Origin of the sequence: Heyndrickxia vini (assembly GCF_016772275.1) — a bacterium.
Taxonomy (GTDB): Bacteria; Bacillota; Bacilli; order Bacillales; family Bacillaceae_C; genus Heyndrickxia; species Heyndrickxia vini.
Map to the genome: position 1 here is coordinate 346,029 of NZ_CP065425.1, position 57,671 is coordinate 403,699.

Here is a 57,671-nt window from a genome sequence, read left to right on the forward strand (position 1 = left end):
ACCAACGCCGAAGGGTACGTATAGAATCATTAATAAGCAGCCAAATCCGGGCGGACCATTTGGAGTAATGTGGATGGGACTATCAAAACCACATTACGGAATTCATGGAACGAATAATCCTGCATCAATCGGGAAACTGGTCTCCCATGGTTGCATTAGAATGTATAACCAAGATGTTTTATCCCTATCTAAAATAGTGCCGATTGGGACGAAGGTAAGGATAAGTCAGTCATGATTTTACACTCAATGGAAATTATGTAGCCCTAAAAAATAAAGTGAACAAAAAGATAAGATAAATATAAGGTTCTTCTTTGGAGTATGAAGAATATAAATTTTATAAAGGGTTCACTTGAAGGGAGGATAGGTGTCAAGCCAAATCAATTTTGTTTAAACGAAACGCAAATTCTTGGATACCAAGTGTGAAAGATAAACAAAATGGTCCAAATGAATAAAGAAAGGGAAATGGAATCATGGTCTTTGAACCTATTCAAATTAATCTTAGTGAATTGAAAATCAATAGTTGTGACCATTCGAGTGCAATTACTCTAGGATCTGCAGTTATCGTTGGCAGAAGAGTGGTTGCAAAGAAAAACCAACCAATTGGTCAACTTTTATCAGATCGTACCACTGTTATATCCTCTAAAAGTTTTACAATTGATGACGATATTGAAGACTTCTTTCGCACAAAAGGCATATAATCAATTAACCCTGTCCCTTTAGGTCGATGGTCTGATATAAAACATAGGAGGTACGAATATGTTATTTGCACCAGCAGTGATTAATCTTCAGACCTTTAAACTGAATTCAATAGATCACACAGCGGTATTAAATATCGGGCAATGCCAGCTATTAGATATTTTTGTCGCCTATAAAAGGAATCAAGGAATTGGAGAACAAAACGGTGATGGGGTTCGAATAATTTTACCTGTTTCATCCGTGTTAGACTCAGATTTCATTGATAGTCCTGCAGTTAAAAATAGTATTGTTTAGTTTGATGTCGTAAATAAGGAGTGACATGTATGTTTTTTTTCACACCTATGGTTGTTAATCTTCTCGGATTTAAAATTAATTCAGTCGATAACTCCTCTGTTATAAACGCTGGGCCAGTTCAATCAATTGATCAATTTACGGCTTATAAGCGAAACCAAGCTTTTGGAGAATTAAACGGTGATTTATCTCCAACCACTTTGCCTATTACAGCAATTGTTGATCCGGACGTAAGTGACAGCCCCGCTGTTAAAAATAGTGTTATTTAGTCGTACTTTTTCTAATTGTATAAGTTCAGCTAAATAAATTTAACAAATTTTTAAAAGGCTATTGACTTATTATATTTTTCGAAATAATATTAAGACTATTAAATTACAAAATTAAATAAAATGACTATGACTTATCCAGAGAGGTGGAGGGACTGGCCCTTTGAAGCCTCGGCAACGGGTTTGCATTTATGCAAATACCGTGCTAATTCCTGCGAATCGGGGTTTTTTCGATTCGAAAGATAAGAAGTAGATCGGTTAGTTTATACGAACCCTTCTTCTTATCTGTTCTTGGATAAGAAGAAGGGTTTTTTATTTATTGAAAGGGAGGATCAAGCAACATGATTAAATTTGAAGGTGTAGGCAAAGTGTTTCAGTCAAAAGGCAGAGAAGTGGCAGCTGTGCAGGATGTTTCTCTTTCAATCGAAAAGGGTGAAATATTTGGTGTAATTGGTTTTAGTGGTGCTGGAAAAAGTACTTTGCTTCGACTGGTAAATCTTTTAGAAAGGCCAACATCAGGAAAGGTAATTGTTAACGAACAAGAAAATCTCTCCCTATCAGAGAAGGAACTTCGAAAGATGAGACAAAGAATCGGAATGATCTTCCAAACCTTTAATCTATTTAACTCAAGAACGGTGTTCGGAAATGTTGCCTATCCGTTAAAAATAGCAAAAGTGCCGAAACAGGAGATTAATAGAAGAGTAACGGAACTGTTGCAATTTGTCGGGTTAGCTGATAAAGCAAATTATTATCCTGAACAACTGTCAGGAGGACAAAAGCAGAGGGTGGGAATTGCGAGAGCACTAGCCACTTCACCAGACATTTTAATTTGTGATGAAGCGACATCGGCTCTTGATCCGGAAACAACGAGCGATATTTTGACACTATTGAAGAGGGTAAATGAGGAATATAATGTGACGATACTATTGATTACTCATGAAATGCAAGTTATTCGAACAATATGTGATCGTGTTGCTGTGATGGAGAATGGACGAGTGATTGAAGAAGGTAGCGTCTTTAATCTTTTTACTAATCCTACAACTAAAACAACAAAAAACTTTATTAGCTCCGTCCTAAACGACAAAATCTCACCGCAACTTTTTGAAAAATTGTGCGGAAATAAGTCTAGTCATCTATACCGGATTATTTTTACCGGTGAAGAGACGAGTAAACCATTGCTATCAAACATTGCAAAGTCCTTTGAAGTAGATGTAAATATTCTTTATGGAAATATTAGCGAAATACAGGAAGTTCTCTTTGGTAATTTAATTGTTGAGTTACAAGGGAATCAAGTAGAGATAGGAAGAGCTGTTAATCATTTGAAACAATATGTAGAAGTGCAGGAGGTTACAAGTCATGCAAGTTGATTGGAGTACATTTTGGCCAAGGATATTCCAAGCATCCGGTCAAACGATAACAATGGTTATTTTTACACTGATTTTTGCAACAATATTTGGCTCAATCATTGGGTTGCTCCTTTTTGTGACAAGAAAGGGGAATATTTTAGAGAATCAAACGGTTTCTACGATTCTTAATATCTTAATTAATATTATTCGGCCAATTCCATTCATTATTTTTTTAGTAGCGATTAGTCCTTTGACCCGTGCTGTGATGGGGTCAACTATCGGAACGGCCGCTGCCATTTTTCCGATGACTATTGCAGCATCCTTTGGAATTGCTCGCGTTGTCGAGAATAATTTAGTGTCTATCGATCCTGGAATCATCGAGGCGGCAAAAGCGATGGGTGCCAGTAAACTTCAAATTATTTTTGGCGTATTAATTCGAGAAGCATTAGGACCATTAATCCTTGGTATAACCTTTATTACAGTAGGATTAATCGATTTCTCTGCCATGGCTGGAACTGTTGGTGGCGGCGGTCTCGGAGATTTAGCGATGACATATGGTTATCAGCGATTTGATAAATCTGTCATGATTGTTACGGTCGTGCTATTGATTATCCTTGTTCAAATTGCTCAATTCATTGGAAACTATCTAGCAAAAATTTTCTTGCGAAGATAATGAATAATACAAAACATCAGAAGAAAGAGGAAACAATGTGAAAAAGACAATTTTATTAAGTGTTATTGCAGTATTTATCTTTTCCCTTTTAGCTGCTTGCGGAAAAGAAACGAGTGGCAACTCTAAAGTGGTGACCATTGGTGTAACAGGGTCGGATGGACAAATGTGGGATATTATTAAGGAAAAAGCAAAAAAAGAAGGGATTACGATTAAGTTAAAAGAGTTCTCGGATTATACGATCCCTAACCAGGCATTAGCAGATGGAGACATCGATTTAAATGCATTTCAACATATTGCTTTCTTAAATCAATTCAAAGAAGAACATAAATTAGATATTACACCAATTGGAACAACACAAATTGCTCCTATGGGAATGTTTTCAGACAAATACAAATCACCAAAGGAAATTCCTGCAGGCGGAGAGATTGCTATTCCGAATGATCCGTCTAACCAGGCACGAGCCTTATTATTGTTACAATCAGCGGGTTTAATCAAATTGAAAGATGATTTCGGCCTTTTCGGTGATCCAACTGGAATCATAGATAATCCAAAAAAGTTAAAGATTACCCCTGTTGTTGCACAACAGACTCCACGAGTATTAAAAGATGTTGCTGCGTCGGTAATTAATAATGGTGTGGCGGGCCAAGCCGGACTGAATATTACGAAAGAATCCATTTATTTAGAGGATCCCAATAGTGATTCGGTAAAACCTTATATCAATATTATTGCTGCACGTTCGAAAGATAAAGATAATAAGACATACGAAAAAATTATAAAGATCTATCATAGCAAAGAAGTGGAAGAGGCGGTTAAAAAGGATACAAAAGGCGGATCAATTGTAGTGGATATGCCAATTCAAGACCTTGAAAGTATCATTAAATAGGAAGAAGTTATTCAGGAAACGAAGGATAATAACTATTTAATTCCGATTAAATCTATGCGATAAATCACATATAAAAGGAGAGAATGAAGGATGACAATCCAAACGAAAAGTTTAAGAGGGGTAATTAATCAAAGTATTGAAGAGGCTAAACAATTGTATATTGAAACAAGTCACAAAATCCATAGAAAACCTGAAATTGGAAACCAAGAATATTTCGCATCAAAAACATTAACCGAAATTCTTGAGAATGCTGGATTTACTGTAACACGTAATGTAGCTGGACATGAAACAGGATTTGTTGCAAGAAAAGCAGCAGTTAAAAATGGTCCGAAAATCGCCTTTTTAGCTGAATATGATGCATTGCCGGGTTTAGGTCATGCATGTGGACATAATATTATCGGCACGACAAGTGTTGCTGCTGGCATTGCCTTAGCAAAAGTAATTGATGAAACAGGCGGTGAAGTGATTGTTTTTGGAACACCCGCAGAAGAAGGAGGGCCAAATGGCAGTGCAAAAGGAAGTTTTGTCAAACATGGATTGCTGGAGGGAATCGATGTCGCGCTTATGATTCATCCATCCGGAAAAACAAGTTTAACGTCTCCGTCTCTTGCAGTCGACCCTCTTGATTTTCATTTTTACGGGAAAGCGGCACATGCTTCGGGTTCACCCGAAAAGGGAATAAATGCGCTAGATGCTGTTATTCAATTGTTTAATGGTATTAATGCATTGCGCCAGCAACTACCTACAGATGTACGGATTCACGGCATCATTACTCATGGTGGTGATGCACCTAATATTATTCCAGAATATGCTTCTGCTAGATTTTTTATACGTGCCAGTACATGGAAACGAGCCGAGGGAATTTCAAAGAAAGTCCGAAACATTGCCGAAGGGGCAGCTCTTGCAACAGGCAGCACAGTAAAAATAGAACGATTCCAAAATGAAGTACATGATTTTATCATTAACGATTCTCTTGATCGAATTGTTGGGGAAGAACTATCTTTATTAGGAGAAAAAGTTTTTTCTGAAAAAGGGAAAGGAATTGGATCAACAGATGCAGGTAATATTAGCCATGTTGTGCCAACCGCCCATCCACATATCAAAATTGGACCGGATGATTTAATTGGTCATACGAATGAATTTCGTGAATGTGCAGGCTCATTAGAAGGGGATAAAGCGTTAATAACTGGGGCGAAGGCATTAGCATTCACAGGATTTCGTCTATTAACAGATTCACGCTTGCTTGCAGAAATTCGTGCAGATTTCGAAGCAAGAAATATAGAATAGCACAGGAAGAGGTGGTAGATGATACCACCTCTTTATTAATGATATTTCAAAATATTTTTAGAAAATCTCCGAGAAATATGTTATTATTATTTGTCCTTAAATGAGACATGTATTTTTCAGAATGTTTTACTATTTTAATATAAGAATTACTATTATGGTACATTTCGTTTTCTCGGAGGTAAGTAATGACGAAGAAAGAATCATTTACATTTATAATAGCGATTGGCTTTATGCTATTCGCTTTATTTTTTGGAGCGGGAAATTTAATTTTTCCAGTTATGCTCGGTCAATCAGCAGGTACAGCGATTTGGTCGGCAAATGCAGGGTTTGTGATAACTGGTGTTGGTTTACCTCTACTAGGAGTACTTGCGTTAGGATTCTCTGGTAAAAGCGATTTAAGATCGCTTGCGAGTCGAGCGCATCCAATTTTTGGATTGATTTTTACAACTATTCTTTATTTAGCGATTGGTCCGCTATTTGCTATACCAAGGACCGGGAGCGTTTCATTTGAAATTGGTGTTAAGCCTTTTCTGCCTGCTCATGTAAGCTTTATACCATTATTACTATTTACTGTACTTTTTTTCGGAATAACGTGCTATTTTGCTTTAAATACATCGAAAATTGTGGACATAGTAGGTAGAATATTAACTCCTTTGTTATTAATTTTTATTGGAATATTGATTGTAACGGCAGTCATTCATCCGATGGGGAAATTAAGTATGCCCACGGAGTATTATATGAATCATTCTTTTTTTAAAGGCTTCCAAGAAGGCTATTTAACAATGGATACATTAGCTGCTTTTGTTTTTGGAATTATTGTCATTCAAGCCATTAAAGATAAAGGGATATCAGGTAAAGGAAAAATTATGATGACCTGTTTGAAGGCGGGATTAATTGCGGCGGGTCTCCTAGCAATCATTTACACCACTCTATCCTTTATTGGTGCGTCAAGTGTTGAAGAACTGGGCATATTAGATAATGGTGCAACAATCTTGGCTGGTGTATCTCATCATTATTTTGGCCAATATGGACGGATATTACTAGGATTTATTGTAGTTGCTGCATGTTTAACAACGAGTATCGGCTTAATATCTTCTAGTGCTATCTATTTTCATAAGATGTTTCCAATGGTGTCCTATAAACTATTCACTATCATCTTGTCTATAGTTAGTACAATATTTGCTAATGTTGGATTAATGAAATTAATTAGCATTTCAGAACCAATTCTCGTTGCGATTTACCCATTAGCTATCTGTTTAATTTTCTTAACATTCTTTCATTCACTTTTCAAAGGGAAATCGGAAGTATATATATGTAGTTTATTATTTACATTTATCATTAGTGTTTTTGACGGGTTGAAAGCAACAGGCATTCAAATTCATTCAATTGATCAGCTGTTATCTAGAATTATCCCTTTATATACTGTTGGTATGGGGTGGCTGCTTCCTGCTATAATTGGAGGAATAATTGGATATATAATTAGCATGCTAAAAAGAAAGAAACATAAGTGTAACAATTGAAATCATTTTTTGACCTTCTCATCCAATTTTATAGATGACAAATTTTCGTTTTTCGAAGATAATATAAAAGTTGGGTAAACCACACTTTAAATTAAAGAAAATTGAGGGATTATATGAGCTCAAGATTAAATAAGAAAAAAAGAAAAGTACGTAAAGGAAGAATCGCCCTTTTCATCATTGTCTTATTAATTATCGGTATAGCAGGCTTTGCTTATTCGCAATACAAAGCAGGTGTGAATCAAGCTGGTAAAGGAATAGATAAACAAGAAAATATTGAGTTTAATGGAAAAAAGGATAAAAACGGAAGAGTCAACTTCCTTTTATTAGGAATTGATAAGCGGAAAAACGAAACAAAGTCACATACAGATACGATTATGGTCGCACAGTATGACCCTAAAAATGATGATATTAAAATCATTTCATTAATGCGTGATATGTTTGTAGATGTTCCCGGTTATAAAAAGTGGAAAATCAATACAGCGTTTTTCTTGGATGGTCCTGAACTACTTCGAAAAACGATTCAGCAGAATTTCGGCCTTGATGTCCAATATTATGTCATGGTAGATTTCAAAGGTTTTGAAAAAGTGGTTGATACTCTTGCTCCAAACGGAATCGAAATCGATGTGGAGAAAAGAATGTCCAAAAATATCGGTGTGACATTAGAACCTGGGGTGCAAAAGTTAAACGGGAAAGAATTGCTTGGCTATGCACGATTTAGACATGATGCAGAAGGTGACTTCGGGCGTGTAGCTCGACAACAAAAAGTGATTAATGCGTTAAAAAATGAAGTACTTAGTGTGAATGGTATTACAAAAGCTCCTAAGCTTTTTGGAACAGTACAGCCATATATTCAAACGAATATGGGGACTAAGGATAGTATTGCTCTAGTTACGAAAGTATTATTAAATAAACCGGATAAGATTAATACGTTAACTGTTCCAGTCAAGAATTCTTATACAAATGGCTATTCAGACTACGCTGGTGCAGTATTAGAAGTCGATCTTGAAAAAAACAGACAAGCCATTGATAACTTTTTAAATGGTACGTCGAAAGAAGAAACCAATACAACGGATCAACAATCTAATCCGTAATTTTGAATGAGACCAAATCAGTATGTGATTTGGTCTTTTGTTATATTGTGGACTGGGCTTGGCTTGGAGGTGGACACTCGTTCCGTTATCTGTGAAAAAATGGGGGATTTCCTTCTGTTTGCGGACATAGAGTCCGTTATTTTATAAAAAGGTCGGAAATTCCCGTTATTTTTCGTAAATAGCGGACCTGGTGTCCGACTAGCTCTTAAATTTAGGTCATTTTTGAAAAATAGCGGACTCCATGTCCGCAAACAATGTGAAAATAATTCAAATTCATATTCAGTTCATAAACCCGTTGTATAGTAATAATAGAATCATAAACATGAAAGGATGTAAAACATATATGGAGGGAACTACCAAACATAAAGGATGGCGTCAGTTTGTCCAATTGGTGCGGGGAACAAAGCCTTCGAAACTGCTTCTTAGTATTGCTTTATTTTTAAGTATCAGTACAACTTTAGTTGGTTTACTTGTCCCGTTATTTACAAAAAACTTAATTAATGACTTTTCACTTAGTTCATTGAGCACGGGGAAAATCATGCTACTTGCATCAGCTATGATCGTGCAAGCTTTGGCAAGCGGTCTTTCAATCTATATGCTCAATCATATTGGTCAATCGGTCGTAGCGGGGATAAGAGATCGATTATGGAAGAAGCTACTTGTATTACCTATTTCTTATTATGATGATCATCAAACAGGTGAAACGGTAAGTAGAATGACGAATGATACCGCTGTTGTGAAAGGGCTAATTACAGACCATCTAGCTAATTTTCTAACAGGAATCATTTCAATAGTTGGGTCGGTTATCGTTTTGCTCCTTTTGGATTGGCGAATGACATTAGTTATGTTTATTGCCATTCCCTTAGCATTTGTTATCCTTTTTCCATTAGGGAAAAAAATGCATATCGTTTCTAAAGGTATGCAGGATGAAACCGCCAGCTTTACGTCCGTGATTCAACAAGTGCTATCGGAGATACGATTAGTCAAAGCATCCAATGCGGAAAAAATAGAATATAACAATGGAAAGAAAGGAATTAACCAATTATTTCAATATGGGTTAAAAGAAGCTAAGATCCAGGCATTAATTGGACCACTTATCGGTTTAGTTATTATGTTGCTGCTTGTCGTTATTTTAGGTTACGGTGGGATGCGAGTTTCATCAGGTGCCTTAACTGCAGGCGATTTAGTGGCATTTATTATGTACTTATTTCAAATCGTTATGCCAATGGGACAATTAACAGCATTTTTTACCCAATTTCAAAAAGCAACGGGTGCCACGGAACGAATTATAACGATTTTAGATTCTGATGAAGAAAGTAATGAAATGAAGGAAGACGTTCCAAATATGAACCAACAAATTATTGTGGATCATTTAACTTTTGCCTATAAGGAAGGGGAATCGGTTCTTCAAGATATTAGTTTTTCAGTTGAGTCAGGAAAAGTTACCGCAATTGTCGGTCCGAGTGGCAGTGGGAAAACTACATTGTTCTCATTATTGGAACAATTTTATCAACCGCAACTGGGATCTGTTAGCCTGGGCGGTGTACCAATTGATCACTTTTCTCTTCAATCTTGGCGAAGTCAAATTGGCTATGTATCTCAGGAAAGTCCAATCATTGCCGGATCGATACGTGATAATATCCGCTACGGTTTAGAAAAAGAGGTAACAGAAGAAGAATTTATTCGTGTAGCTAAAATGGCGTATGCGGATCAATTTATACAAGATTTGCCGCAAGGATTCGATACTGAAGTTGGTGAAAGAGGTGTAAAGCTCTCGGGTGGACAACGTCAAAGGATTGCTATTGCACGTGCCTTTTTAAGAGATCCAAAAATATTAATGCTAGATGAAGCAACGTCAAGCCTTGATAGTAAATCAGAACTGGTGGTCCAACAAGCATTACAAAACCTTATGAAAGGGAGAACAACCCTAGTGATTGCTCATCGTTTATCAACGGTTATTGATGCCGATCACATTCTCTTTTTCGAAAAAGGTAAAATCACCGGAAGTGGGACACATGCGGAACTTATACAATCTCACTCACTATATCGTGAATTTGCAGAGCAACAATTAAGAATGACAGAAACAGTTGGATAGAGAAAGGAATGAGGATGTATGACGAAGGTATTAATTGTTGATGATGACTCCCATATTCGTGAACTCGTCCTCCTTTTTTTAAAAAAGGAGGGTTTTGAGCTGTACGAAGCATCGGATGGGATAAAGGCTTTGGACGTAATGGAAAAAGTGAAAATTGATCTTGCTATTATTGATATTATGATGCCGAATATGGATGGATGGCAATTATGTCAAGAGATAAGAGAATCCAGTGACCTGCCGATTCTCATGTTAACAGCTAAGGGAGAGACAGCACAAAAGGTAAAAGGATTTGAACTTGGAGCGGATGATTACCTTGTGAAACCATTTGAACCGATTGAACTCGCGGCAAGAGTGAAAGCATTACTAAAAAGGTACAATATTACCGTTTCTCAAACGGTAGAAATGGGTGAATTTAAGCTAAATCGAAAGACACATGAAATATCTTTTAAGGAAAATGAGTTTACAATCCCGTTAAAGGAATTTGAGCTTTTATTTAAATTGGCCAGCTATCCGGGGAAAACCTTTTCCAGAGAGCAGCTAATTGAGGACATATGGGGATATGATTATGAAGGGGACGAGAGAACAGTTGATGTTCATATTAAGAGGCTAAGAGAACGGTTTTCTGAAATTGAGTTTCCATTTTGCATTAAAACGATTAGAGGATTGGGATATCGACTCGAGGTTAGAACATGAAGATAAAAAAGTTTTTTCGACACATGTTAGGAGTTCTCTTTTTTTTAATTCTTTTATCCGCTAGCTTTTCAGCAGGTTACTTCGTTGAACGGTCTGTATATAAAACGTTCGATTTTCATCTATCCGATTACCTTCGCCATTTGATTGCATTAGCTTTCGGTTTCTTAATTATGGGTGGAGTGGGTTATCTTTTTTCGTTGTTGGCACAATCAAAACATCGAAGAAATTATATTCAAGAAGTAATCGATGCTTTAAGAAAAATTTCTAAAGGTGATTTCACAGTACATTTAAATTTAAAAATAGATAAGGAACATCCATTTGGACAGGTGGTTGATCACATTAATCATATGGCAAAACAGTTAAAGCAAATGGAGGATATGCGTCAGGAATTTATTTCAAATGTATCGCATGAAATTCAATCGCCACTTACATCTATCAGTGGCTTTGCGCGAGCATTGCAGCATGACCAGTTAAGTCAGGAGGAACGTTCCCATTATTTAAATATTATTGAAACGGAAAGCATTCGATTATCAAAATTAAGTGATAATTTATTAAAACTAACTTCTCTTGAGTCAACGAACCATCCGTTTGAGCGAAAAAGCTATTATCTGGATACACAAATAAGAAATATTATTCTAGCTTGTGAAGTGCAATGGATGGAAAAAGAATTGGACATGGACGTATCTCTTGATAAGATAAGCATTGTCGGTGATGAAGACTTAATGAGTCAGGTCTGGACGAATTTGATTCATAACAGTATTAAATTCACACCGAATCGAGGGAAGATCCGAGTTCAACTAAGACAAGTAGATGATAAAGCTGTCGTAAAAATAATTGATAATGGAATCGGGATTTCAAAAGAAGACCAAATCCATGTGTTTGAACGGTTTTATAAAGCGGATAAAGCGAGAGAGCGTTCAAAAGGTGGCAGCGGGTTAGGGTTATCCATCGTTAAAAAGATTATTGACATGCATGAAGGGACAATTTTTGTAGAAAGTGAAGAAGGAAAGGGAACAGTATTTACAATTTTTATTCCAATAAGGCTAACTCAAAAAACCGTATAATGGTTTTGGAGAGTTAGTCAATTTTTTTATCAATTAAAATCAAGGATGTAAGCGATAACAAAATTAGAGTAATTATTCAGAAAATCTTGTATAATAAAATAATAGATACGAAATCTTTTTATCATTGTGGGGGATCATTTATGAGCCAATTCACCTTAAAAGGAAAAACTGTAGAATTAAAAAAACCGAGTTTTGAAGAATTAGCGTTTGTTCAGTGGTTATGGTCGGATGAGGAAACGATGAAATCAAGCGGGGGGCCAATCACTTTTTCGGAAGAAGAAAAAAAGCGTTGGTATGAAATTATGGTAAATCCGAGTAATGGAAAGCATCTATACTGCCTTGTATATAATGAATTGAACAAGCCAGTAGGTGAGGTTAGCTTCCATCAATACGATAAAATAACAAAAGCAGCCGAATTTAATATCAAAATTGCTTATGCTGAACGAGGAAAAGGCTATGGGTCCGAAGCAGCTAAACTACTTTTAAATTACTATTTTAATAAATGGAATGGGGAAATAATGAGAGATTCTCTTGCCATTGATAATATAGAAGGACAAAACACGGTGCTGCGTTTCGGGTTCGATAAGGTATATACGACTAAAGATGACTTTCTCGTTGCGATGACAAAAGAGAAATTTAACCGCATATATCATAATGAGGCAGGAAAATAATTTTTCCCGCTTCTAAAATCGAAATTTTGATAAAAAGTCTAAAAATTGCTTTTCCTTTGGATGCTCATATTTTAATATCGCATATGTTTTCGCAATTGGCAGCTTCAAAAAATGACAAGGTGCTTCTAGTAATCTGCCTTCTAATAATTCGCGTCTAACAGTAGAGGACGGAAGAAACGATATACCGAGTCCCTCAATAATGAATCGCCTCGTAACATGAACCTGGGAGACGGCCATTGTTTTTAGCATCGGAAATTGTGGACGCAACGATTGTAGCAGACCATCCCAGTATTCCGGATGATTATGAGTGATTAAATGATGATTCCTTAGAAGCTCCTCTGCATCAAGCGGTGGAGCAGTTTCGCTATCCCTTCCGTCATGTGGAACTACAAGAATGACTGGATCTTCGTAAAGTGGTCGGCATATGAGATCGGAATTATTGAAATGTAAGCGTGAAAGTCCTAAATCCACTTCCCCCGTCAGAACGGCTTCAGATATATTCATGGAATCGAGAACTTGGACGGAAATCTCAATTTCTGGATGAATGAGCATAAATTGTTTTAATACATACGGCATGATAGATTCTGCTATTAATGGTGACATGGCTAATGTAAGCTTTTGTGAATATCCTTGACGAAAGCGATCTAAGTCGGCCATTCCATTTTCGTACACTTCAAGCATATTCTTGGCAATGGGTAAAAATCTTTTTCCTGCCTCGGTTAAGATCACCTTCCTGCCATCCCTTTCAAACAAAGGACTCCCAATCTCTTCTTCAAGTAGTTTAATTTGAACCGTTACCGTTGGCTGCGAGATATAAAGCTCCTCTGCTGCTTTTCGGAAATTTTCATGTTTTGCCGCAGTTGTAAAGGTATGTAGCCATTTAAAATCCATTTTTTTATCCCCTGATTATAAAATTTAATTAATTTAATTATAATTGTTTAATTTTATTAATCAATGAAAGCAACTATACTTAAAGTATCAAATACGAGAGGATGGTTCGATATGATTCAACACGGATTAAAAGGAGTTATTGCAGCAGAAACGGCAATTAGCTTTATTGATGGAAATAAAGGCTATTTAGTTTATAGGGGAAAAGAAGCGAAGGAAATCGCTTTAAATTATTCATTTGAAGAAGCTGCTTATTTCTTGTGGCACGGGACCTTCCCAACAAAAGAAGAACTAGCTTCTCTTAACCAAAAGCTGAAAAATAATCGAACTCTTCCTCAAAATATCGAAAAGATCATGCAGCTATTGCCAAATGATATGGAATTAATGAGCGTGATCAGAACGGTTGTATCAAGTTTAGGAAATTCACAATATAAATGGAAACCGACAATTGATGAAGCGATCCGTTTAACAGCAATCATCCCAACAATTATCGCTTATTGGAAAAGGAAAATATCTGGATTACAGCCAGTTACTCCTAACGAGGACTATGGACATGTGGAGAACTATTTATATATGTTAACCGGAAAAAAACCGTTGGATGTACATGTGAAAACACTCGAAACATATATGATCTTAACAATGGAGCATGGGATGAACGCATCGACCTTTTCTGCGAGGGTAACAGTTTCAACCGAATCGGATATGATTTCCGCAATCACCTCTGCGATCGGAACAATGAAAGGTCCACTGCACGGCGGCGCACCTTCAGATGTGACGATAATGTTGAACGAAATTGGAACGAAAGAAAATGCGGAATCTTGGTTACGAGCCAAACTAGAAAATGGCGAAAGACTAATGGGGTTTGGTCATAGAGTATATAAAACAAAGGATCCCCGCGCACTTGCTTTAAAGGAAAAAGCGTTAGAAATTGGTCAAGATGATCCATGGTTAGCCTTAGCGTTGCATGTAGAAGAAACCGCAATTCAACTTCTTGAAGAATATAAACCCGGCCGAAAACTATATACAAATGTAGAGTTCTTTGCCGCTGCGGTTATGAGGGCGATTAATATGGAAGATGATTTATTTACACCAACTTTCACTGCAAGCAGAGTGGTTGGTTGGAGTGCGCATGTGTTAGAACAAGCGGAAAGAAATGTGATTTTTAGACCGGAATCTCAATATATTGGTTCATTGCCTTTTTTAATGAATTGAGTAGGGATCATGCAGAAAATATGCTTAACTCATTTTAAATAAAAAAATTAAAAAAGCGAGAGAAAACTTGAAACCTTTAGGGACTGCAATCGTCAATAATAGTAGTAAATCAAAGGAGTACTAAAATGAAAAAAGTGGCTCTTACATCATTGATTGTAACTTTGCTCTTAGCTGGATGTAGCGAGATGGGAAAGTCTCCAGATAATATAAAGAAAAGGGATGACGAAGTTTCCAAAAATAAAAACACTTTAGTTGATGATCGGTCTGAACAAGGTGAACAAGATAAAAATAATCAATTGAATAATAACGATACAGCAAAGAAAAACGACAAAACAGATAATCAAACAAAAAATAGTGAAGGTGTTCCTGTAGTAGCTAACCCTACAGCGATAGCGGTTATGGTAAACAAATCAAATGCATTGCCAGACGGTTATCGTCCAAACGATTTAGTGCGACCAAAGGTGAAGTTTGTCTTTGGCGATCAGAAATTAGATAAGGCATTGATGCGTGCAGAAGCTGCAGCTTCACTTGAAAAAATGTTTAATCAAGCATCTTCACAAGGAATTCAGTTATATGCTGCTTCTGGTTTTCGTTCTTATGAAACACAGGATTATTTGTTTAAACAGGAAATTAAAAACGTCGGTCGCGAAAAAGCCGAGCTCGCCGTTGCAAAGCCAGGTACGAGCGAACATCAAACAGGATTAACGATGGATATTTCAGCACCAAGTGTCAACTATACATTGACACAAAACTTTGAGTCCAAAAATGAAGGAAAATGGTTAGCTGAACATGCACATGAATTTGGTTTTATTCTTCGTTATCCGAAAGGGAAAGAGGATATCACCAAATATCAATTTGAACCATGGCACTTTCGCTATGTTGGAAAAGAAATAGCAACTGAGATTTACAAAAAAGGCATCACATTAGAAGAATACTTTGATGGAAAACAAGGAATTTAATCCCGATATTCAATGCGCCCCCCGCATTTAATATAAATAAAAAATCCGTATTGCCTAATAAGGTAGTGCGGATTTTTCTTTTTTCTGAAAGAGAGTTGTTTTACTTTGAACACTAAATAATATTTTAAAACAGAGTGGATTGGAGCAGAAGGAGCTTGACTCCTGCGGGACATAGAGGAAAAGTCGAGACCCCACAGGCGCAGGAGCGCCGAGGAGGCTTGACTTCCTCCCCGCGGAAAGCAAGCTCCTGCAGCGGAAAGGAACGGTCAGTATTTATCCCCACGAACAACATACTTTATGAAAACAGCTAGTAAAAAAATATTGCAATTTAAGGACAATTCAATTAATATCTAATTAGATATACATCGAATTGAGGTTGATTCTTATGCAAATGAATAAAATTGTTGAATTCCATAAAGCGTTGGGAGACTTAACACGAGTGAGAATTATCGCCTTGTTACAGCAAGGTCCACTACACGGTCAAGCAATCGCTGGTAAGTTAGGGCTGAAGCCGCCTACAATTACACACCATATGGCAAAGCTCCGGGAAGTAGGACTCATAAGAGAGAGAAGAGATAAAAATACGATCTACTTTTCACTGAATGAAAAAATACTACAAGGAAGTGCAATGGCGATTTTATCAGTAGGTAAAGGGGGAGCAAACATGGAAATGTCCGTAACAGAAGAAGAAAGAGCAAGTATCATCAATAATTTCTTCACAAAAGATGGGAAACTAAAGAACATCCCGGCACAACGTAAGAAAAAGCTTGTCATTCTTGCGCATATCGTAAAAGAGTTAGAGTTTGGAAAAATATATCCTGAAAAAGAGATAAATGAGTTTCTAAAAAAATACCACGAAGACTATGCCACATTAAGAAGAGAATTAATTATGTGTCAGTTCATGTATCGTGAGAACAATCAATATGAAATGAACCCAACAGATTTATGGTGGCTGAGATAAAAAATATGGAGGTAGTTCCATATTTTTTTGCAAAACTAATTAGATATATATTTAATTAGATAGATTATAAAGTAGGTGAATGGAATGAATTTTTCACTTTTTAAAGCAGAACCTCAGTATCGAAAGTTGTTTGTTGCTGGGATTGTAAATGGGGTTGGTGACCGATTTAGTCAAGTGGCAATGCTTACAATGCTCCTTCAATTAACAGGATCTGGTTTTGCAGTAGGAGTGACGATGGCACTAAGATTACTGCCATTTTTAGCGTTCGGTCCGTTAGGGGGAAGGCTTGCTGATCGATTTTCAAGAAAAAGAATATTAATTATCACCGATCTTGTTAGGGTTATTTTTGCCTTATCCTTCCTGCTCGTAAATAGTAAGGACGATATTTGGATTATTTACATCGGTTCATTTGTATTATCAGCAGGGGAGGCCATTTATGCTCCGACTCGTAAGGCGACGATTCCACGGCTTATTAAAAAAGAACATCTTGTTAAAGTAAATGGGTTGGAACAGGTAATGATTGGTATCGTATTAATCGGTGGTGCATTTTCGGGCGGGGTGGTTTCTTATTTATTTGGCCCGAATATAAGTTTCATGTTTAATGGGGCATCTTTTTTAATTGCGGCATGGTTAATTTCGTCAATAGTTTTTCCTGAGGCATTGGGAGGAAAAAGGTCTCAAGGAGAATCAACAAACTTATCCATGCTTAAAAAAGTACTTTTGGCATCCGTTCCACTTCAAATTATTTTGCTAGGGGAATGCTTAATCCCATTAATTAATGGGATTGATAATGTTTTAATAAGCGTTTATGCAGTGAATATCTTTAAGCTTGGCGATATGGGGGTTGGCTTATTTTATGGAGCGCTAGGGATAGGTTTAGTATTCAGTTTTGTGATCGCCAATCGATTAAAAAGCAAATTACTGTTAATTGGATTTCTTTGCTTAATGTTAGAAGGGGTATCACTTGCCATGTTAAGTCAATCCAGTTATTTCATGCTTGCTTTGTTGTTCTTTTGTTGCACTGCCTTTATGTCGGGAATTGGAAATACATGCTTTGATACAGTCCTTATGCGAGAAGTCCCAGATAAACTTCAAGGAACGATATTTGGAATCATTGCAACGATTTCTAATACATTGTTAGGTATTTCAATGTTTTTGGCGGGAGTGGCATTAGAATTTATTTATCCACGTACTTTAGGACTTATTGGTGGTCTTTCTTTTATTATTATAGCGATCCTTCTTACGTGTGTGTTAACGATAAAAAAGTCCATATCAACCAGTTTGGAGGAAAAATCAAAGTGAATAGCGAACAAGATAATGATACGGCATTACATCTCATAGACAATAAAAGAAAATTATACACGAAATCATAGGGGGAACGAATCATGACGGACTTAATGAATATGACTGTTGAAGAAATATGGATGGATATTGAGAAATTAATGAAGGATAATCCGCAACCTTATAAGGATCTAAATGTGGTATACCAATTTGATTTATCTGGGGAAGATGGCGGTGTATTTCAGTTAGTTTTCTCTAACGAAACAGTACGCGTATTAAGGGAAGATTTTGAAGAGCCTTCGTGTACATTACAAATGAAAGTATCGGATTTTAAGAAATTTTTGCAAGGAAAAATGAACAGTACTGCCGCCTTTATGATGGGGAAAATTAAGGTTCAAGGAAGTGTCGGGCTTGCATTGAAATTAGAAGGACTGCTAGGACAATATGAATTCTAATATTACGATTCAATCGATTGTTGATTTGCCAGAAGCCGCGTCTTTTATAGCAGATTGTAACGGTGATCCATGTCAACATGTTGGTTATTGTGGAAGCAATCCAGAAGAAATTTTATATACACTGCAACACCATTTTTCTGATTTGCCTATACGGCAATCATTGATTGCTGCATATGATAATAAAGAATTAGTAGGTTTGTTAGGTTTAGATATTGATAAAGAGTTCATGGAAGCCGAAATTTGGGGTCCATTTATAAAGGGGAACGATTGGAATTCGATAGCAAATGAGTTATGGATGCACCTAATGGAGGAATTGCCAATCCAAATCAATCGCTTTAATGGCTTTTACAATACCGAGAACCATCACGCCGGAACTTTTATGCAACAGCACAATTTTGTCAAAGGAAACATTCATTTATTGTTGAGTGCCAATCAGTCTCAGGAAAAACCGATAAATGATATTCATCTGCTAGACCTACCTCCTGAGGAATACAACCAATTTATTACATTACATGACGAATTATTTCCTCATTCTTATTATGATGGAAAAGGGATTGTAAAAAGGTTAAATAATGTAAGAAAAGTTATTGTAGCTGTAGAAAAAGGATTGATTCAAGGTTATGTGTATTTTGAGGCAAACCCTATTTTCGGTGAAGGGTGCATAGAATTTATCGGAGTCTCACCTAATCATAGGAAAAAAGGAATTGGAAGAACACTAATAAAGGCGGCATTATATCAATTATTTACTAAATTTCGCATAAGTGAAATACAATTATGTGTAAGTGAAAAAAATTCAAGAGCTATAAATCTTTATACAAGTGCTGGATTTGTTGAAAAATATAAACTTATTTCTTATCGTAGCAATGAATAAAAAGATCCTCACTTACTTTAAGTATAGTGGGGTCATTTTTTTACATTATTGTCTTGGCGCATTTATTATATTCATACTGTTATTTTCCATAGTGAAAAATGGAGTTAAAATTGAATAAAGTGTTTATCCTAAAAGTGAAAGGGAGAAAACCTGAAAGGGGATAAGATTGTTTTGTTTATAAGATTCTCGATTATTTCGTTATGGATGTTTATTGATCCCTTTTATCATTTGATTAGAAGGTTAAAATATATTGGATTTATTCAAAACAAAAAGGCAATTTTTCGGGTAAAGCTAACAAAATATAAAGGAAAAACATTTTTATTAGCGGATGGAACAGAAATTAAAAAAAATGACTGTTTGTTGAAAATTCATTTACACAATGTCCGTGTGTTAAAAGAAGTGATGTCGATTAGCCATCCCGTCCAGCGTACTAGAATGATTTATAAAATGGTCGAACAATCCATGCCTTTATTAGCAAAATTTATTGAATCCCATCAAAGGAAAGAGGAGATTAAGGGGATTATCGGAATAACGATGTTAAACAAGGGTGTGAAGAAGCTGGGATTTGAGCTTATGTATCCGGAAAACAGATATTATATACATTTTAAACGACTCACGCAAACACCAATTTTTTTGATCTCCCATTCCACATTATCGATGAAGAAAATCAAAAATCAAAGACCAACTTACTTAGTTATGTCGAAGGAAAAACTATTTGAAAAATATTTAGGGGCTTAGGCCCTTTTTTTTATGTTTAAATAATGTCATATTTTCTGACATTAAATTTGAAAAAGTCAAAAAATAATCTTGACTTTGATGAAATTTCCTCTAAAATAATTAACAAATACATATTGTGTAACATTTTATAACATGAAATGTATTTATATATGACAATTATAGGAGGGGAAAGTATGGAAATGGTAATGAATACTGTTTGGGTTATGCTGGGAGCGATTTTGGTTATTCTTATGCAAGGTGGATTTATTTTATTGGAAAGTGGATCTACACGGATGAAAAATGCAGGACATATTGCTGGAAAAACAATCGTAACATTTGGGATTGGATCCCTTGTGTTTTGGGCTGTAGGTTATGCATTTATATTTGGCGAACATGCAAACTTCTTTGTTGGACTTTCTCATTTCTTCTACTCTGGCTACCAAATTGATGGTACAGATTTATCTTCATCGGTCTTCTTTCTCTTTCAATTAGCATTTGCAACAATCGCTTTAACGATCGCTTTTGGCGGGTTTGCTGAACGTGCTAAATTTTCCACATATGTTATTTTTTCAATATTATTTTCGGTTATTGTGTATCCTGTCGTTGCACATTGGATTTGGGGAGGCGGTTGGTTAGCCGAACACGGCAAACAAGATTTCGCGGGTTCAACTGTTGTTCATTTGACGGGTGCGATGGCGGCGTTAGCAGCAACTATATTATTAAAGCCTCGAATAGGTAAATACAATAAAGATGGTTCAGTGAACGCAATATATGGACATAATCAAGTCTTTACAGCATTAGGAGTCCTCATTTTATGGGTAGGTTGGTTTGGCTTTAATGCCGGTAGTACATTGTCAGTTGCTGATGGATTCTTCGGTTTTGTTGCCCTTAATACGAATCTTGCTGCAGGCGCAGGTGCGTTTGCTGCTCTTCTAATCTCATGGTTAGTACTAGGTAAATCAGATATAGGAATGATTTTAAATGGAGCTTTAGCAGGACTTGTTGCAATTACCGCATCGTGTGCATTTGTATCTGCTTGGGCTGCGGTAATCATTGGTTTTATCGCTGGGATTTTGGTTTTCTATAGCATGAGGTTTTTTGACAATAGGAAAATCGATGATCCGATTTATGCTTTATCTGTACATGGAACAGCAGGTGTTTGGGGCACGTTATCAACGGGATTTTTTGCAACAAAAGAACTTGCAACGGTAGGCTCACCAGGTCTGTTTTATGGAGGTGGCTTTCACCAACTTGGAGTACAGTTGACGGGAGTAGTGGTATCAGGTTTGTATGCGTTTATTGTGTCCTTTGTTATTTTATATGTGATGAAGAAGCTCATGAACGGCCTTCGAGTAACAGAAGAGGAAGAAATTATCGGTCTTGATTTAAGTGAACATGGTACTTATGGGTATCCGGAGCTAATTGCAAAAGAAAAAATTAGTTGAAGCAAATGGGGAAGGTTTGAATGAATCAAAAAATAGTCGTTGTACCGTTGGAGGGAGGGTATTGAAATTCCTCATGAATGAGCATCAATCATTAGTAAGCTGGAAAAATAATTATTTATTCAAGTATTTTTCTGATAATAGATCCCTAAATCTGTTCCATGATCAAGTGATGAAAAAAGCATTTCAACTATCTATTAATCAAATAGGTCCTCCTCCATGCTCGTTTTCTTGGTTTGTCATGGGGAGTTCCGGAAGGTCAGAACAGGGAATCTTTAGTGATCAAGACCATGGGCTCGTTTTCGAGGATAATGGTGAGAAAAATATGCTTTATTTTCGTCACCTAGGGAAGGAGCTGACAGATGAATTATATCGATTAGGCTATTCTTATTGTGAGGGAAAAGTGATGAGCTCAAATATTCTTTGGTGTAGGTCATATAAGGAGTGGGAAGAGCAAATCAACGGATGGATAGAGCAGGGAAGTTGGGAATCGATTCGAAATGCTACGATATTCTTTGATTCAAGGAATCTTGTGGGGAATGATGAATTTATTGAAGATTTAAAGAGGCAATTTCTTAACAAAATAGTTAGCAATCCAAAAGTTTTAGAACGCTTTTTTGAAAATATACGACATGTAAGAAATTCGGTAGGTCTATTTGGACAAATTTTTGTTGAAACAAAAGGGATCCATCAAGGAGAAATCGATTTAAAATCTATGGCATACCTTCCTTATGTGAATGCCATTCGCTATTTAGCGATAAAAGAAGGGGTGTATGAAACATCTACCATATTACGAATGAATGCTTTGTCTAAAATGACGAGATATGAGAAGGATATCCCTATTTACCAACGCTATTTTAAAAAATTATTAGCTTATCGATTATCACTTATTAATGAACGAACTTCTTGTCAAAGTATGAATTATATAAATGTAAAAAATATCGAGCGTGAGAAAAGAAAAGAGATAAAAGAAATTCTTCATCACGGTAAAAGACTGCATCGGTTCATTGAAACGATAGCGAAAGGCCTATAGGTGAATTATGGGTTTTGATTCAATGATTCGTTATATAAAGGAAAAGGGGTTAAATATCATTGAAGTGATGCAGGGCAGACAAAATGCTCAGCAGTTAGCATATGTTCGCCAGCTCCAAAGGGAAATAAATAATGACGAAAAGTTGTTTCTACCGTTACAACAATTACAATTTACTGTTTTTGATTTAGAGACTACTGGTTTTTATCCAGAGCAAGGGGATCAAATAATTTCATTAGGCGCACTCAAAGTGAGAGAAGGAAAAATCGTTGAGAATACGCAGTTTTACTCATTGATTTATACGAATCAAGATATCCCTCCTGAAATCGAACAATTAACAGGTATTAGGAAAAGTGATTTGACCACTGCACCTTCCTTATCGGAGGTGATCTATCAGTTTTATCAATTTGTAAAAGATGATCCTCTCATTGCTCATCATTCATATCATGAGAAAAACTTTCTCCAGCATGTGAATTGGAAGCTTTATCGTTCGTCGTTTAATCATAGATTGATTGATACGTCTTTTCTGCTTCAGATAGCTGAGCCGACAATTCGTATTGTGAAATTGGAAGAGTGGTGCAACTATGCAGGAATTCCGGTGGAAAACCGTCATCATGCATTAGGGGATGCAATACTTACTGCTCAATTATGGTGTAAATACATTGAAAAGGTTCAAAAACTAGGAGTTATATCATTAATGGATCTATATGAAGAAGTTGCGAAAAGAAAAAAATGAATCTGGCAAATTTCGCATAGAAAAAACGAATGAAATACTTATATGTCAATGGTTTAAAGATTTTTAATCAAACGTTTGATTAAAAAGATAAGTGTTGGATATTGGTGAGGAATAAGATTTATTGTTGAAAAAATCTTATTCCTTTTTCTTGTCAAAGTTATACTCAGCACAAGCAAGAAACAAAGCTAGTATAAGCTCGACCCAGGTAGGAATAGTAATACTACTCATCGATTCATCAACATAATGGAGGACAATCCAACTAATTAATATATCGAAAAACATTAAAACAATGAAATTTACTATATTACTGTTTACATAACTGATAATAAAACGAATAATTAACTTTGCAAAAACCTCTGCTATTAGGCAAATGAAAAAGAATTTTAAAATAAAGGAAATAAGTGCTTGATTTGAATCATATTGGACATTAAGTAAGCGGAAAAATCCTATTATCCCAAAAAAGTAAAGAGCTATGACAACTACTAATGCAAAAATAATTAAAAATCCGATAGATAGTATAGTAACCAGTTTTGAGGGGAAATTTAAATCTGAAAATTTTTCGTCATTATTCTTCATGAGTTCCTCCGAACATTATTCTTATATCAATAATATCAGAATTTTTACAATAAAATGCAAAAAACACCTAAATGATTAGGTGTTCTTAAGATAGTGGAAGCTACATGGCACTGGCAGCCTTCTCGATAATTGGAAGCGTTAAATGATGGATTGTGATTTCAGGACGGCTTCCAATACGAATATTAAGACCTGTTTGTCCTAATCCTTCGCTAATATAAAATGGCTTTCCATCGTGGGTTTGCAAGCCTTTAATCATATTCATTCGTACGAGTTTTCCCATTTTCAGAAGATGGTATGGCTTTGGCCAATATATTTGTCCTCCATGAAAATGGCCAGATAATAAATAATCAAAGTGAAAATTCTTCATTTTAAGCACAATATTTGGATCATGTGTTAAAACAAGATTATATCCGTGCATGAGTCCATGATAGGATTTATCAATTTTACTCCGCTTAGTACTAAAATCGTCAATCCCGATAATGTTTAAACGATTCCCGTTTATCGTTAGAACGTCATTCTCATTTTGCATCGTTTTACACCCATGATCTTCAAGCACTTTTTTTAATGTAAGAAAATTTGAATCCCGCAATACATAATCATGATTTCCAAATACGGCATATGTTCCGTATTTAGGATTAAGTTGGTTGAACACGTTTAAATAAGGAATCAGTTTTGGAATACTGCGCTTTCTATCTAAAAAATCACCAGTTAAAGCAATTAAATCAAATGATTGATCATTTAAACTTGCATAAAGCTTTTCTGGCGAAATGGAGAGATTTTCTAAATGTAGATCAGAGATTTGAAGTACTTTAATCGTTTGCCCATCTATCGTAGGGTGATTGACCGCTATATGATTTATCACGACATTTTGCGTGTTTTTATTTCCTTTATTAAAAATAATCATTAGAAAAGTAATGGCAATTATTGCGATTATCCAAATGTACAAACTATCCCCTCCTCACCTTTGATTATAATTGCTTAAAAGCAAGATTGTTAGCTGTAATTAATGGGAAAACGATTTCTAACTTGTTTTGCATAAGAAAAAAAAAAGTCCTGATTCTAAAGTCAGGACTTCTTTATATGTGTATTCAAATTAATCGCTAAAAAGCGGCCTTCATCATCTTTTGTTCGTTTAAAAATCGTTACTCCAACGTTGTCCTGAGCAATCATTCGATAATTTCGGAAAGGGATCTCAAGTGTGCCCGCAACAAAAAATCTAATGACCCAGCTGTGGGCTGTCACTAGAATCGTTCCTTCAGGATGCTGATTAACAACATCGTTTACAAATTCATTCACCCTCTGAAAAATTTCGAAAGCATTTTCACCTGTTTTCCCTGCTTTGGTAGAACCGGGATCCTTTAGCCATTGATCCCAATACTTTGGATCTTCAGCGATAAATTCTTCTAGCCTTTTGCCTTCCCATTCACCAAAATTTGCTTCAATGAGTCTTTCATCATTTTGTATAGGAACGAATTCCTCGTGGTTTAATAAAATGTATTCTCCCGTTTCACGTGCCCTGCATAATGGCGAGGAGTAAGCATCTGTAAATTGTACATCTTGCAATAATGTAGCTGCCATTTGAACTTGTTGTTTTCCAATATTTGAAAGCTTAATGTCAGTTCGTCCGCAATAACGATTTCCACTAGCATTCCATTCTGATTCTCCATGACGTACGAAATATATGATAGTCATTAGACCACCTCTTTTTAATAATATAGTTATTTAAGTATAACAAATCGGAATCTTTTTCAATAACTTAACAAAGAGTAACGCAATTGAAATATAAATGTAATATGATTGTGGCTCCTTTTGTCGAATAATGATGTTATAATAGCACCTGTGACAATAGACACGTATTTTTCTATTTATACATAATTAATAGAATAAATTTAAATTTTAATAGATTATGTTCGTATATTTATAAAGATCACGGGGGAAAAGAAAATGAGAAAGAGATTACTTACACTTGGTTTAGCGTCTGTAATTGGGACGAGCGCATTATTCTCTACCCAAAACGTTTTTGCATCCGAAAATGTAAATCAACAAATTCGTGCGAAAAAGCAAGAAATTTCCGATTTAAAACAAAATGAAATCAATATGCTTGCGGATATGAAACAAATCGATGCAAAAGTTGCACAGACTAATGCGGAAATGAACAAGACAAAGGCAGAAGTAGCAGATACAAAAAAAGAATCTGAACAATTAAAAGTAAAAATTGCAGATACAAAGAAAAGAATTGATGAACGTAATAAATTATTACAAAAACGTGCCCGTGCGATTCAAGAGAGCGGGAGTGTCGTAAGTTATTTAGATGTTTTACTAGAATCCGAAAGTTTCGGTGATTTCGTTGACCGCGCTATGGCGGTTTCTACCATCGTAAATGCTGATCAGAAGATTTTAGATGAACAGAAAAAAGATAAAGAATCACTTGAACAGTCCAAGAAAGAGCTTGCAAGTAAGCTAGAGAAAGTTCAGAAGGATTTAGATGATCTTAAAGATCTGAAAGAGGAATTACAATATCAAATTGATGATAAAAATAGTATTCTTGCAAAAATAAAAGAAGAACAAAAAAATGCATCAAGTGAATTAGGCAATCTTGAAGACCAGGCAGCTGCTGAAAAGGCTGCAGCAGAAAAGGCGGCACAGGAAAAAGCAGCAGCCGCTTCTACTTCTGAAACTACTTCAGGAACAAAAAGCAGCAGTTCATCAACTAATCATACGTCCACTTACACGGCGCCATCATCAACTGTAAAATTAGGCTCCGGAGGCATTGAAGCTGCGATAAGTGCAGGGTCATCTATTGTTGGTCGTTCTCCTTACAATTGGGGCGGCGGTCGTAGCAGCAGCGATATAGCAAGACGTTCATTTGATTGCTCTTCATTCGTTCGCTGGGCATATGCTGAAGGTGGAGTTAATCTAGGACCAGTTTCTGGAACAAATACGGATACACTAGTTGGACAAGGAAGGGCAGTAAGTTCTTCAGAAATGAAAAGAGGAGACTTAATCTTCTTTGATACGTATAAAACAAATGGTCATGTAGGAATTTATCTAGGAAATGGTCAATTCTTAAATGACAACAGTTCACACGGCGTATCAATTGATTCATTGAGCAACTCATACTGGAAAAAAGCATTCAAAGGTGTTGTACGACGCGTAGTTGAATAAAATAATAAGCAACCCCTAGCGAATACAGTATAAAATGTACCCTATAGAGTAGACACATAAAAAAGTCTACCTATAGGGTGCTTTTTTGTATAATTAATAAATACAACTAGAGAATTAACTTGGAGACGGGGAAATTATGAGTAAAAAGACTTTCACGGAGAAAGAGATCAAGCAGCTAAAAACCAATAAATACGTTAAATCTGTAAGTTCAAAGGGGATCACTTATACAGATGAATTTAAGCATATTTTTATTGAAGGAAAAGAGAAAGGAAAATTTGCTAGAGAAATATTTGAACAATGCGGTTTTGATGTAGAAATTTTGGGGACGAATAGAGTTAAGTCGGCGAGTAAAAGATGGCAGAAAGCCTACAAGGAGAATGGGATTATTGGTTTGCGCGACACTAGGGCAGAAAACTCAGGGCGGTTACTGAAAAGTGAACTTACCCTAGAGGAGAAAAATGCTCGCTTAGAAGCACAAATTAACTTACTGAAGGCGGAAAATGAACTATTAAAAAAGATACGATTTGCAGAAAGGGGGATGAGGAAATAGAGCTTCCCCCTAGCCAAAAGTATGTCCTCATTCATGCGGTGATTGAAAAATACCATTTAAAACATATGGTGAAATATCTATGTGAAATCGCTGGAGTTTCAAGAAGTGGGTACTATAATTACTTCTCGATAAGGTCACAAGAACAAAGAAAACAAAAAGATGAAAAGGATGAGGTTGTAAAGGAGATAATTTTAAAAGCCTTTAATTTTAAAAAGTAGTAAGAAAGGGGCACGTCAAATCAAAATGACCTTGGCGGGTCAATTTAATGTTGTCTACAATTTGAAACGTATTAGACGAATTATGAAGAAATACGGTATTCTTTGCCCCATCAGAAAGGCAAATCCGTATAGACGAATGATGAAGGCTACCAAAGAACATAGAGTGGTGCCAAACCTTTTAAACCGGGAATTTAAGCAAGGTATCCCATGCAAAGTTCTTCTAACTGATATTACTTATTTATTTTACGGTAATGGCAAAAGAGCTTATTTATCAACCATAAAGGATGGATCAACGGGTGAATTATTAGCCCATCATATGTCGGAACGGATGACTATTGATTTAGCCACAGACACCCTTAAAAAGCTAGAGAAGAACAGAAACTTTAAGAAATCGAAAGATGCCCTAATTCACTCAGACCAAGGAGTGCATTATACTCATCCGGTATTTCAAAAAGCAGTAAAGAAACTAGGTCTACGCCAATCTATGTCAAGAAGAGGAAACTGTTGGGACAACGCTCCTCAAGAATCTTTCTTTGGCCATCTTAAAGATGAAGCCTCTATTAAAGCATGTACAACTTTTGATGAAATAAGAAAAGAAATAAAACAATACATGATTTATTACAATCACTATAGATATCAATGGAATTTAAAAAAGATGACCCCTGTTCAATACAGAGATCATCTTCTTAAAACTGCCTAGGTCTTTTTTAAAATGTCCTTTACAAAGGGTACACTTTAGTATTCGCTAGGGGTTTTTTATACACTGACGTAGTGTTAAGTGAATCAAATTATCGTAGGAGAACTCGGATTCGGGAAGGAAAGACCAGGAATACATCGCTTTCGTGCACGAATCCGCAAGATACTAGAAGGAAAGGCCGTGAATACATTGCTTACGTGCACGAATCCGCGAGATTCGAGAAGGAAAGACTAGGAATACATTGCTTACGTGCACGAACCTACAAGATTCGAGAAGGAAAAGTCAAGAACTCATTGCATTAGTGTACGAAAGGACAATGACATAACCTTTTTACCCATCACTCAAAAATGGAAGAACTACTTTATTCGCCCACCTTAATACTCTCATCGGATATATGATAATATTTAACTGCAAAAAACACACGAGCTTACATTTGCTCGTGTGTTTTTTGCAGTTAATAACAATTATAAATCCTCACCAATAATCTTAACTTCTCGTTCCAATTCTACATTGAATTTTTCCTTCACAGTCTTTTGAACATATTTGATTAATGAAATATATTCTTCTGCAGTTGCATTGTCTTTGTTGACAATAAAACCGGCATGTTTTGTTGATACTTGCGCACCGCCAATTTGTTTTCCTTGAAGACCGCTATCTTGAATGAGTTTACCGGCAAAGTAACCCGGGGGTCTTTTAAAGACACTGCCACATGAAGGATACTCAAGTGGTTGTTTTGATTCCCGTTTAAATGTGAGATCATCCATAACCGCTTTAATTTCTTCATACTTTCCAGGTCTTAGCTTGAAAATAGCTTCAAGAACAATATCACCTTTTTCTGGAATATTGCTTGTACGGTAGCTAAGTTCTAGATCTTCTGCCGTTCGTTTTACGATTTCCCCATTACAATCGATAACAATTGCATGAGCCAATACGTCCTTAATTTCTCCGCCATAGGCGCCGGCATTCATAAATAAAGCCCCGCCTACAGTACCAGGGATTCCACAAGCAAATTCTAAACCAGTTAACTTTTCTTTTAAAGCATATTGTGAGGCATCGATGATGGCAGCTCCGCTTTGTGCCGTCAAGAAATTCTCCTCTACAGAAATATGATTGAAATTTTCAAGTAGAATAACAATGCCGCGGATTCCACCATCTTTAACAATTAAGTTGGAACCATTTCCTAATAAGGTGAAAGGGACATTCTCCTGCTTCGCAAATTTAACCACTGCCTGAACGTCTTCATATGTTGTCGGAGTAAGAAAGATATCTGCTTTGCCGCCAAGTTTTGTATACGTATGGTTTTTTAATAATTCATTCGTTTTAATATTATTTTTATCTATAATAGCAGATAATTTATTATAAATTTGAGTGTAATCAGTCATGTATATCATTCCTTTTGCAGAGATAATGATCTTTGATGAAAAAAAGTGGCCTTCATTTTAGCATATGCCTATATTTGTTTTAAAGTTATATACAATGAGAATAATTTTTGACAATATCCTTATCATAGTAATAAAAAGGGGAATAATCAACTGAAAAATGTAATTATAAATAATTGTAATAGTATTGTTGTTTTCGTAAATTGAAGAATATCTTGATAGAGATTAAATGACAGTTTTCGCATATAGAAGAACGTTGTAATCTTTATGTATAAATAGGTTAAGCATTTTTAATCAAACGTTTGATTAAAAAAATGAAGGGGCGAATATTGTCGCAATAAAGGAGATTTACTTTCTTCATCTTCGTTTCTTTCCTATTGAATAGCCGAGGAAAAATATAATAATATAGCTTACTAATCCCGCACATAAAATAGGATTTTTCTTGGTCATTTCAGTAAGCTGATTTACAGTAAAGAGAATTTTCTTTGCTAATAAACCTTCCGTATATAACTGATAAAGATAGACAAGGAAAAGAGCAATAAGGATTAAAAAAGTTACCCAAAAGATTCGAAGAAATGAAATTCCCTTTTTTGCTTTCATTTACGCACCTCATTAGGATTATTTATTGGATTATCCCTTTGGATTTCATCCATTTTAACGCTTCATTCTTGCTAAGATTTGCGAGATTGGTTGAATCAACAAAATCTATGACTTTCTGTGAATCTGTTTTAGAATACTCACGTAATGTCCAACCAATTGCCTTCTGGATAAAAAATTCTTTGGAATCTTTTAAACGTAAAATACTATCGAATAAAATGGAAACATCTGTTTCTTTCTTATATTTTAGTTGATATAATAAAATACTTCTTTGAAGCCAAAGATTATTTGAAGACAACCATTCTTCAACTATTTCAGGAATATGTTGAGGATATGTCTTCATATAATATCCGAATGCATTGGGAGCAATTGAATCAACAGAATCCCACCAAGATTTATTTGTGATGCAGTATTCGATTAATCCTATATCCTCTTCTTTTAACCACTTTTGATAGCGATTTAAAAAAAGAATAGCAATCGTTTGATATTCTCTTTCATCTTTTTTCCACAAGTGCGTAACAATTTCCTTTAATTCATCGGGGTGAATCGTATAATCAGTAATTAACTTTTTGAAAATACCTTTTACTACTGGTGCTCTTGCTCCGAAAAATTTGAAATGGTTTTTCATATACCTTTCCATTTGAATCGCTTCATCATTGTTAGCACTTTCCTTTATTAATTCTTCTATTATTTTAACAGGTAACAAAATAATCTCCCCTAGACATAATTAGTTTGTTACTATCATACAACTTTTACTAGTAAATTAAACTAGTGAAAAATTTTTCCGATATCAAGTCAAAATATTCTAACGATTATCCGTGCAATCGGTTACAATAGTAGATAGTACGATTGGCATAGAAAAGGGGAATCTTCAAATGAACCATGTATATTTGAAAGATGAACATGAAATATTTCGCCGTTCTTTCAGACGATTTCTTCAGAAAGAGTGTGTCCCTTACTATGGTGAGTGGGAAGAAAATCGGCTTGTTCCTCGCTCATTTTGGAGAAAAATGGGTGAACAAGGATTCCTTTGTCCCGATGTAGATGAGTCATATGGTGGGAATGGGGTGGATTGGGGCTTTTCGGTTATTATTAATGAGGAATTAGAAAGGGTTGGATCGAGCCTTGTTGGTATTGGTCTACATAATGATATTGTGATTCCTTATTTAACATCATATGGTACAGAGGAACAGAAGAGAAAGTGGCTGCCTACATGTGTGACAGGTGAAACGATAACAGCCATCGCAATGACAGAGCCCGGTTATGGGTCGGATTTGGCTAATATCCAAACGACCGCCATTTTAGATGGCGACCATTATCTATTAAATGGACAAAAGACATTTATTACAAACGGGATCCATGCTGATTTAGTCATCGTTGCATGTAAAACAAATCCACAGGCGGTTCCTCCCCATAAAGGAATGAGTCTTCTTGTAGTAGAAAGAAATACACCGGGATTTACAAGGGGCAGAAAGTTAAATAAAGTGGGCTTACATGCGCAAGACACCGCTGAGTTAATATTTGAGGATTGTCGTGTCCCGAAGGAAAATTTACTTGGGGAAGAAGGCAAGGGCTTTACGTATCTTATGGAAAAACTTCAGCAGGAACGCTTAATTGTCGCGATTGCTGCACAGGTGTCAACCGAAAGAATGTTAGAACTAACATTGGATTATGTGAAGTCTCGGAAAGCGTTTGGAAAAGCAATAAGTAAATTTCAAAACACCCAATTTAAACTGGTGGAAATGGCAACAGAGATTGAAATGGGGAGGACATTTTTAGACCAACTAATTTCTGAACACATTGAAGGAAAAGATATTGTTACGAAAGTATCAATGGCAAAATGGAAGTTGACCGAAATGGCAAGGGATGTTGCTACTCAATGTATGCAACTCCATGGGGGATATGGCTATATGGAGGAATATGAGATTGCGAGACGATATCGGGATATTCCCGTAGCAAGTATCTACGCCGGGACCAATGAAATTATGAAAACAATTATTGCGAAGAATCTTGGATTATAGTCGACTAAATTAATAGATAGGCAGATTTAACGTTTATATAAGTACAAAAAGTCCTCATTTAAGGGAGGAAGAGAAAGGAAGTAAATCATGCGAGAAGTCGTGATTGTTGAAGGGATTCGTACACCAATCGGAAGAAAAAAGGGAGACTTAAAGGATATTCGTCCCGATGACCTAGCGGCAGAAACATTAAAAGCTCTTATTAAACGAACGAAACTGGATTCATCCCTAATTGACGATGTCATTCTTGGATGTGTGACTCAATCCGGTGAACAAGCAGGTGATATTGCAAGGATTGCCGCTTTAATCGCCGGTTATCCATTAGAGGTTCCAGGTACAACAATTGATCGTCAATGCGGTTCAAGTCAGCAGGCAGTTCACTTTGCATCACAAGCGATACTTTCGGGTGACATGGAAGTTGTGGTTGCTGGTGGAGTTGAAAGCATGTCAAGGGTTCCGATTGCGTCTAACTATCAAGGGTCACCGTTTAGCGAAAAACTAACAAATAAATATGAAATGATCCACCAAGGACTGTCAGCAGAACGAATTGCAGAAAAATATGGTTTTACTAGAGAAGTTTTGGATCAATTCTCCTATGAAAGTCATCAAAAAGCATTAAATGCTCAATATGAAGGATATTTTCAAAGAGAAATTATACCGATAGAAAATGGCCAGGATTCAGTCATTATCCATGATTCAGGACCTAGAAAGGAAACATCTGTTGAAGTATTAATGAATTTAAAACCTGCATTCAAGGAGGATGGCATCATCCACGCTGGAAATGCAAGCCAAATTAGTGATGGAGCTGCAGCGCTGCTTTTAATGTCTCGTTCAAAAGCGGAGGAACTTGGATTGAAACCTCGTTTTAAAGTTCATACGCGTGTTGTTGTTGGTTCCGATCCAACACTTATGTTAACAGGACCTATCCCCGCAACGAAAAAAGTACTAAAAAAAGCGGGATTGACAATCGATGATATCGATGTGTTTGAAGTGAATGAAGCCTTTGCCTCTGTGCCGTTAGCATGGTTAAAAGAAACAGGAGCTAATCCGAAAAAGTTAAATCCGAATGGAGGGGCCATTGCGCTTGGCCATCCACTTGGTGCTAGTGGTGCAAGATTAATGGTAACAATGATGCATGAGCTTGAACGGACAGGTGGGCGCTACGGCTTGCAAACAATGTGTGAAGGATTTGGGATGGCCAATGCAACAATCATCGAAAGATTGGAGTGAGTTTGGTAACAGTTTAATAAGGCTACTTTTTAAAGGTTTATAGGAAAAACGTATATTTTCCCTCAGGATTATAGGATGAAAACATTTTATAAATACAGAGCCGCCGGAACTAGACAGGCTCACGGGTCACCCGCGGAAAGCGTAGTGTATTCAGACTGCGGATTTGATAACAACTATCCATACGAAGTAAATGAAAGAATTAGGGAGGTTCGTTTATGTCCACAACAATTGGAAAGCTTTTCGATTTAACTGTGAAAAAATATCCGAACAAAGAAGCCTTATTTGATGTGAGAAGAAACAGGAGATTTACGTATCAGGAATGGAGTGAACGCGTAAATCAACTAGCGAACGCCCTTATCCATGAGGGGGTTCGCAAAGGTGACCGTGTATCAACGTTTCTATTTAACAATGAAGAATTAGCAACAGCTGTTTTTGCTTGCGCCAAGATTGGGGCTGTAATTAATCCGATTAATTTTAGGTTGATGTCCGAAGAGGTAGCATATATTTTAGAAGATGCGAAACCTAAGGTAGTCCTTTTCGAACAGGCTTTAGCATCAACCATTACCTCCATTGAAAACCGTTATCCTCAAATTTCGTTTTGGTTTATTGATGATCAAACACCAACCTATGCTGCCGACTATCAGGAGAAAATTCAAGCTGAACCTACAACATTAGAAGACTTCCAAATAAAAGAATCGGATACTTACGCTATTATGTACACGAGTGGAACAACAGGCCGACCGAAAGGGGTAATCCATCGGCATCGGGAAGTTGTTGAACAAAGCCTTATTATTATAAGTGCAACGAAGTTACATGCAAATGATCATGGGCTAGTCACTGCACCGATGTTCCACTGTGCAGAACTGCACTGTGCACTCATTCCAAGAATTCATGTGGGAGCTAATAATACGATTCTCCACCAATTTAATGCATCTCAAGTTCTTCAACTAATTGAACAAGAAAAAATCACTAAGTTTTTTGCTGCGCCAACGATGTGGAATATGCTTTTACAAGAGGATCTCAAAAATCACAAATTAGACAGCTTAGTATTAGGACTTTACGGTGCAGCACCCATGGCACCAACTCTCGTTCATGCGTGTCACAAGAAATTAGGGATTTCACTAGTTCAAGCATATGGAATGACTGAAATGGGTCCGGCGATTTCATTTCTTTTAGAGAACGACCAATTAACAAAGGCGGGTTCTGCAGGACAAGCGTGTTTAAATCACGACATTCGTATTGTGAAACCGAATGAAAACGGACCTTCAGACCCAGATGATATCGTCCCGATAGGGGAAACTGGAGAAATCATTGTTCAAGGTCCATGCATGATGGGTGGTTATTTTGAACGTGATGAGGCAACAGAATATGCTTTATATAAGGGATGGTACCATTCAGGTGATATTGGTTACTTAGATGAAGATGGCTATTTGTGGGTGAAAGATCGTGTGGATGACATGGTTATTTCGGGTGGCGAAAATATTTATCCCCGCGAAGTGGAGGATGTTCTTTATGAACATTCCGGCGTGTTAGATGTAGCGGTTATTGGAAGGCCCGATGAGCATTGGGGAGAAATTGTGATTGCATTTGTAGTGAAAAAGGAACCGAATGTAACCGAAGCCGTCTTGGATGAATGGTGCAAAATGAGTGACCATCTCGCAAATTATAAGCGACCAAGAAAATATATATTTTGCGATGTCTTACCTAGAAATGCAAGCGGAAAAATTCAAAAGTTTTTATTGAGGGAACAGTTAAATGAGGAATCTCAAAACATCTGAGCAGTGCAATGATACTTGTAATCAAATTAAATATATAGATAAAGGGGAAATGTGAAATGATGCAGGTGCCATTAACAGTAGGTTCATTGTTAGAAAGGGCAGAAAAATTTTTTCCAAAGAAAGAAGTCGTTTCAAGAACTTTATCAGGGATTCATCGCTTTACGTATAAAGAAATCGGTAAACGGACACGTAGACTTGCCAATGCTTTAGAAACACTTGGAGTGAATAAAGGTGATCGGGTTGGAACATTAGCTTGGAATCACCATCGCCATTTAGAGATTTATTTTGCTGCACCCGGAATCGGAGCGGTATTACACACTATTAATCTACGACTTTCACCAGAACATATTTCCTATATAATTAATCATGCGGAAGACCAAGTTCTATTCATTGATGAGGATATTCTTCCACTTGTTGAAATGGTAAAAGACTCTCTTAAAACTGTGAAGGCATATATTATCATGACAGACCAAGAAAAATTACCAGCGACGACATTAGAACCAGTATATTCGTATGAAAGATTACTTGAGGCTGGTGACCCGGAACATTCCTTTCTACAAGATATTAATGAAAATGACCCTGCAGGAATGTGTTATACATCTGCTACGACTGGGAATCCGAAAGGGGTCGTATATTCACACCGGGGGATTGTATTACACAGCTATGCACTAGGATTAGCAGATACAACCGCGATGTCTGAAAAGGATATTTGTATGCCGGTTGTGCCAATGTTCCATGTTAATGCTTGGGGAATGCCTTTCGCTGCTACATGGTTTGGCTCTAAGCAAGTCTTACCGGGGCCTATGTTCACGCCAAAGCTGCTTGCTGAACTTATTGAAAGTGAAAAAGTTACTGTCACTGCCGGGGTGCCGACAATTTGGTTAGGATTATTAAATGAATTAGAACAGAATCGCTATGATACCTCTTCATTAAGAAGCATTCTTTGTGGTGGTTCGGCAGCTCCGATGGCCATGATTAAAGCGTTTGAGCAAAAATATAATATTCCATTTTCACATGCCTATGGGATGACGGAAACAACGCCACTAGCAACGATTTCTACACTAAAAAGCTATCAAGAGGATATAGAGGAAGAAGAGAAAATGAATATTCGCGCGAAGCAAGGTTTACTTGTACCCGGACTACAAATGAAAGTAATTGTAGGAGATAATGAAGTCAAATGGGACGGGAAAGAAATGGGTGAATTATTAATTAGGGGCCCATGGATTGCGGACGAATACTACAAGGATGAACGAACAAGTGAATCTTTTAAAGATGGCTGGCTATATACAGGTGATGTTGCTACTGTAGATGAAGAAGGAAATGTGAAATTAGTCGATCGGACAAAGGATTTAATAAAGAGCGGGGGAGAATGGATTTCTTCAGTTGACTTAGAAAATGCATTAATGGCACACGAGGCAGTATTTGAGGCAACGGTAGTCGGAGTACCACATCCCCAGTGGCAAGAGCGACCGATTGCATGTATCGTATTGAAAGATGCTTTTAAAGGCAAGGTAGAAAAACAAGAAATACTAGATTTCATTGCTCCGCAATTTGCGAAATGGTGGCTACCGGATGAAATATTACTTTTGGATGAAATTCCGAAAACATCGGTAGGAAAGTTTTTAAAAAGGGAATTAAGATCAAGGTTAAAGGATTACTTTGTTGAAATTTAATGATAAAAGATAACCGATACGTAGTGGCTACGTATCGGTTATCTTTTTTTGTTTCACAAAAAGAACAAAAACGTTCTATCAAAAGAACGAAATAGTAAGATATTCACAGTATTAACTAGAATAATAGAGAAAAGTAGGTATTTAGTAGGGAAAAAGATGGAATTCCGAGGTTTCCTTTCAAATAACTCCTAATTATAATGACATCATAAGGTTCTTTATAAAGAACAAACAAACGAACATAAAAGGAGGGCGGTGAAAAATTAGAAGAGTTTTTAAAACAATTATTATTAGTTTGATTTTTGTCAGTGTAGGTACTACTTACGCCTTATTGGACCCAGGTGAAAAGCTTGCCAATTGGTATGACCGTCAATTTAAGGAGAAGGTTGAAAGTCTTAGTGCATCATCAACGAACGGGCTGCTCCGTTCTTTAGAAAATTTTAAAAAGGAATTGAAAGATGTAACTAAGAATATTACAGAACAATTGGAAGAGTACAAAGGAACCAAGACAAAGGAAACAACGAACAGTATTAAGCAACACCAAGATCTTCAACTGCATCAGTTACATACTGTCACTGAAGAGATTAATATACAAAGCAAAGAACAAATGAAAACATACATCGAACAAAAGGTGCAAGACGAAACTAAACAGATTACAAAAAACATCGAAGATATTCTAGCAAACTTAACGAAGGAAGAATAAAAAATATTATATAAAAGGGAGCTAATAAAAATGATGAAAACAGTTAAAGGAAAAATCGTTACAGGAGTAGTAACACTAGGATTATTATCAGGAGTTGGCGCGGCATTTGCGAATACGGATGCGGGGGCACAGTTAAAAGCATGGTATGATAAACAATTTGGCTCCGCGGCTAGTACAATTGAATCTGCTGCAACTAAGCATGCAACTGATCAATTACCAGCATTAGAAAAGGAATATAATGCAATTAAAACTGGTACAGGCTCTGACATTAGTGATGCACAGACATTTCAAACAGACTTGGCAAATGGTGCGATAAATTCAGCGAAACAAAGTCATATCAATAAATTAAATGGTCAAAAAGATAAAATTGTGAAGGAAATGGATTCTGCTTTCGCTGGAATTGTAGCTTTTGCTCAAGCCCAAATTAATTCCGCCGGGAAGGCAGCTTATCAATATGCACAAACAGATCTAGGGAACTATACCGATGCAGAGGGCAAAAAGGCCATAACGGGGATGACAACAAAATTAAATACATCTAAAGACAAGGCAGTACAAGAATTAAAAGATGCAATTGCTGAAGCTAAGCTAGAAATTCAAAAACAATTAGATTTCTATACAGAAGATTCAACGACAAAAATCAATTTAGCTATTGATACAAAAATCAAAGAACTTCGTAGCTTAATCACCAAAAAAGCTGAAGAGCTACTCGAAGCACAAAAATCTCTAATTGCATCTAAAGCACAAGAACTTGAAAATGCAGCTAAAGCTGAATTGGATTCAGTTGTTGGTGGAATCTAATAAACTATCTCTCTATCAGAGTTCTACTTGGAACTCTGATAGAGGTTATATGAATGGAGGGAATGAACAATGATTACTCGAAAGGAAAAACATATTCCGAAAAAGGGGAAATTAAAACTTCTAATTGGAGTTCTTTTTTTAAGCCTGATGATAGGCAGTAGTATTAGCGTCGCATTTGCGGATCAAGATATTCCGACACTATTAACTAACTGGTTTAATAAAAAAGGATCGGAATCGATTACTTCGATTGAACAGGCGATTATGTCGGAGAAAGAGACACAAAAGGAACGTTTAAAAGAAGAATTGCAAGTAGAATTAAGAAGATCCCAACAGGCATTAACCGACTATGCTTTGCAAGAAAGAAAAGATCGAATCTCAGAAATTAGAGCATATACCGATCAATTAATTTCTACGATTCATATAGATAATCAACAAGAAAAGGAAGCAATTAGTGAGAAACTGAAAACGATTATGAACGGTGCGATACAAGAAATGAATGGTGTAACTTCAGAAAAGCAAACAGCAAATCCGGACGATTCCAGCAAAACAGATAAAAAGGTAAAGGACGATTCATCTACTTCTGAAGAGAATAAATCAAATGTAGAAGAAGGAGAACAACCTTAATGGCGAAATTGTATGGAGCAAAATTGCCTCAATTGGAGGTAGATGTACATAAATCATCACAAACAACGAAAAAAGGCTGGGTTAGCTGGATTCGATTCATAATTATATTAGCCCTTCTCTATTTTCTTACTCATTTTGTATTTGCAGTCAAAATAGTGAATGGACACTCGATGAATCCTACGCTTAAAGATCATGGCATTTTCATAGTGAGCAAGATTTTTTTTCAACCTGAAAGAGGGGACATTGTTGTTGTGAAAGATCCCGATGGATTCGATATCGTAAAGCGAATTATTGGAATGCCTCATGACAAGGTACAAATTATTGATGGCGTAGTTTATTTGAATAAGCAGCCATTGAATGAACCATATATACAAGGGGTGCCTGATAATATGGCAGAGGTAATTGTAGGCGAAGGAAAATACTTCATTATGGGAGATAATCGAACGCCAGGTGAAAGTTTAGATAGCCGCGACCCGAGCATCAGCACTATCTCAGAAATGAATATTGTTGGAGAAAAAATGTTCTAAGTACGAAAACCAACTGTTTCTTAAGAAATAGTTGGTTTTCTATTTGTTTTACAATTTTTTAAGTGATATTGCTTCCCGCATTTTTTGCAGTGATTCTTTCCCTAAATTATCTTGCTTCGCCATTACATTTACATAAAGTGCATCAATTATACTTAATTGGGCGATACGAGAGGATAATGCCTCCGATCGATAGTCTGTTTCTTGAGAAGCTGTAAAAAGCGGAATATCAACTTTTTGGCTTAATGGCGATTTTGCAAAATTTGTGATTCCGATTGTTTTTGCACCATTCTTTTTAGCGATATCTAGAACTTCCATCATGTCTTTATTAGAACCTGAGTGGGAAATAAGAATCACCACGTCTTGATCGGTTAATTGCGAAGCAGACATAATTTGAAAGTGTGAATCGGTATATGCCACTGTTTGAATGCCGGTACGTAAAAATTTATGATGGGCATCCATAGCGATGACTCCAGAACCGCCGTTTCCATAAAATTCAATCTTCCTTGCGCCAATTATTAGTTCAATTGCTTCTGCAAAACGGTTTTCATTAAAAATATGAAGGGTATCCTCTAATGTTCGGATATTCGCTTTGAATACTTTTTCAGCAATTTCCTTTTCGTTATCATCCTCTTGAATCGTTTCGTGAATATTTTTAATCGGTGCAACAACTTCTGATGCCAAAGCAATTTTCATTGATTGAAAGCCATTAAACCCTATCCGTTTGCAAAAACGAAAAACGGTTGCATCCGCTACAAATAAATCATCGGAGAGTTGATTAATCGTTGAATGAATAATTTTTTCAGGATGTTCTAATATATAATCGGCTATTATTTTTTCCTTTTCACTAAATTGTGGATACATCGTGCGAATCCTTGGTAAGCAAGGGAATTTTTGAATTTGTGTTCCCATTTATATTTCACCTTTCTAAGCTGTCTTTTCTCCTATTGTAATATATGTGAAAGAGGAAATGTAAACGGTTTCGAATTTTTTTTTAGTAAAGTATTGGTAGATTCAGTGAAAGAGTGCATCTAGTCTATTTTTTTCTGTATTGATTAATAGAAAAAGAAAATTTTTTTCACGTATAGTATTGAAATAAAAAATATTTATCGTAAAATAGATTTGTGTTGAAAAAATATTTCTCTCATGTGAAATGAAACCGTTTTAATAAGGACTTCTTTTTTTACATAAAAAATGTAAACGATTGCTTCTTCAAATTGAGAACACAATCACTATAATATTAAACATCTAGATTTGGAGGAATTAAGAATGACAGGCCACGATATAAGTTTATTAATCTACACATTATTAGCCATTATCTTTTTGATTTTTATGATTGCAAAAGTAAAATGGCATCCGTTCGTTGTACTATTATTAACGTCAGTTATTCTAGGAATGTTAGCTGGAATGAAACTTCCAGATGTGGCGGATGCAATACAGAATGGAGTAGGGAATACATTAGGATCCATTGCTGTTATAATTGGTCTTGGGACGATACTCGGGAAAATGTTGGCTGAGTCCGGCGGGGCTGACCAAATTGCGAATACTTTACTAAATAAATTTGGTGAAAAGAAAGTCCATTGGGCAATGATGATTGTTGCCTTTATCGTTGGGATTCCAGTTTTCTTTGAAGTAGGACTTGTTTTATTAATTCCACTAGTTTATACGGTTGCAAGAAGATCGGGGATGTCCATATTAAAAATTGGGATTCCGATGGTTGCGGGTTTATCGACCGTACACGGATTGCTTCCTCCACATCCAGCACCAATGATTGCTGTGGAAGGATTAGATGCAAATGTTGCTAGAACGATTTTATATGCATTGATTGTAGGAATTCCTTCCGTTATTATTGCAGGTCCTATTTTTGGCTCCTTTATCGCAAAACGACTTGGCCATATTGAAATGTCTAAACAATTGTCAGAGCAATTTTCGAAAAAGGAAACAAATAAATTACCTAGCTTTGGGGTAACAATTTTCACCGTTCTATTACCAGTCATTTTAATGTTAGTTGGTTCGATAAGCGGTGTATTGCATGAAAACAAAGTGCTTGCAGAATGGAGCACTTTTCTTGGAAAACCAATTGTCGCTTTATTAATTTCAGTTATTGTTTCATTCTTTACGCTCGGATACGCAAGAGGGTTTAATAAGAAGCAACTTTCGAGCTTTATGGGTGAGTGCTTAGCACCGACGGCTACAATTATTTTAGTTATTGGTGGAGGCGGTGCCTTCAAAAATGTATTAATTACGAGTGGTGTAGGGGATGCTATTGCTAATCTTGCTACAAATACACATATTTCACCCATCCTATTTGCATGGTTAGTGGCTGCTTTGATTCGTGTGGCGACAGGATCAGCATCTGTAGCAATGACTACTGCGGTCGGGATTGTTGCCCCAGTTATTGCAAGTGCACATGGTATCAATGTAGAATTGATTGTTTTGGCCATTGGTTCAGGTTCATTAATTTTATCCCATGTAAATGATGCAGGTTTCTGGATGGTGAAAGAATTCTTTAATATGAGTGTGTCCCAAACATTAAAATCGTGGACAGTTATGGAAACGTTGCTTTCCATTGTTTCACTTATAATCGTGTTATTACTAAGTGTTTTTGTATAATTATTTTATGAGAAGTCCCACGTCAGATTTTTGACGTGGGCTATTGTTGATTTTTAATAGGGAATTGTGGAAATCTCACAATTTTTACGGCTGTATGGATATGCTTAATATTACGAAGCAAAAACTAAATTGAGGTGAATCAACATGGCACAATCTTATATGATGGGTGTAGATATCGGAACAACTAGTACAAAAGCGGTTCTTTTTACTAAGAAAGGGGAAGTAGTACATACATTTTCAAAGGGTTATCCATTACATAATCCAACACCTGCGATCGCTGAGCAGGATCCAGATGAAATTTTTCAAGCAGTAATCATTTCAATTCGTGAGTTGATGAAGTCGAGTGGGATTCGTAAGGAGGAGTTAATGTTTGTTTCCTTCAGTTCTGCAATGCATAGTGTTATTGCGGTTGATGAACAAGGGAATCCTCTGACAAAAAGTATTACGTGGGCGGATAATCGAAGTGTTAAATATGCAGATGAATTGAAGGCTTCCAAAAATGGGATAGATTTATATCGAAGAACTGGAACGCCAATACACCCAATGTCACCAATTACGAAATTAATTTGGTTACGAAGTGAACAACCCGAAGTGTTTAATAGAACGAATAAATTTCTAGGGATTAAAGAATATATCTTTTATAAAATGTTTCATCAATATGTGATGGATTATTCATTAGCTTCAGCAACGGGGATGTTTAATTTAGAAACGTTAAAATGGGATGAAGGGGCATTGGAAATTGTCGGGATTGATGAAGGCAAGCTACCTGCTCTTGTTCCAACTACACATATTTTAAAAGAATTAGACAGTGGAATAGCTGATCAAATGAATATTTTCATAGATACACCATTTGTGGTAGGGGCAAGTGACGGTGTTCTATCCAATTTAGGTCTTAATGCGATTAAACCAGGTGTACTTGCAGTTACGATTGGTACTAGTGGTGCAATTCGGACAGTTAGTGACAAACCTTTAACAGATCCTAAAGGGAGAACTTTTTGCTATGCCTTAACAGAAGACCATTGGGTTGTTGGTGGGCCTGTTAATAATGGTGGGGTTACGTTCCAATGGGCACGCGATCAGTTTGGTCAATTAGAGGTACAGAAGGCAGAGGAAAATGGGGAAGACGCCTATGAATTGTTAACCGAAATGGCTGAAACAGTCGCTCCAGGAGCAGATGGATTGATTTTCCACCCATATATGGCCGGGGAACGTGCGCCGATTTGGAATGCTGATGCACGAGGTTCTTTCTTTGGCCTTGCTTTATATCATACACGGGCACATCTCGTTCGTGCAGTGCTTGAAGGGGTTATGTACAATCTATATAGTGTAATGCTTGCATTACAAGAGTTAATTGGGGAACCGAAAAAAATCCATGCAAGTGGTGGCTTCGTTCGCTCTAAGCTATGGTGTCAAATTATGGCTGATGTGTTTGGAAGGCCAGTAACCATCCCGGAAAGTTATGAGAGTTCATGCCTAGGTGCAGTCGTATTAGGTTTATATGCTATTGGGGAAATTGACCAATTAGAAGAGGTTGAAGACATGGTTGGCACAACAAACGATATTGAGCCAAACCCCGAAAACGCTAAAATCTACGAAGAACTCATGTCCATCTTCCTATCCATCAGCAGAAAAATGGAAGAAGACTACCACAGAATCGCCGAATACCAACGCAAAATCGACAAAAAAGCATAAAAGTATAACTAAGGTGTCAGGCACCGTATTGGGTAAAGGCAAAAGTGCTTCCATAATCCAATTCGGTGCCTGGCACCTTTTTGGTTATGGTGGAAAATGTTGTGTTAATCCAAATTGGTGCCTGACACTCTTTCGGGGTGGGTGTAGATGTTGAGTTGGTTTTTTCGAATGAATCCGATTATGGTGATGCCTAGGTCGTTGGCTAGGTCGATTCCTAGTGATGTCGGTGCGGATTTGGATAGGATGATTCCGATACCGATTTTGGCGACTTTTAGTATTACCTCGGATGACAATCTACCGCTAAAGGCGATGATTTTGTCAGAACGTGTGATTTTTTCTTTCAGACAATAACCATATAGTTTATCGAGTGCGTTATGTCTGCCGATGTCCGTGCGGTTAATAATCATCTCATTGGTTGTACATAAGGCACCATTATGGACCCCGCCCGTTAATCGAAAATCAGCAGATTGATGTTGCAACAAATTCATTAAGTGAAAGCTTTGTTCAATCGTTATCGTAGTTGTGTTTGTGATCGTTTTCGCTGTTCGTACATCATTGTGAAAATAAAATTGCCGACTTTTACCGCAGCACGAACCAATAAATCGCTTAGAATATAAATCCTTATTTATTACCTTCTTATTCACCAGATCTACATAGGCAAAGCCATGGCTGTCATCAATTGATATCGAAGCAATTTCGGAGTGGCGCCGAATGAGCCCCTCTGACGCAAGAAATCCAATCACAAGTTCTTGGAGATGGGTAGGGGAGCAAACCATCGTTGCAAATTCCTCACCATCGACATGAATGGTTAAAGGAAACTCAATTGCAATGTCATCCTGCACATGTGATAACGATTCTCCGTTATATTTGCCGATTAAATATGATTTTCTGACTTTGTTGTCCATCGATAAAACCCCACTTATGTTCAATGTTCGAAAAAACGAAAGAAATTTGCAAAATAAAGGAAACCGGCATTCCTGCCGATTTCTCAACTAATATCCATTTCTAAGTCCTCAATTCGCCTCTCCATATATTTCGTATCCTTATGTGCATGAAAGGACTCGGCTTTTTCAACGATTACAGCAGTATTGTATTCGGGAATTCCCGCATATTGTTCATAGACTCCCTTCGGAATAAGAACATTTCCTTCTGGCCAAAAGACGAGAAGGTTTCCACGCTGGGTATCAGCAAATTTTGCCCGACCATGAAAGTAACCGTACTTATTATATACAACGATGGCTTCTCCTTCATCGATGTTTAATTCTGAAGCATCAACTTCATTTATTAAAACATCATAGCGATCGGCATTGTTAAACGAATCTTTTTCATTATAAATCATCGAATTAAATTGTTTTCCTCTGCGTGTCGTTACGTAAAAATGACCCTGTGGTTTGCGAAGTTCCGGTATTTCAATAGCAAGTAATTTTCCTTTGCCATCTTCTGTAGGACAATTTCCATCCTCACATAACCAGGCACCGCCCCATTGAAACACATCGCCCTTTTGATGTAAATGTTGTATCCCGTTATAATTAGGATTTGCCTTAGCAATCTCCTCGCGAATTTGTTCGGCATTAGAAAAATTCAAACATTCCTTTGCTTCAGCGGGTTTAATTCGTGCAGCCAAATCAACATAGATTTCCCACTCTGATCGCGCTTCTTCGATTCTAGGTCCTTTAATTTCCGGTGAAAAATAAACCATTCGCTCGGTCGAAGTGGAGGTGCCGCCACCCCGTTGTTCATATCTTGTCATCGCTGGTAAAACAATCACTTCTTCTTTCGCCTCAACTAATGTAGAAGTATTAAAAATTATATCTTGATGCACACGAAGTTCAACAGATTCTAAACATTGCTTCACAAACGCAGGATCAGGCATCGTTTCTAAGAAATTCCCTCCTGAAGTATAAAATACTTTTAGCTTCCTTTCATGATCCACCGGGAGCATTGCATTTTCAATCGAAACACCGACAATATCGCCTTGCCATTTTGGAATTTCGAATCCCCATATCTTTTCCATTCGTTCGATATTTTTGCGTTCAAAATCACCACCGGGCAAAGCAAAAGGATCTGCTCCCATTTCACCTGATCCTTGAACTCCCGAATGCCCACGAATGGGCATAACGCCACAATGTTCACGACCAATAAATCCACGAAGCATGGCTAGATTAGCGACCTGTGAAATATTATCTGTTCCAAACCGATGTTGGGTTAATCCCATGGACCAAACAAATACGGCACTATTTGCTTTTGCTAGTAGCTTAGCGAATTCACACATCCGTTCCTTCGAAAGACCAGAGGATTTCTCTAATAACTCCCAATCTTGATTTATAACATGGGCTTTTAAAGTTTCAAATCCATTCGTATGTTCCTCCACAAATTGATGAGCAATCGCCGAACCTTTTTCTTCTTCTTCCATTTCAAACCAATGTTTTATCACCCCATTCATAAAGGCAATATCTCCACCAATATTGACTTGGTAAAAATCATCGGCAATCTTCGTCCCAAACAATGCGGAGTCGGGGATAGAAGGGACCCAATACCCGTCCATAGCTGGTTCGCGATAAGGATTGATGCAAATTATCTTCGTTCCCTTCCGTTTTGCAGCATACATATATTTCGTTGAAACTGGTTGATTGTTAGCCGCAACCGACCCCCAAAAAATTAGGACATCCGTACCAATCCAATCTTGATAATTACAGCTGGATGCACCAATTCCTAACGAACGCTTTAATGCTGTTTTACTCGGTGAGTGACAAATTCTCGAAGCGTTATCAATATTATTCGTACCGAGAAAACGTGCCATTTTTCCAGCTGTATAGTACACTTCATTGGTAATTCCTCTTGACGTTAAGAAAAAAGCGAGCTGTTTAGGGTCAATTTCTTTAATTTTCCCGGCAATCCGATTCAATGCCTCATCCCATGTAATTCGGGTGAACTTTTTCTCTCCTTTTTTTCTTGAAAGAGGGTAAGGGATTCGTCCTAGCTTTCTTAGCTCCGCACTAGAAAACTTTTGCAACTCTTCTATTTCACTATGAATCACTGACTCTTCCATGGCAGGCATAGTGTTTAGACGAAGAACATTTAATCGGGTTGTACAAAGATGCGGTCCGGTTAATGTTTGGTCACGTAGACCTGCGACACCTAATGCACAACCGTCACAAACGCCTTGGGTTAGAATCCTTGATGCATAGGGGAGGTTATCCCGGTTTTCCCAAAAGACTTTCATTGTATCACGAATATGCTTTGGCTTAATTTTCCCTAGTCCAAAAGGAATCGGGCTCACCCAAAGTTTTGGATTAGGTGTTTTCGGTAACTTTATCGGTCCTTGATGCTTAGTTTTTCCCATCTTTTCCACCTTTCTTTATATTAAATATGTGAAGCGGTATTAGATGATTGACGGATTTTGTTTTCTTTTAATTTTTTTATGTCTATACGAATGACTAAAGAAATAATGAAGGCGAGTACGAATAATCCCGAGAAAAAGGTGAGGCTATTGGCATAGCTGCCAGTAACATCTTTAATCCATGCTGCAAATAAAGGTCCTGCCAGGCCGGCTGCGGCCCAGGCGGTTAAAATGTAGCCGTGGATTGCACCGAGTTGTTTTGTGCCAAATAAATCTCCAATAAAGGCAGGAATTGTAGAAAATCCACCACCATAACATGTATAAACAATGGCTAACATGATTTGGAACAGGATAGATATCGTTGTATGTGGTAATAGGGCAAAAAGAATAATTTGTAAAATAAAGAAGGTTGTATACGTATTTGCACGACCAAAGTAATCGGAAATAGATGCCCAACCTAAGCGACCGAAGCCATTGAACAAACCAAGAATCCCTACAAGTGCAGCAGCTTCTGTTGTGTTTAGTCCAATACTTTCTTGAGCTAACGGTTTTGCTGCCGATAATATGGCAATCCCGCAAGTCGTGTTAATGAACAACATAATCCATAAATAATAAAATCTTGTCGTTTTAATTGATTCATTTGCTGTTAATTGTGATAAATCTGTAACGACTTTCTTCTGTGCATTTTCCTTAAATCCTTTTGGTTTCCAATCTTCAGCAGGTTTTTCAAGATAAAGGGAAGATAAAGTCATAATGATGAAATAGGCAATACCTAAAATGAAAAAAGCATTAGCAATACCGAATGATTTTATAAGGGCATCCATAATAGGGCTGCTGATCGCTGCAGCGAATCCAAACCCCATAATCGCAAGCCCTGTAGCAAGGCCGCGTCGATCAGGGAACCATTTTACTAATGTGGAAACGGGTGTAATATATCCAACCCCTAAACCTATTCCGCCTAATACTCCGTAGAAAAGGTAAATTAGAGGTAAGGAACCTGCATGAACGGCAAATCCTGAACCGAATACACCAATTCCAAAAAAGATGGATGCAAGCAATCCGGCTTTTCTAGGCCCATGTTTTTCAACAAAATGCCCTAAAAATGCTGCTGAAAGTCCTAAAAAGAGAATGGCAACGCTAAACGTCATTTGCACCTGACTAGCTGACCATCCAAATTCATTCATGAGCGGGTTAGTAAAATTACTCCATGCATACACGGAGCCAATACAAATATGAATTCCAACTCCAGATAAGGCAATAAGCCACCTGTTTTTTGTTTTTTTCATGAAACCCCTCCAGTTTTCTTTTATAAATAGCCATGTTCTATATGTATTCTTAGAACATCTATCTATGAAGAAAATATGAACAATGATATAATCAGAGTCTTTCAAATGAAGGTGTTGCTCTTTTACTTTTATACTATCATGGAAACGTTTTCAAATGGTGAATTATTTTAATACTTTGATAAAAATAGAAACCACTAGCAGCTATCGATCTAGTGATTTTTACTTTTTATAAGACCATAAAATATACGATTTATCTTTCTCCTCTACAACATACACATCCTGATGAATCGTAAACACGCCAAACTCACTTTTAAATGTTTGTGTAATCGGTACCTGATACGTGTTTTTAAACTTTGGACTTTCTTTCGAAAAGGTCCAGCTCTTAAGATGCTGGGCTTTTCCGACAGTATAGGAGAAAGTTTTTACACCAAAATCCTGCATGAAAACATGGGCACGTCTTTGGATATAATCTTCCTGCGAAAACTTTTTCTTCATCAATGGATGAAAAAGAGTCCAAGAGCCACCGAAATTACCGGCTTTCTCGTATTGATAAAAATCTTCTACTAAACTTGTTGCCCGGTCTTTTGATGATTGCGAAAAGATGACATATAATAATAGACACAGCAAAATAATAATAAGGGTGAAAACAATGATTTTTAAAGCGGGTTTACGTTTTCTTCTCATACTCTCATCACCTACTAAATTAGTATGTGGATAATGAAAGAATTATGACGGGCCGTCCCAATCGGTAAAAAATGAAACTTAAATAAAATGAAAAACGTCTAATAAATAGCCCTTCGAAATAGATTTACTAAGACAACCTTCAAAACATGGAAGGGCTATTTAAGACTTAAAGGAGCAGAATAAAATGTTAAAACGAATAAGTAAACTAGTTCTTATTGCGGTTTTTATGTTAGGAATAGGCATGAATAGTGTGGCAAAGGCATCTAGTAATGATAACAGTGACAGCATTAATGAAAAATTCGGCTTGCCGATTGTTGTCTACGGCGAAAAACTATCTGCCGACCAAAAGCAAAAAGTAAAAGAGCTACTAAATGTAACAAATAGCAGCCAAGTAAAAGAAATTACAGTAACAGCAGCAGACCTTGTTAAATATATCAATGGAGATCCAAATTCTAATTTATATTCATCAGCTAAAATTACAAGAAAAGAAAAAGGGGAAGGTCTCGCCATATCCATTGTTACTCCCGACAATATTACAGAGGTTACTGACCAAATGTATGCAAATGCACTTCTTACAGCGGGAGTAGAGGATGCGGATGTGGAAGTAGCTTCCCCCTTAAAGGTTAGCGGACATTCAGCGCTTGTAGGTATTTACAAAGCGTATGATAAAGGCGGCGGTGATCTTAACAAAGATCGAATGGAAGTAGCGAACGAAGAGCTTGGTTTAGCAACAGATTTAGCGAAAAAAAAGGGAATGGATCAAGATAAGGTCACACAGCTATTAACAGAAATTAAAGAAGAAATAGCGAAGCAAAATCCTGCTACAAAGGAAGATATCGAAAAAATCATTGACGATAAGCTCAAATCATTAAACATTCAATTAAGTCCAGAAGATCGTCAGCTTCTTGTAAAGCTTTTTGATAAAATGCGAAATCTTGATATTAATTTTGATAATGTGAAAAGTCAACTCGGAGATATCGCAAATGATATTAAAAAGAAACTAGAGGATGTAACAGGTGACAAAGGATTTTGGCAAGGAGTAGCAGATTTCTTTAAAAAGATTTTTCAAGCAATCGCAGATTTTTTTGGAAGTCTATTTTAATAATAGATAGTAATCTATAAAAAAGATTGGTCATAATTAAGTTGGCCAATCTTTTTTTGTGAACAATTATACCAATAGTTGTAAAAATAATAAGCAGATGTTACTAGTGTTTTTTGTGATACATCTAAATATTCGGTTTATATTCAATTTTCAACAAATTTTGAATAAATTATTGACAGATAATTTAAATTTACTGTATATTTTGATATATCATAGGATAAAAAAAATCAAAATTTTTATCCGAAGTATGGGTCGCGTGTCCAAAGTACTATCAATTTTGAATTGATAGTTGAATGTTTCGTCTGCCGAAAAGCTTTTTGAGAAAAATTTTTCTCACTTCGGAATATAGATGGGATTATTCTAATAGTTTTATTATTAGGCATGTCGACTCATATCCTATTGGAAAGTCAAAACTGACTTTCCTAAACAAAAAGAAATAGGGGGGAAAGAGCTTGAAGAAAAAGTCTTTTTATTCATTTTTTGCGGTTTTTCTAGCAGCAATGTTAATGCTAGCCGGCTGTTTCGGAGGGAAGGAAGAAACAGCAAAGCCGGCAGATGGTGACAGTGGCAAAAAAACTGAAGAAACCAAAGGACCAAAAGTATTAAAGCTGAATAACACGGAAGAACCTGGTGCCCTTCATCCAGGTCTTGCGCAAGGAACACATGACTCATGGATCCTTGAAGGAACATTTGAAGGTTTAACAAAGAAAACACCTGAAGGGAAAATTGTAGAAGGTATGGCGGAAAAATGGGAAACAAGTGAAGACGGCTTAACATGGACATTCCATTTACGAGATGGAATTAAATGGTCTAACGGTGACCCAGTTACTGCTGAAGATTTCGAATATGCATGGAAATTCGTGTTGAATCCTAAAAATGCTTCAACATATGCTTATCAACTTTATTACCTTAAGGGTGGTACAGAGTTTAACAGTTTCAAACTTACAAAATCAAAAGATTCTAAGAAATTGGCAGAACAAGATAAAAAGCTAAAAGAATTAGAAGATAAAGTAGGCGTTAAAGCCAAAGATGAAAAAACACTAGAAGTTACACTTGCATCATCTACACCATACTTCCTTGATTTAACATCATTCTACACTTACTATCCAATCAGTAAAAAAGTACAAGAAGCAACTCCAAAATGGTATACAGAAGCATCAACATTTGTATCTAATGGTCCTTTCAAGCTTACAGAATGGAAGCATAAAGAAAGCTTGAAAATCGAAAAGAATGAAAACTACTATGACAAAGATAACATTAAGCTAGATGCGGTTACATTTGCAGTAATTGACCAAGAAACTACTGCCTATCAAATGTACCAAAACGGTGAGTTGGACATGGTTTATCCAATCCCACAAGATGTATTACCTACGTTAAAAGATAATAAGGAGTTCCATAACGGACCTGATTTATCAACATATTACTTCAATTTAAACAACAAAGTTAAACCATTTAATAATGCTAAAGTAAGAAAAGCACTAGCAATGGCTATCGATCGTAAAACAATTGTTGAAAATGTTGCACAAGGTGGACAACAACCAGCTTACTCTATTGTACCTCCAGGAATCCCTGAAGGGGACAATGGAGATTATCAAGAAAACGGCGGCGATCTATTCAGTGAAAATGTAGATGAGGCTAAAAAGCTTCTTACAGAAGGGCTTAAAGAAGAAGGCTTAAGCAAAATGCCGAAGTTCTCTATCGTTTACAATACAAATGAAGCGCATAAAAAGATTGCTGAGGCCATTCAAGAAATGTGGAGAAAAAATCTAGATATTAACGTTACACTTGAAAACGTTGAATTCCAAGTAAAAATTGATCGTGAGCATGCGGGAGATTATCAAATTTCACGTGCTGGTTGGATCGGAGACTACGTAGATCCAATGACATTCATGGATCTTTGGGTATCAGATGGACCTTACAACGATGCAAAATGGAGCAATAAAGAATACGATCAATATATTAAAGTAGCAAAAGAATCCATGGATACTGCAACACGTATGGATGCAATGCATAAAGCAGAAAAAATCCTAATGGATGAAATGCCTGTATTACCAATCTATTTCTACACAAAACCATATGTATTAAAAGAAAATGTTACAGGCTTCTTTACACCAATTAACAGATACCCTCAATACATCTATGCAGATATTGAGAATTAAAAAACACAATTAAAGCAGTCGGTATGTCTTACGGACATACCCTGCTTTTTCTTAAGAGAGGGTGATTTTTAATGCTAAGATATTCCTTAAACCGTCTGTTTTGGGCAATTATCACAATTTGGGCAGTTATTACGATTACCTTTATCGTTATGCATAGCATTCCAGGAAACCCATTTGCCAGAGAAGGCGCCATGCCGAAGGCGGTATATGATAATCTTCAAGCTTACTATAACTTGGACAAGCCTAAAGTTGTTCAATACTTCTTATATTTGAAAGGTCTTTTGCATTTCGACTTTGGACCTTCATTAAAATCTCAATCAATTACAGTAAATGATTATATTCGAACAGGATTCCCAATTTCTTTACATCTAGGCCTACAAGCCATGGCGATTGCTATTCCATTTGGTCTAATCTTTGGAGTTGTAGCGTCTTTATTCAAAAATCGTTGGCCAGATTATGTATCTATGATTCTAGCGATTATTGGAATTTCTGTACCAAGCTTTATTTTAGCAACTGTCCTCATTAATTATTTTGCAGTAGAGTGGAAACTATTCCCAGTTGCTACGTGGAAATCCTGGGCACACACCGTATTACCTTCTATTTCACTAGCCTTATCACCAATGGCATTTATTGCACGATTAATGCGTTCAAGTATGCTTGAGGTTATGGGACAGGACTATATTTTGACCGCAAAAGCAAAAGGTTTAGGAAAAAGCATGGTGATTATCAAGCATGCAATACGGAATGCGATTCTACCGGTTGTGACCGTACTTGGTATCCTTATAGCGAACGTTGTAACTGGAAGTTTCATTGTAGAGAGTATCTTTGGAATTCCAGGTATGGGTGAAATGTTTGTTAAAGGTATTTTCAATCGTGACTATCCTGTCATCCTTGGGTCAACTGTATTTTATAGCGTAATCCTAATTTTGCTCATTTTCATCGTGGATATAGCTTATACATGGATCGATCCAAGAATTAAAGTGTCGGGGGAGAGTAAATAATGGCAAACGATTTAAAATTCACAGAAGAGTTGTTCTTACCAGCAGAGGATAATTTTAAAGAAGCCGAAAAAATTTCTCGTCCAACGGTTTCATATTGGGCAAATGTTTGGAGACGATTGAAAGCAAATAAATTGGCCTTAGTAGGATTAATTATTATCATTCTCCTAGTCATTATGGCTATTATCGGTCCACATTTGAATGGTTATAAATATTATGAGCAAGATTTCACAAGCAAAAATTTAAAGCCGAATGCTGAGCATTGGTTCGGTACAGATTCTTCAGGAAGGGACATGTTTACGCGAGCGTGGTCAGGAGCAAGAATCTCATTATTTATTGGGCTTGCTGCAGCAGTCATTGATTTTATCATTGGTGTTTTGTATGGAGGTATTTCCGCTTTAAGAGGTGGGAGAACAGATAACGCAATGATGCGTATTGCTGAAGTTTTGTATGCGATTCCATATTTACTAATGGTCATTTTAATTATGGTTGTCTTTCCAGAACAAGGAAGAGGAATGTTCTCGATCATCATTGCAATGACGATTACTGGATGGATTCCAATGGCAAGGCTTGTGCGAGGACAAGTTTTACAGTTAAAACAATATGAATACGTACATGCCTCAGAGGTAGCAGGCGGCAAAACATCTTGGATTTTAAGAAAGCATATGATTCCTAATACAATGGGACCAATTCTTGTAAATATTACACTTACCGTTCCGACAGCCATTTTCGGTGAGGCAACATTAAGTTTCCTAGGATTAGGGATTCCGGCACCACAAGCGAGCTGGGGGACAATGGCAAATGATGCACTTCAAAGCATCTTAGTCGGAAACTTCTATCAACTATTAATTCCGGCAGCATTAATTTCCTTAACCATGTTTGCCTTTAATGTCTTCGGTGATGGTTTAAGAGATGCGCTTGATCCGAGATAAGTAGGGTCAAATATGAGAAAAGGAGGAACACACCATGGGTAATTTACTAGAAGTTAAAGACTTACATGTTTCCTTTGGGACCTATGCGGGTGAAGTCCAGGCGGTTCGAGGAGTTAGTTTTGAAGTGAAGCAAGGGGAAGCAATTGCAATCGTTGGGGAATCGGGCTGTGGAAAAAGTGTCACAGCTAAATCGATTATGAAACTATTGTCTACCCCGCCGGCTAAATATAAAAGCGGTTCAATCTTATTCAATGGACAAGATCTAATTCCTAAAAACGAAAGGGAGATGCAAAGGATTCGTGGAAATGATATTAGTATGATTTTCCAAGACCCGATGACATCTTTAAACCCTACGAGTAAGGTAGGAAGCCAAATCATGGAAGCTGTCCTGCAGCATAATAAGGTTTCCCGGAAAGAAGCATGGACAGTTGCGAAAGAAATGCTCGAATTGGTAGGAATTCCTCAACCGGAAAAAAGATTGGATCAGTATCCACATGAATTTTCGGGTGGGATGAGACAAAGAGCGATGATAGCGATGGCACTTGCTTGTCGTCCGAAATTATTAATTGCTGATGAACCTACCACTGCACTGGATGTTACGATCCAAGCACAGATACTAGAGCTTATGAAGGGCCTGCAACAAAAAACGGAAACTTCTATTATATTAATCACACATGATTTAGGTGTTGTTGCGGAAATGTGTGATCGGGTGATTGTTATGTATGCGGGAAAAGTAGTGGAGACAGGGACAGTTGAGGAAATCTTTGAAAAGCCACAACATCCTTATACAAAAGGACTTTTAAAATCAGTTCCAAGATTGGATATGAACAAAAACGAGCCACTTGCACCAATAATTGGTACACCGCCGGATTTATTAGAGCCGCCGAAAGGATGCTCCTTTTATGCGAGATGTGAGTCTGCTATGAGAATATGTAAAGACTATTCCCCGGAGCTAGAAGAGGTGGCAAAAGGTCAAACTGCTGCATGCTGGCTCCACCATCCGCTTGTCTCCATGAAAAAGGCTAGTGGTAAATAGTGAGGAGGAGATTTAGATGAATTCGAAAACAATTGAGACAAATGATGCGAACAAGACGAGCACTCTTACTCCTCTTATCGAAGTGAAAAACTTAAAGAAGTACTTCGGTTCCGGTGATCAGGCGTTGAAAGCAGTAGATGGAATTAACCTAGATATCTACCCTGGAGAAACGGTTGGACTAGTTGGAGAAAGTGGCTGTGGGAAGTCAACGGCAGGTCGAACGATTATTCGTTTATATGATGCAACGGAAGGCGAAGTGCTGTTTAACGGTAAAAATATTTATAAGAATAGTAGTAGTGAAATGGCTAAAGTACGCAGAGAAATACAATTGATCTTCCAAGATCCGTATGCTTCCTTAAATCCACGAATGACCGTTGAAGAGATTATCGGTGAGCCCATCGCCATTCATGGATTGTTACATGGAAAAAAGAAACGTGAACGTGTATTAGAATTATTAAAACTAGTAGGGTTGGATCCCGAACATATTCATCGATTTCCACATGAGTTTAGTGGTGGACAACGTCAGCGGATTGGAATAGCCCGAGCATTGGCATTAAATCCGAAATTCATCGTCTGTGATGAACCGATATCTGCTCTGGATGTTTCGATTCAAGCGCAGGTTGTTAATTTACTGAAAGATTTACAGAAAGAGATGGGGCTGACGTACTTATTTATCGCTCATGACCTATCGATGGTTAAATATATTTCTGATCGAATCCTTGTAATGTATTTAGGGAATATGATGGAGCTTTCGGAAAGTGAAGAATTATATAATGAGCCCCTACATCCTTATACACAAGCACTGTTATCAGCGGTACCGATTCCGAACCCTAAATTAAAAAGAGAACGAATTGTTTTACAAGGGGATGTACCAAGTCCAATTAACCCGCCGAGCGGCTGTGTCTTTAGAACACGCTGCATGCATGCCATGGACATCTGCGCACAAAAGAAACCAGAATGGCATGAAGCAAAACCAGGACATTTTGTAAGTTGTCATTTGTATAATAAAAATATATAAGAACAAAAAAACTGAGATGCAAACTGTCTCAGTTTTTTTGTTTAGGCACTTTTTTTGAAAGATGGGTTGCTTTGCTTTAAACACAAAATAAAATTGAAAATGCTGAGTGGATTGGAGCGGAAAGAAACGGGCCATTGTTTATTCCCAAGACTACAAACTTTAATTAAATATTATCATATACAATTGCATAGCCGAGAGCCCAAGCATCATAACAATTGTTAACATACTTCTTAGTCCGGACTTCCAATCTTTCACCGAGAATAAACCAATTACACCGAGATAGAGAATAATAACAGATAATGCTAATGTAATATATAATGGTTGAGTAATGGTAAACTGAATGGAATGAAGAAAATTTGTGATGTATGCAATCATGAACAGAAGTGTACAACCTATACATAATAAAAAGGAATATAAATTTAAACGAACACTCATGTAAGACACCTTCCTTTAGTTGTTTTTGTCGATTTTGTGTCTAAAATATGTATATTTAATGAATATTCGCTATGTTCATTTAAAATCCTTCTTTTTTAAAAACTTTTAAGTCCTTTTATGTATTTTTATTAGGAATAAGAAAAATTCCCTTTTTTAAGGTAGAATAAGATAGGTGAAAAAACTACTTTGGAGGAGTAGGCATGTGCGGTCGATTTAATTTGTATTCCAGTATCGAAGATTTATTGGAGCGGTTCGATCTTATAAATTGGGAAATGATTGAACTTTCCCCAAGATATAATATTGCACCGAGTCAAGAAGTATTGGCAATCGTTGAAGGAGAAAGTGGGCATCGTGGTGGCTTCCTGCGTTGGGGGTTAGTTCCTGCATGGGCAAATGATCCGAAGATTGGTTATAAAATGATTAATGCCAGAGCTGAAACGATCGATGAAAAGCCAAGCTTCAAAAGTTTGTTAGCGAGGAGACGTTGCCTAATCATCGCCGATGGTTTTTATGAATGGAAGAAGGAAGGAAATAGAAAAACACCATACCACATTTATTTAAAAGATAGACAACCCTTTGCATTCGCTGGTCTTTGGGATCGTTGGAATCAAGATGGAGAAATGATTCAATCATGTACGATTATTACAACAGAGGCCAATGAACTAATGAAGGATATTCACGACAGAATGCCGGTCATCTTAACGAAGGAATCTCAAAAAGT

Annotated in this window: 55 protein-coding genes, 1 pseudogene and 1 riboswitch (2 of these 57 cut by a window edge); of the genes and pseudogenes, 43 read left to right on the forward strand and 13 right to left on the reverse strand. The window is 36.8% G+C overall.

Annotation, left to right across the window (positions count from 1 at the left end; genetic code table 11):
- The 14 genes from I5776_RS01860 to I5776_RS01925 all read left to right on the forward strand — a co-directional run.
- Positions 1-235: the 3' portion of a L,D-transpeptidase gene (locus I5776_RS01860; protein ID WP_202778718.1), read on the forward strand. It extends 104 nt beyond the left edge of the window; only the last 235 of its 339 coding nucleotides appear in the window; its start codon lies beyond the left edge, outside the window; its stop codon occupies positions 233-235.
- 235 nt (positions 236-470) lie between these two features.
- Entirely contained in the window at positions 471-698 is a 228-nt protein-coding gene (locus I5776_RS01865; protein WP_202778719.1) for a hypothetical protein, read from the forward strand.
- 58 nt (positions 699-756) lie between these two features.
- Positions 757-990 carry a hypothetical protein gene (locus I5776_RS01870; RefSeq protein ID WP_202778720.1) on the forward strand — a complete coding sequence of 78 codons (234 nt, stop codon included), beginning with the start codon at positions 757-759 and terminating at the stop codon, positions 988-990.
- A gap of 29 nt (positions 991-1,019) precedes the next feature.
- Positions 1,020-1,256, forward strand: coding sequence for a spore germination protein (locus I5776_RS01875; protein ID WP_202778721.1), 237 nt, complete (start codon positions 1,020-1,022; stop codon positions 1,254-1,256).
- Between the two features lie 128 nt (positions 1,257-1,384).
- Positions 1,385-1,502, forward strand: a riboswitch (SAM riboswitch).
- A 92-nt stretch (positions 1,503-1,594) separates the two neighbouring features.
- Positions 1,595-2,620 (forward strand): methionine ABC transporter ATP-binding protein, encoded by a 1,026-nt coding sequence (locus I5776_RS01880; RefSeq protein ID WP_202778722.1) that lies wholly within the window; start codon positions 1,595-1,597, stop codon positions 2,618-2,620.
- On the forward strand, positions 2,610-3,272 hold the full coding sequence (locus I5776_RS01885; RefSeq protein ID WP_202778723.1) for a methionine ABC transporter permease: 663 nt from the start codon (positions 2,610-2,612) through the stop codon (positions 3,270-3,272). Before I5776_RS01880 ends, I5776_RS01885 begins: the two co-directional genes overlap by 11 nt.
- Positions 3,273-3,309: 37 nt before the next feature.
- Positions 3,310-4,155, forward strand: a complete 846-nt coding sequence (locus I5776_RS01890; RefSeq protein WP_202778724.1) for a MetQ/NlpA family ABC transporter substrate-binding protein — start codon at positions 3,310-3,312, stop codon at positions 4,153-4,155.
- 90 nt (positions 4,156-4,245) lie between these two features.
- Complete coding sequence (locus tag I5776_RS01895; RefSeq protein ID WP_202778725.1) at positions 4,246-5,442, forward strand: M20 family metallopeptidase; 1,197 nt, start codon at positions 4,246-4,248, stop codon at positions 5,440-5,442.
- Positions 5,443-5,627: 185 nt separating this feature from the next.
- Complete coding sequence (gene brnQ / locus I5776_RS01900) at positions 5,628-6,962, forward strand: branched-chain amino acid transport system II carrier protein (protein WP_202778726.1); 1,335 nt, start codon at positions 5,628-5,630, stop codon at positions 6,960-6,962.
- A gap of 113 nt (positions 6,963-7,075) precedes the next feature.
- Positions 7,076-8,053 carry an LCP family protein gene (locus I5776_RS01905; RefSeq protein WP_202778727.1) on the forward strand — a complete coding sequence of 326 codons (978 nt, stop codon included), beginning with the start codon at positions 7,076-7,078 and terminating at the stop codon, positions 8,051-8,053.
- Between the two features lie 343 nt (positions 8,054-8,396).
- Positions 8,397-10,148, forward strand: coding sequence for an ABC transporter ATP-binding protein (locus I5776_RS01910; protein WP_246483878.1), 1,752 nt, complete (start codon positions 8,397-8,399; stop codon positions 10,146-10,148).
- An 18-nt stretch (positions 10,149-10,166) separates the two neighbouring features.
- On the forward strand, positions 10,167-10,841 hold the full coding sequence (locus tag I5776_RS01915; RefSeq protein ID WP_108072904.1) for a response regulator transcription factor: 675 nt from the start codon (positions 10,167-10,169) through the stop codon (positions 10,839-10,841).
- Positions 10,838-11,905 (forward strand): sensor histidine kinase, encoded by a 1,068-nt coding sequence (locus I5776_RS01920; RefSeq protein WP_202778729.1) that lies wholly within the window; start codon positions 10,838-10,840, stop codon positions 11,903-11,905. The genes I5776_RS01915 and I5776_RS01920 overlap by 4 nt, the downstream gene beginning before the upstream one ends.
- Before the next feature lie 140 nt (positions 11,906-12,045).
- Positions 12,046-12,576 (forward strand): GNAT family N-acetyltransferase, encoded by a 531-nt coding sequence (locus tag I5776_RS01925; RefSeq protein WP_202778730.1) that lies wholly within the window; start codon positions 12,046-12,048, stop codon positions 12,574-12,576.
- Between the two features lie 12 nt (positions 12,577-12,588).
- On the opposite strand, the gene I5776_RS01930 is transcribed toward I5776_RS01925, so the two are convergent.
- Positions 12,589-13,467: a LysR family transcriptional regulator gene (locus tag I5776_RS01930; protein WP_202778731.1), complete on the reverse strand. Its 879-nt coding sequence runs from the start codon at positions 13,465-13,467 to the stop codon at positions 12,589-12,591.
- A 111-nt stretch (positions 13,468-13,578) separates the two neighbouring features.
- Between I5776_RS01930 and I5776_RS01935 the strand changes: the two genes are divergently transcribed.
- From I5776_RS01935 to I5776_RS01980, 10 genes are all read left to right on the forward strand, one after another.
- Positions 13,579-14,676 (forward strand): citrate synthase/methylcitrate synthase, encoded by a 1,098-nt coding sequence (locus tag I5776_RS01935; RefSeq protein WP_202778732.1) that lies wholly within the window; start codon positions 13,579-13,581, stop codon positions 14,674-14,676.
- 125 nt (positions 14,677-14,801) lie between these two features.
- Positions 14,802-15,635, forward strand: a complete 834-nt coding sequence (locus I5776_RS01940; protein ID WP_202778733.1) for a M15 family metallopeptidase — start codon at positions 14,802-14,804, stop codon at positions 15,633-15,635.
- Between the two features lie 385 nt (positions 15,636-16,020).
- Positions 16,021-16,596, forward strand: a complete 576-nt coding sequence (locus I5776_RS01945; RefSeq protein WP_202778734.1) for a DUF2087 domain-containing protein — start codon at positions 16,021-16,023, stop codon at positions 16,594-16,596.
- Between the two features lie 84 nt (positions 16,597-16,680).
- Positions 16,681-17,898, forward strand: a complete 1,218-nt coding sequence (locus I5776_RS01950) for an MFS transporter (protein WP_202778735.1) — start codon at positions 16,681-16,683, stop codon at positions 17,896-17,898.
- A gap of 83 nt (positions 17,899-17,981) precedes the next feature.
- Complete coding sequence (locus tag I5776_RS01955; RefSeq protein WP_202778736.1) at positions 17,982-18,332, forward strand: SCP2 sterol-binding domain-containing protein; 351 nt, start codon at positions 17,982-17,984, stop codon at positions 18,330-18,332.
- Complete coding sequence (locus tag I5776_RS01960; RefSeq protein WP_202778737.1) at positions 18,322-19,203, forward strand: GNAT family N-acetyltransferase; 882 nt, start codon at positions 18,322-18,324, stop codon at positions 19,201-19,203. Before I5776_RS01955 ends, I5776_RS01960 begins: the two co-directional genes overlap by 11 nt.
- Positions 19,204-19,374: 171 nt before the next feature.
- Entirely contained in the window at positions 19,375-19,941 is a 567-nt protein-coding gene (locus tag I5776_RS01965) for a YkoP family protein (protein ID WP_244913519.1), read from the forward strand.
- A 173-nt stretch (positions 19,942-20,114) separates the two neighbouring features.
- Positions 20,115-21,365 carry an ammonium transporter gene (locus tag I5776_RS01970; protein ID WP_066232196.1) on the forward strand — a complete coding sequence of 417 codons (1,251 nt, stop codon included), beginning with the start codon at positions 20,115-20,117 and terminating at the stop codon, positions 21,363-21,365.
- Positions 21,343-22,395 (forward strand): DUF294 nucleotidyltransferase-like domain-containing protein, encoded by a 1,053-nt coding sequence (locus I5776_RS01975; RefSeq protein ID WP_246483879.1) that lies wholly within the window; start codon positions 21,343-21,345, stop codon positions 22,393-22,395. The genes I5776_RS01970 and I5776_RS01975 overlap by 23 nt, the downstream gene beginning before the upstream one ends.
- 22 nt (positions 22,396-22,417) lie before the next feature.
- Positions 22,418-23,128, forward strand: coding sequence for an exonuclease domain-containing protein (locus tag I5776_RS01980; RefSeq protein WP_246483880.1), 711 nt, complete (start codon positions 22,418-22,420; stop codon positions 23,126-23,128).
- Positions 23,129-23,263: 135 nt separating this feature from the next.
- Here I5776_RS01980 and I5776_RS01985 read toward each other — a convergent pair whose 3' ends face one another.
- From I5776_RS01985 to I5776_RS01995, 3 genes are all read right to left on the reverse strand, one after another.
- The gene (locus I5776_RS01985) at positions 23,264-23,704 is read right to left on the reverse strand and encodes a YrvL family regulatory protein (RefSeq protein ID WP_066232188.1); all 441 of its coding nucleotides are present in this window, start codon (positions 23,702-23,704) and stop codon (positions 23,264-23,266) included.
- Between the two features lie 100 nt (positions 23,705-23,804).
- On the reverse strand, positions 23,805-24,608 hold the full coding sequence (locus I5776_RS01990) for a metallophosphoesterase (RefSeq protein WP_202780636.1): 804 nt from the start codon (positions 24,606-24,608) through the stop codon (positions 23,805-23,807).
- A 161-nt stretch (positions 24,609-24,769) separates the two neighbouring features.
- Positions 24,770-25,396, reverse strand: coding sequence for a histidine phosphatase family protein (locus tag I5776_RS01995; protein WP_202778739.1), 627 nt, complete (start codon positions 25,394-25,396; stop codon positions 24,770-24,772).
- Between the two features lie 252 nt (positions 25,397-25,648).
- Here I5776_RS01995 and I5776_RS02000 point away from each other — a divergent pair, with 252 nt between their 5' ends.
- Together I5776_RS02000 and I5776_RS02005 are read left to right on the forward strand one after the other, a co-directional pair.
- Positions 25,649-26,869 carry a C40 family peptidase gene (locus I5776_RS02000; RefSeq protein ID WP_066232182.1) on the forward strand — a complete coding sequence of 407 codons (1,221 nt, stop codon included), beginning with the start codon at positions 25,649-25,651 and terminating at the stop codon, positions 26,867-26,869.
- Positions 26,870-27,005: 136 nt separating this feature from the next.
- Positions 27,006-28,337: pseudogene (locus I5776_RS02005) on the forward strand (IS3 family transposase).
- Between the two features lie 461 nt (positions 28,338-28,798).
- Here the strand turns inward: I5776_RS02005 and murB are convergent.
- From murB to I5776_RS02020, 3 genes are all read right to left on the reverse strand, one after another.
- Positions 28,799-29,716, reverse strand: a complete 918-nt coding sequence (gene murB / locus I5776_RS02010) for a UDP-N-acetylmuramate dehydrogenase (RefSeq protein ID WP_202778740.1) — start codon at positions 29,714-29,716, stop codon at positions 28,799-28,801.
- A gap of 354 nt (positions 29,717-30,070) precedes the next feature.
- Positions 30,071-30,313: a hypothetical protein gene (locus I5776_RS02015; RefSeq protein ID WP_202778741.1), complete on the reverse strand. Its 243-nt coding sequence runs from the start codon at positions 30,311-30,313 to the stop codon at positions 30,071-30,073.
- A gap of 22 nt (positions 30,314-30,335) precedes the next feature.
- Positions 30,336-31,016 (reverse strand): DNA alkylation repair protein, encoded by a 681-nt coding sequence (locus tag I5776_RS02020; RefSeq protein ID WP_202778742.1) that lies wholly within the window; start codon positions 31,014-31,016, stop codon positions 30,336-30,338.
- 169 nt (positions 31,017-31,185) lie between these two features.
- Here I5776_RS02020 and I5776_RS02025 point away from each other — a divergent pair, with 169 nt between their 5' ends.
- The 8 genes from I5776_RS02025 to lepB all read left to right on the forward strand — a co-directional run bounded on the left by I5776_RS02025 (position 31,186) and on the right by lepB (position 39,658).
- Complete coding sequence (locus I5776_RS02025) at positions 31,186-32,331, forward strand: acyl-CoA dehydrogenase family protein (protein WP_202778743.1); 1,146 nt, start codon at positions 31,186-31,188, stop codon at positions 32,329-32,331.
- 87 nt (positions 32,332-32,418) lie between these two features.
- Complete coding sequence (locus I5776_RS02030; RefSeq protein WP_202778744.1) at positions 32,419-33,558, forward strand: thiolase family protein; 1,140 nt, start codon at positions 32,419-32,421, stop codon at positions 33,556-33,558.
- Positions 33,559-33,773: 215 nt separating this feature from the next.
- Positions 33,774-35,336, forward strand: a complete 1,563-nt coding sequence (locus I5776_RS02035) for a fatty acid--CoA ligase (RefSeq protein ID WP_202778745.1) — start codon at positions 33,774-33,776, stop codon at positions 35,334-35,336.
- 56 nt (positions 35,337-35,392) lie between these two features.
- Positions 35,393-37,009: a long-chain fatty acid--CoA ligase gene (locus I5776_RS02040; protein ID WP_202778746.1), complete on the forward strand. Its 1,617-nt coding sequence runs from the start codon at positions 35,393-35,395 to the stop codon at positions 37,007-37,009.
- Positions 37,010-37,301: 292 nt separating this feature from the next.
- The gene (locus I5776_RS02045) at positions 37,302-37,709 is read left to right on the forward strand and encodes a hypothetical protein (protein WP_202778747.1); all 408 of its coding nucleotides are present in this window, start codon (positions 37,302-37,304) and stop codon (positions 37,707-37,709) included.
- 30 nt (positions 37,710-37,739) lie between these two features.
- Positions 37,740-38,507: a hypothetical protein gene (locus tag I5776_RS02050; RefSeq protein ID WP_202778748.1), complete on the forward strand. Its 768-nt coding sequence runs from the start codon at positions 37,740-37,742 to the stop codon at positions 38,505-38,507.
- Between the two features lie 69 nt (positions 38,508-38,576).
- Entirely contained in the window at positions 38,577-39,131 is a 555-nt protein-coding gene (locus tag I5776_RS02055; protein ID WP_202778749.1) for a hypothetical protein, read from the forward strand.
- Complete coding sequence (gene lepB, locus I5776_RS02060) at positions 39,131-39,658, forward strand: signal peptidase I (protein WP_202778750.1); 528 nt, start codon at positions 39,131-39,133, stop codon at positions 39,656-39,658. The genes I5776_RS02055 and lepB overlap by 1 nt, the downstream gene beginning before the upstream one ends.
- 48 nt (positions 39,659-39,706) lie before the next feature.
- Here the strand turns inward: lepB and I5776_RS02065 are convergent, their stop codons facing one another.
- Entirely contained in the window at positions 39,707-40,567 is an 861-nt protein-coding gene (locus I5776_RS02065; RefSeq protein WP_202778751.1) for a MurR/RpiR family transcriptional regulator, read from the reverse strand.
- A gap of 357 nt (positions 40,568-40,924) precedes the next feature.
- Here I5776_RS02065 and I5776_RS02070 point away from each other — a divergent pair, with 357 nt between their 5' ends.
- Complete coding sequence (locus I5776_RS02070; protein WP_202778752.1) at positions 40,925-42,268, forward strand: GntP family permease; 1,344 nt, start codon at positions 40,925-40,927, stop codon at positions 42,266-42,268.
- A 144-nt stretch (positions 42,269-42,412) separates the two neighbouring features.
- Positions 42,413-43,960 carry a gluconokinase gene (gene gntK, locus I5776_RS02075; protein ID WP_202778753.1) on the forward strand — a complete coding sequence of 516 codons (1,548 nt, stop codon included), beginning with the start codon at positions 42,413-42,415 and terminating at the stop codon, positions 43,958-43,960.
- Positions 43,961-44,064: 104 nt separating this feature from the next.
- On the opposite strand, the gene fdhD is transcribed toward gntK, so the two are convergent.
- From fdhD to I5776_RS02095, 4 genes are all read right to left on the reverse strand, one after another.
- Positions 44,065-44,865 (reverse strand): formate dehydrogenase accessory sulfurtransferase FdhD, encoded by an 801-nt coding sequence (gene fdhD, locus I5776_RS02080; protein WP_202778754.1) that lies wholly within the window; start codon positions 44,863-44,865, stop codon positions 44,065-44,067.
- Positions 44,866-44,948: 83 nt separating this feature from the next.
- Positions 44,949-47,303, reverse strand: a complete 2,355-nt coding sequence (locus I5776_RS02085; RefSeq protein WP_202778755.1) for an FdhF/YdeP family oxidoreductase — start codon at positions 47,301-47,303, stop codon at positions 44,949-44,951.
- Between the two features lie 20 nt (positions 47,304-47,323).
- On the reverse strand, positions 47,324-48,586 hold the full coding sequence (locus tag I5776_RS02090) for an L-lactate MFS transporter (protein ID WP_202778756.1): 1,263 nt from the start codon (positions 48,584-48,586) through the stop codon (positions 47,324-47,326).
- 219 nt (positions 48,587-48,805) lie between these two features.
- Complete coding sequence (locus tag I5776_RS02095; protein ID WP_202778757.1) at positions 48,806-49,270, reverse strand: hypothetical protein; 465 nt, start codon at positions 49,268-49,270, stop codon at positions 48,806-48,808.
- Between the two features lie 184 nt (positions 49,271-49,454).
- On the opposite strand from I5776_RS02095, the gene I5776_RS02100 reads away from it, so the two are divergent.
- The 6 genes from I5776_RS02100 to I5776_RS02125 all read left to right on the forward strand — a co-directional run bounded on the left by I5776_RS02100 (position 49,455) and on the right by I5776_RS02125 (position 56,515).
- Entirely contained in the window at positions 49,455-50,372 is a 918-nt protein-coding gene (locus tag I5776_RS02100; protein WP_202778758.1) for a DUF1002 domain-containing protein, read from the forward strand.
- A 452-nt stretch (positions 50,373-50,824) separates the two neighbouring features.
- Complete coding sequence (locus I5776_RS02105) at positions 50,825-52,531, forward strand: peptide ABC transporter substrate-binding protein (RefSeq protein ID WP_235998287.1); 1,707 nt, start codon at positions 50,825-50,827, stop codon at positions 52,529-52,531.
- Positions 52,532-52,602: 71 nt separating this feature from the next.
- Positions 52,603-53,532 (forward strand): ABC transporter permease, encoded by a 930-nt coding sequence (locus I5776_RS02110; RefSeq protein ID WP_107957898.1) that lies wholly within the window; start codon positions 52,603-52,605, stop codon positions 53,530-53,532.
- On the forward strand, positions 53,532-54,461 hold the full coding sequence (locus tag I5776_RS02115; protein WP_066227532.1) for an ABC transporter permease: 930 nt from the start codon (positions 53,532-53,534) through the stop codon (positions 54,459-54,461). The genes I5776_RS02110 and I5776_RS02115 overlap by 1 nt, the downstream gene beginning before the upstream one ends.
- Before the next feature lie 34 nt (positions 54,462-54,495).
- Positions 54,496-55,497 carry an ABC transporter ATP-binding protein gene (locus tag I5776_RS02120; RefSeq protein WP_066227529.1) on the forward strand — a complete coding sequence of 334 codons (1,002 nt, stop codon included), beginning with the start codon at positions 54,496-54,498 and terminating at the stop codon, positions 55,495-55,497.
- A 16-nt stretch (positions 55,498-55,513) separates the two neighbouring features.
- Positions 55,514-56,515, forward strand: a complete 1,002-nt coding sequence (locus tag I5776_RS02125) for an ABC transporter ATP-binding protein (RefSeq protein ID WP_066227527.1) — start codon at positions 55,514-55,516, stop codon at positions 56,513-56,515.
- 159 nt (positions 56,516-56,674) lie between these two features.
- On the opposite strand, the gene I5776_RS02130 is transcribed toward I5776_RS02125, so the two are convergent.
- Positions 56,675-56,950, reverse strand: a complete 276-nt coding sequence (locus I5776_RS02130; RefSeq protein WP_066227524.1) for a hypothetical protein — start codon at positions 56,948-56,950, stop codon at positions 56,675-56,677.
- Between the two features lie 200 nt (positions 56,951-57,150).
- On the opposite strand from I5776_RS02130, the gene I5776_RS02135 reads away from it, so the two are divergent.
- On the forward strand, positions 57,151-57,671 hold the 5' portion of the coding sequence (locus I5776_RS02135) for an SOS response-associated peptidase (RefSeq protein WP_066227521.1). It continues 145 nt past the right edge of the window; the window shows 521 of its 666 coding nt (coding positions 1-521); the start codon lies at positions 57,151-57,153; the stop codon falls past the right edge of the window.

Coding starts and splice junctions, on each gene's coding strand:
- I5776_RS01865 (WP_202778719.1), top strand. CDS start 471: ATGGTCTTTGAACCTATTCAAATTAATCTTAGTGAATTGAAAATCAAT.
- I5776_RS01870 (WP_202778720.1), top strand. CDS start 757: ATGTTATTTGCACCAGCAGTGATTAATCTTCAGACCTTTAAACTGAAT.
- I5776_RS01875 (WP_202778721.1), top strand. CDS start 1,020: ATGTTTTTTTTCACACCTATGGTTGTTAATCTTCTCGGATTTAAAATT.
- I5776_RS01880 (WP_202778722.1), top strand. CDS start 1,595: ATGATTAAATTTGAAGGTGTAGGCAAAGTGTTTCAGTCAAAAGGCAGA.
- I5776_RS01885 (WP_202778723.1), top strand. CDS start 2,610: ATGCAAGTTGATTGGAGTACATTTTGGCCAAGGATATTCCAAGCATCC.
- I5776_RS01895 (WP_202778725.1), top strand. CDS start 4,246: ATGACAATCCAAACGAAAAGTTTAAGAGGGGTAATTAATCAAAGTATT.
- brnQ (WP_202778726.1), top strand. CDS start 5,628: ATGACGAAGAAAGAATCATTTACATTTATAATAGCGATTGGCTTTATG.
- I5776_RS01905 (WP_202778727.1), top strand. CDS start 7,076: ATGAGCTCAAGATTAAATAAGAAAAAAAGAAAAGTACGTAAAGGAAGA.
- I5776_RS01910 (WP_246483878.1), top strand. CDS start 8,397: ATGGAGGGAACTACCAAACATAAAGGATGGCGTCAGTTTGTCCAATTG.
- I5776_RS01915 (WP_108072904.1), top strand. CDS start 10,167: ATGACGAAGGTATTAATTGTTGATGATGACTCCCATATTCGTGAACTC.
- I5776_RS01920 (WP_202778729.1), top strand. CDS start 10,838: ATGAAGATAAAAAAGTTTTTTCGACACATGTTAGGAGTTCTCTTTTTT.
- I5776_RS01925 (WP_202778730.1), top strand. CDS start 12,046: ATGAGCCAATTCACCTTAAAAGGAAAAACTGTAGAATTAAAAAAACCG.
- I5776_RS01930 (WP_202778731.1), bottom strand. CDS start 13,467: ATGGATTTTAAATGGCTACATACCTTTACAACTGCGGCAAAACATGAA.
- I5776_RS01935 (WP_202778732.1), top strand. CDS start 13,579: ATGATTCAACACGGATTAAAAGGAGTTATTGCAGCAGAAACGGCAATT.
- I5776_RS01940 (WP_202778733.1), top strand. CDS start 14,802: ATGAAAAAAGTGGCTCTTACATCATTGATTGTAACTTTGCTCTTAGCT.
- I5776_RS01945 (WP_202778734.1), top strand. CDS start 16,021: ATGCAAATGAATAAAATTGTTGAATTCCATAAAGCGTTGGGAGACTTA.
- I5776_RS01950 (WP_202778735.1), top strand. CDS start 16,681: ATGAATTTTTCACTTTTTAAAGCAGAACCTCAGTATCGAAAGTTGTTT.
- I5776_RS01955 (WP_202778736.1), top strand. CDS start 17,982: ATGACGGACTTAATGAATATGACTGTTGAAGAAATATGGATGGATATT.
- I5776_RS01960 (WP_202778737.1), top strand. CDS start 18,322: ATGAATTCTAATATTACGATTCAATCGATTGTTGATTTGCCAGAAGCC.
- I5776_RS01970 (WP_066232196.1), top strand. CDS start 20,115: ATGGAAATGGTAATGAATACTGTTTGGGTTATGCTGGGAGCGATTTTG.
- I5776_RS01980 (WP_246483880.1), top strand. CDS start 22,418: ATGATTCGTTATATAAAGGAAAAGGGGTTAAATATCATTGAAGTGATG.
- I5776_RS01985 (WP_066232188.1), bottom strand. CDS start 23,704: ATGAAGAATAATGACGAAAAATTTTCAGATTTAAATTTCCCCTCAAAA.
- I5776_RS01990 (WP_202780636.1), bottom strand. CDS start 24,608: ATGATTATTTTTAATAAAGGAAATAAAAACACGCAAAATGTCGTGATA.
- I5776_RS01995 (WP_202778739.1), bottom strand. CDS start 25,396: ATGACTATCATATATTTCGTACGTCATGGAGAATCAGAATGGAATGCT.
- I5776_RS02000 (WP_066232182.1), top strand. CDS start 25,649: ATGAGAAAGAGATTACTTACACTTGGTTTAGCGTCTGTAATTGGGACG.
- murB (WP_202778740.1), bottom strand. CDS start 29,716: ATGACTGATTACACTCAAATTTATAATAAATTATCTGCTATTATAGAT.
- I5776_RS02015 (WP_202778741.1), bottom strand. CDS start 30,313: ATGAAAGCAAAAAAGGGAATTTCATTTCTTCGAATCTTTTGGGTAACT.
- I5776_RS02025 (WP_202778743.1), top strand. CDS start 31,186: ATGAACCATGTATATTTGAAAGATGAACATGAAATATTTCGCCGTTCT.
- I5776_RS02030 (WP_202778744.1), top strand. CDS start 32,419: ATGCGAGAAGTCGTGATTGTTGAAGGGATTCGTACACCAATCGGAAGA.
- I5776_RS02035 (WP_202778745.1), top strand. CDS start 33,774: ATGTCCACAACAATTGGAAAGCTTTTCGATTTAACTGTGAAAAAATAT.
- I5776_RS02040 (WP_202778746.1), top strand. CDS start 35,393: ATGATGCAGGTGCCATTAACAGTAGGTTCATTGTTAGAAAGGGCAGAA.
- I5776_RS02050 (WP_202778748.1), top strand. CDS start 37,740: ATGATGAAAACAGTTAAAGGAAAAATCGTTACAGGAGTAGTAACACTA.
- I5776_RS02055 (WP_202778749.1), top strand. CDS start 38,577: ATGATTACTCGAAAGGAAAAACATATTCCGAAAAAGGGGAAATTAAAA.
- lepB (WP_202778750.1), top strand. CDS start 39,131: ATGGCGAAATTGTATGGAGCAAAATTGCCTCAATTGGAGGTAGATGTA.
- I5776_RS02065 (WP_202778751.1), bottom strand. CDS start 40,567: ATGGGAACACAAATTCAAAAATTCCCTTGCTTACCAAGGATTCGCACG.
- I5776_RS02070 (WP_202778752.1), top strand. CDS start 40,925: ATGACAGGCCACGATATAAGTTTATTAATCTACACATTATTAGCCATT.
- gntK (WP_202778753.1), top strand. CDS start 42,413: ATGGCACAATCTTATATGATGGGTGTAGATATCGGAACAACTAGTACA.
- fdhD (WP_202778754.1), bottom strand. CDS start 44,865: ATGGACAACAAAGTCAGAAAATCATATTTAATCGGCAAATATAACGGA.
- I5776_RS02085 (WP_202778755.1), bottom strand. CDS start 47,303: ATGGGAAAAACTAAGCATCAAGGACCGATAAAGTTACCGAAAACACCT.
- I5776_RS02090 (WP_202778756.1), bottom strand. CDS start 48,586: ATGAAAAAAACAAAAAACAGGTGGCTTATTGCCTTATCTGGAGTTGGA.
- I5776_RS02095 (WP_202778757.1), bottom strand. CDS start 49,270: ATGAGAAGAAAACGTAAACCCGCTTTAAAAATCATTGTTTTCACCCTT.
- I5776_RS02100 (WP_202778758.1), top strand. CDS start 49,455: ATGTTAAAACGAATAAGTAAACTAGTTCTTATTGCGGTTTTTATGTTA.
- I5776_RS02110 (WP_107957898.1), top strand. CDS start 52,603: ATGCTAAGATATTCCTTAAACCGTCTGTTTTGGGCAATTATCACAATT.
- I5776_RS02115 (WP_066227532.1), top strand. CDS start 53,532: ATGGCAAACGATTTAAAATTCACAGAAGAGTTGTTCTTACCAGCAGAG.
- I5776_RS02120 (WP_066227529.1), top strand. CDS start 54,496: ATGGGTAATTTACTAGAAGTTAAAGACTTACATGTTTCCTTTGGGACC.
- I5776_RS02125 (WP_066227527.1), top strand. CDS start 55,514: ATGAATTCGAAAACAATTGAGACAAATGATGCGAACAAGACGAGCACT.
- I5776_RS02130 (WP_066227524.1), bottom strand. CDS start 56,950: ATGAGTGTTCGTTTAAATTTATATTCCTTTTTATTATGTATAGGTTGT.